The organism is Desulfopila inferna (genome assembly GCF_016919005.1).
Lineage (GTDB): Bacteria > Desulfobacterota > Desulfobulbia > Desulfobulbales > Desulfocapsaceae > Desulfopila_A > Desulfopila_A inferna.
On the sequence record NZ_JAFFQE010000012.1, the window covers coordinates 1 to 57,671 of the forward strand.

Annotated in this window: 54 protein-coding genes (1 of these 54 running past the window's edge); 29 read left to right on the forward strand and 25 right to left on the reverse strand. The window is 48.9% G+C overall.

Annotation, left to right across the window (positions count from 1 at the left end; all coding sequences use genetic code 11):
- The 3 genes from JWG88_RS20545 to JWG88_RS20555 form a co-directional block, all read left to right on the forward strand.
- A partial coding sequence (locus JWG88_RS20545) for an RHS repeat-associated core domain-containing protein (protein ID WP_205235684.1) occupies nt 1–544 on the forward strand: 544 nt, incomplete at its 5' end.
- Between the two features lie 459 nt (nt 545–1,003).
- On the forward strand, nt 1,004–1,492 hold the full coding sequence (locus tag JWG88_RS20550; protein ID WP_205235685.1) for an RHS repeat domain-containing protein: 489 nt from the start codon (nt 1,004–1,006) through the stop codon (nt 1,490–1,492).
- 168 nt (nt 1,493–1,660) lie between these two features.
- Nucleotides 1,661–1,846: an ankyrin gene (locus tag JWG88_RS20555; RefSeq protein WP_205235686.1), complete on the forward strand. Its 186-nt coding sequence runs from the start codon at nt 1,661–1,663 to the stop codon at nt 1,844–1,846.
- Between the two features lie 58 nt (nt 1,847–1,904).
- Here the strand turns inward: JWG88_RS20555 and JWG88_RS20560 are convergent, their stop codons facing one another.
- The 3 genes from JWG88_RS20560 to nifE form a co-directional block, all read right to left on the reverse strand.
- The gene (locus JWG88_RS20560; RefSeq protein ID WP_205235687.1) at nt 1,905–3,179 is read right to left on the reverse strand and encodes a radical SAM protein; all 1,275 of its coding nucleotides are present in this window, start codon (nt 3,177–3,179) and stop codon (nt 1,905–1,907) included.
- A 65-nt stretch (nt 3,180–3,244) separates the two neighbouring features.
- A complete protein-coding gene (locus JWG88_RS20565; protein ID WP_205235688.1) occupies nt 3,245–4,588 on the reverse strand; it encodes a nitrogenase component 1 in 1,344 nt (447 codons plus the stop codon).
- A complete protein-coding gene (gene nifE, locus JWG88_RS20570; protein ID WP_205235689.1) occupies nt 4,588–5,943 on the reverse strand; it encodes a nitrogenase iron-molybdenum cofactor biosynthesis protein NifE in 1,356 nt (451 codons plus the stop codon). Before nifE ends, JWG88_RS20565 begins: the two co-directional genes overlap by 1 nt.
- Nucleotides 5,944–6,383: 440 nt before the next feature.
- On the opposite strand from nifE, the gene JWG88_RS20575 reads away from it, so the two are divergent.
- The gene (locus JWG88_RS20575; protein WP_205235690.1) at nt 6,384–6,611 is read left to right on the forward strand and encodes a hypothetical protein; all 228 of its coding nucleotides are present in this window, start codon (nt 6,384–6,386) and stop codon (nt 6,609–6,611) included.
- Nucleotides 6,612–6,981: 370 nt separating this feature from the next.
- Here JWG88_RS20575 and JWG88_RS20580 read toward each other — a convergent pair whose 3' ends face one another.
- Complete coding sequence (locus JWG88_RS20580) at nt 6,982–7,179, reverse strand: CsbD family protein (RefSeq protein ID WP_205235691.1); 198 nt, start codon at nt 7,177–7,179, stop codon at nt 6,982–6,984.
- 1,044 nt (nt 7,180–8,223) lie between these two features.
- On the opposite strand from JWG88_RS20580, the gene JWG88_RS20585 reads away from it, so the two are divergent.
- Nucleotides 8,224–9,540 carry a DUF2254 domain-containing protein gene (locus tag JWG88_RS20585; protein WP_205235692.1) on the forward strand — a complete coding sequence of 439 codons (1,317 nt, stop codon included), beginning with the start codon at nt 8,224–8,226 and terminating at the stop codon, nt 9,538–9,540.
- 329 nt (nt 9,541–9,869) lie between these two features.
- The gene (locus tag JWG88_RS20590) at nt 9,870–10,376 is read left to right on the forward strand and encodes a hypothetical protein (protein WP_205235693.1); all 507 of its coding nucleotides are present in this window, start codon (nt 9,870–9,872) and stop codon (nt 10,374–10,376) included.
- Between the two features lie 215 nt (nt 10,377–10,591).
- On the opposite strand, the gene JWG88_RS20595 is transcribed toward JWG88_RS20590, so the two are convergent.
- From JWG88_RS20595 to nifH, 9 genes are all read right to left on the reverse strand, one after another.
- A complete protein-coding gene (locus JWG88_RS20595) occupies nt 10,592–12,865 on the reverse strand; it encodes a GspE/PulE family protein (protein ID WP_205235694.1) in 2,274 nt (757 codons plus the stop codon).
- A gap of 320 nt (nt 12,866–13,185) precedes the next feature.
- Nucleotides 13,186–13,644: a GNAT family N-acetyltransferase gene (locus tag JWG88_RS20600; RefSeq protein ID WP_205235695.1), complete on the reverse strand. Its 459-nt coding sequence runs from the start codon at nt 13,642–13,644 to the stop codon at nt 13,186–13,188.
- Nucleotides 13,645–13,648: 4 nt separating this feature from the next.
- Nucleotides 13,649–13,951 carry a (2Fe-2S) ferredoxin domain-containing protein gene (locus JWG88_RS20605; RefSeq protein ID WP_205235696.1) on the reverse strand — a complete coding sequence of 101 codons (303 nt, stop codon included), beginning with the start codon at nt 13,949–13,951 and terminating at the stop codon, nt 13,649–13,651.
- A 99-nt stretch (nt 13,952–14,050) separates the two neighbouring features.
- On the reverse strand, nt 14,051–15,208 hold the full coding sequence (locus tag JWG88_RS20610) for a NifB/NifX family molybdenum-iron cluster-binding protein (RefSeq protein WP_205235697.1): 1,158 nt from the start codon (nt 15,206–15,208) through the stop codon (nt 14,051–14,053).
- Nucleotides 15,209–15,263: 55 nt separating this feature from the next.
- Nucleotides 15,264–16,637, reverse strand: a complete 1,374-nt coding sequence (gene nifK / locus JWG88_RS20615; protein ID WP_205235698.1) for a nitrogenase molybdenum-iron protein subunit beta — start codon at nt 16,635–16,637, stop codon at nt 15,264–15,266.
- A gap of 53 nt (nt 16,638–16,690) precedes the next feature.
- Nucleotides 16,691–18,328, reverse strand: a complete 1,638-nt coding sequence (gene nifD / locus JWG88_RS20620; protein WP_205235699.1) for a nitrogenase molybdenum-iron protein alpha chain — start codon at nt 18,326–18,328, stop codon at nt 16,691–16,693.
- An 18-nt stretch (nt 18,329–18,346) separates the two neighbouring features.
- Nucleotides 18,347–18,721, reverse strand: coding sequence for a P-II family nitrogen regulator (locus JWG88_RS20625; RefSeq protein WP_205235700.1), 375 nt, complete (start codon nt 18,719–18,721; stop codon nt 18,347–18,349).
- Nucleotides 18,718–19,071 carry a P-II family nitrogen regulator gene (locus JWG88_RS20630; RefSeq protein ID WP_205235701.1) on the reverse strand — a complete coding sequence of 118 codons (354 nt, stop codon included), beginning with the start codon at nt 19,069–19,071 and terminating at the stop codon, nt 18,718–18,720. Before JWG88_RS20630 ends, JWG88_RS20625 begins: the two co-directional genes overlap by 4 nt.
- Nucleotides 19,072–19,102: 31 nt before the next feature.
- A complete protein-coding gene (gene nifH / locus JWG88_RS20635; protein WP_205235702.1) occupies nt 19,103–19,930 on the reverse strand; it encodes a nitrogenase iron protein in 828 nt (275 codons plus the stop codon).
- Between the two features lie 281 nt (nt 19,931–20,211).
- Here nifH and JWG88_RS20640 point away from each other — a divergent pair, with 281 nt between their 5' ends.
- The 4 genes from JWG88_RS20640 (at nt 20,212) to JWG88_RS20655 (ending at nt 24,257) form a co-directional block, all read left to right on the forward strand.
- Nucleotides 20,212–20,379: a hypothetical protein gene (locus JWG88_RS20640; RefSeq protein WP_205235703.1), complete on the forward strand. Its 168-nt coding sequence runs from the start codon at nt 20,212–20,214 to the stop codon at nt 20,377–20,379.
- Nucleotides 20,376–21,977 (forward strand): nif-specific transcriptional activator NifA, encoded by a 1,602-nt coding sequence (gene nifA, locus JWG88_RS20645; RefSeq protein WP_205235704.1) that lies wholly within the window; start codon nt 20,376–20,378, stop codon nt 21,975–21,977. Before JWG88_RS20640 ends, nifA begins: the two co-directional genes overlap by 4 nt.
- Nucleotides 21,978–22,385: 408 nt before the next feature.
- Nucleotides 22,386–23,726: an ammonium transporter AmtB gene (gene amtB / locus JWG88_RS20650; protein ID WP_337833150.1), complete on the forward strand. Its 1,341-nt coding sequence runs from the start codon at nt 22,386–22,388 to the stop codon at nt 23,724–23,726.
- A gap of 192 nt (nt 23,727–23,918) precedes the next feature.
- Complete coding sequence (locus JWG88_RS20655; RefSeq protein ID WP_205235705.1) at nt 23,919–24,257, forward strand: P-II family nitrogen regulator; 339 nt, start codon at nt 23,919–23,921, stop codon at nt 24,255–24,257.
- Nucleotides 24,258–24,410: 153 nt separating this feature from the next.
- On the opposite strand, the gene JWG88_RS20660 is transcribed toward JWG88_RS20655, so the two are convergent.
- From JWG88_RS20660 to JWG88_RS22040, 3 genes are all read right to left on the reverse strand, one after another.
- On the reverse strand, nt 24,411–25,487 hold the full coding sequence (locus tag JWG88_RS20660; protein ID WP_205235706.1) for a LeuA family protein: 1,077 nt from the start codon (nt 25,485–25,487) through the stop codon (nt 24,411–24,413).
- A 313-nt stretch (nt 25,488–25,800) separates the two neighbouring features.
- A complete protein-coding gene (locus tag JWG88_RS20665; protein ID WP_205235707.1) occupies nt 25,801–26,916 on the reverse strand; it encodes an NAD(P)/FAD-dependent oxidoreductase in 1,116 nt (371 codons plus the stop codon).
- Nucleotides 26,909–27,751, reverse strand: coding sequence for a rhodanese-like domain-containing protein (locus tag JWG88_RS22040; RefSeq protein WP_205235708.1), 843 nt, complete (start codon nt 27,749–27,751; stop codon nt 26,909–26,911). The genes JWG88_RS20665 and JWG88_RS22040 overlap by 8 nt, the downstream gene beginning before the upstream one ends.
- Before the next feature lie 531 nt (nt 27,752–28,282).
- On the opposite strand from JWG88_RS22040, the gene hisC reads away from it, so the two are divergent.
- Both hisC and JWG88_RS20680 read left to right on the forward strand, forming a co-directional pair.
- On the forward strand, nt 28,283–29,344 hold the full coding sequence (gene hisC / locus JWG88_RS20675) for a histidinol-phosphate transaminase (protein ID WP_205235709.1): 1,062 nt from the start codon (nt 28,283–28,285) through the stop codon (nt 29,342–29,344).
- Between the two features lie 176 nt (nt 29,345–29,520).
- Nucleotides 29,521–30,519, forward strand: a complete 999-nt coding sequence (locus JWG88_RS20680; RefSeq protein WP_205235742.1) for a YhdH/YhfP family quinone oxidoreductase — start codon at nt 29,521–29,523, stop codon at nt 30,517–30,519.
- Nucleotides 30,520–30,607: 88 nt separating this feature from the next.
- Here the strand turns inward: JWG88_RS20680 and JWG88_RS20685 are convergent, their stop codons facing one another.
- The 4 genes from JWG88_RS20685 to JWG88_RS20700 form a co-directional block, all read right to left on the reverse strand.
- Nucleotides 30,608–31,159, reverse strand: coding sequence for a hypothetical protein (locus JWG88_RS20685; RefSeq protein ID WP_205235710.1), 552 nt, complete (start codon nt 31,157–31,159; stop codon nt 30,608–30,610).
- A gap of 207 nt (nt 31,160–31,366) precedes the next feature.
- Entirely contained in the window at nt 31,367–32,323 is a 957-nt protein-coding gene (gene cmoB, locus JWG88_RS20690; protein WP_205235711.1) for a tRNA 5-methoxyuridine(34)/uridine 5-oxyacetic acid(34) synthase CmoB, read from the reverse strand.
- Nucleotides 32,323–33,174, reverse strand: coding sequence for a carboxy-S-adenosyl-L-methionine synthase CmoA (gene cmoA, locus JWG88_RS20695; protein ID WP_240194654.1), 852 nt, complete (start codon nt 33,172–33,174; stop codon nt 32,323–32,325). Before cmoA ends, cmoB begins: the two co-directional genes overlap by 1 nt.
- A gap of 191 nt (nt 33,175–33,365) precedes the next feature.
- Nucleotides 33,366–34,274 (reverse strand): radical SAM protein, encoded by a 909-nt coding sequence (locus JWG88_RS20700; RefSeq protein WP_205235712.1) that lies wholly within the window; start codon nt 34,272–34,274, stop codon nt 33,366–33,368.
- A gap of 373 nt (nt 34,275–34,647) precedes the next feature.
- Here JWG88_RS20700 and JWG88_RS20705 point away from each other — a divergent pair, with 373 nt between their 5' ends.
- On the forward strand, nt 34,648–35,304 hold the full coding sequence (locus tag JWG88_RS20705; protein WP_205235713.1) for a biotin/lipoyl attachment domain-containing protein: 657 nt from the start codon (nt 34,648–34,650) through the stop codon (nt 35,302–35,304).
- 41 nt (nt 35,305–35,345) lie between these two features.
- Nucleotides 35,346–36,314, forward strand: coding sequence for a biotin--[acetyl-CoA-carboxylase] ligase (locus JWG88_RS20710; protein ID WP_205235714.1), 969 nt, complete (start codon nt 35,346–35,348; stop codon nt 36,312–36,314).
- 21 nt (nt 36,315–36,335) lie between these two features.
- On the opposite strand, the gene recO is transcribed toward JWG88_RS20710, so the two are convergent.
- The 3 genes from recO to JWG88_RS20725 form a co-directional block, all read right to left on the reverse strand.
- Nucleotides 36,336–37,100 (reverse strand): DNA repair protein RecO, encoded by a 765-nt coding sequence (gene recO / locus JWG88_RS20715; RefSeq protein ID WP_205235715.1) that lies wholly within the window; start codon nt 37,098–37,100, stop codon nt 36,336–36,338.
- 36 nt (nt 37,101–37,136) lie between these two features.
- Nucleotides 37,137–37,910 carry a helix-turn-helix domain-containing protein gene (locus JWG88_RS20720; RefSeq protein WP_205235716.1) on the reverse strand — a complete coding sequence of 258 codons (774 nt, stop codon included), beginning with the start codon at nt 37,908–37,910 and terminating at the stop codon, nt 37,137–37,139.
- Nucleotides 37,911–37,973: 63 nt separating this feature from the next.
- Complete coding sequence (locus JWG88_RS20725; protein WP_205235717.1) at nt 37,974–38,999, reverse strand: peptidylprolyl isomerase; 1,026 nt, start codon at nt 38,997–38,999, stop codon at nt 37,974–37,976.
- 278 nt (nt 39,000–39,277) lie between these two features.
- Here JWG88_RS20725 and JWG88_RS20730 point away from each other — a divergent pair, with 278 nt between their 5' ends.
- From JWG88_RS20730 to hemA, 5 genes are all read left to right on the forward strand, one after another.
- On the forward strand, nt 39,278–39,811 hold the full coding sequence (locus JWG88_RS20730) for a TlpA disulfide reductase family protein (RefSeq protein WP_205235718.1): 534 nt from the start codon (nt 39,278–39,280) through the stop codon (nt 39,809–39,811).
- Nucleotides 39,812–40,098: 287 nt separating this feature from the next.
- Complete coding sequence (locus tag JWG88_RS20735; RefSeq protein WP_205235719.1) at nt 40,099–40,905, forward strand: undecaprenyl-diphosphate phosphatase; 807 nt, start codon at nt 40,099–40,101, stop codon at nt 40,903–40,905.
- An 84-nt stretch (nt 40,906–40,989) separates the two neighbouring features.
- Nucleotides 40,990–41,727, forward strand: a complete 738-nt coding sequence (locus JWG88_RS20740) for a precorrin-2 dehydrogenase/sirohydrochlorin ferrochelatase family protein (protein ID WP_205235720.1) — start codon at nt 40,990–40,992, stop codon at nt 41,725–41,727.
- Nucleotides 41,724–42,554, forward strand: a complete 831-nt coding sequence (gene ccsB, locus JWG88_RS20745) for a c-type cytochrome biogenesis protein CcsB (RefSeq protein WP_205235721.1) — start codon at nt 41,724–41,726, stop codon at nt 42,552–42,554. The genes JWG88_RS20740 and ccsB overlap by 4 nt, the downstream gene beginning before the upstream one ends.
- A complete protein-coding gene (gene hemA / locus JWG88_RS20750; protein WP_205235722.1) occupies nt 42,544–43,830 on the forward strand; it encodes a glutamyl-tRNA reductase in 1,287 nt (428 codons plus the stop codon). Before ccsB ends, hemA begins: the two co-directional genes overlap by 11 nt.
- A 74-nt stretch (nt 43,831–43,904) precedes the next feature.
- Here hemA and JWG88_RS20755 read toward each other — a convergent pair whose 3' ends face one another.
- A complete protein-coding gene (locus JWG88_RS20755; protein WP_205235723.1) occupies nt 43,905–44,693 on the reverse strand; it encodes a HesA/MoeB/ThiF family protein in 789 nt (262 codons plus the stop codon).
- A gap of 273 nt (nt 44,694–44,966) precedes the next feature.
- Between JWG88_RS20755 and JWG88_RS20760 the strand changes: the two genes are divergently transcribed.
- The 9 genes from JWG88_RS20760 to JWG88_RS20800 all read left to right on the forward strand — a co-directional run bounded on the left by JWG88_RS20760 (nt 44,967) and on the right by JWG88_RS20800 (nt 55,560).
- Nucleotides 44,967–46,040 (forward strand): TRAP transporter substrate-binding protein, encoded by a 1,074-nt coding sequence (locus tag JWG88_RS20760; protein ID WP_205235724.1) that lies wholly within the window; start codon nt 44,967–44,969, stop codon nt 46,038–46,040.
- Nucleotides 46,041–46,472: 432 nt separating this feature from the next.
- Entirely contained in the window at nt 46,473–48,680 is a 2,208-nt protein-coding gene (locus JWG88_RS20765; protein WP_240194655.1) for a carboxy terminal-processing peptidase, read from the forward strand.
- A gap of 176 nt (nt 48,681–48,856) precedes the next feature.
- Nucleotides 48,857–49,378, forward strand: coding sequence for an RsbRD N-terminal domain-containing protein (locus tag JWG88_RS20770; RefSeq protein ID WP_205235725.1), 522 nt, complete (start codon nt 48,857–48,859; stop codon nt 49,376–49,378).
- A gap of 202 nt (nt 49,379–49,580) precedes the next feature.
- Nucleotides 49,581–50,615: a sulfate reduction electron transfer complex DsrMKJOP subunit DsrM gene (gene dsrM / locus JWG88_RS20775; protein WP_205235726.1), complete on the forward strand. Its 1,035-nt coding sequence runs from the start codon at nt 49,581–49,583 to the stop codon at nt 50,613–50,615.
- A 29-nt stretch (nt 50,616–50,644) separates the two neighbouring features.
- Entirely contained in the window at nt 50,645–52,276 is a 1,632-nt protein-coding gene (gene dsrK, locus JWG88_RS20780) for a sulfate reduction electron transfer complex DsrMKJOP subunit DsrK (protein ID WP_240194656.1), read from the forward strand.
- A gap of 24 nt (nt 52,277–52,300) precedes the next feature.
- A complete protein-coding gene (gene dsrJ, locus JWG88_RS20785; protein WP_205235727.1) occupies nt 52,301–52,696 on the forward strand; it encodes a sulfate reduction electron transfer complex DsrMKJOP subunit DsrJ in 396 nt (131 codons plus the stop codon).
- Complete coding sequence (gene dsrO / locus JWG88_RS20790) at nt 52,696–53,514, forward strand: sulfate reduction electron transfer complex DsrMKJOP subunit DsrO (RefSeq protein WP_205235728.1); 819 nt, start codon at nt 52,696–52,698, stop codon at nt 53,512–53,514. The genes dsrJ and dsrO overlap by 1 nt, the downstream gene beginning before the upstream one ends.
- A gap of 7 nt (nt 53,515–53,521) precedes the next feature.
- Nucleotides 53,522–54,697 carry a sulfate reduction electron transfer complex DsrMKJOP subunit DsrP gene (gene dsrP, locus JWG88_RS20795; RefSeq protein ID WP_205235729.1) on the forward strand — a complete coding sequence of 392 codons (1,176 nt, stop codon included), beginning with the start codon at nt 53,522–53,524 and terminating at the stop codon, nt 54,695–54,697.
- 173 nt (nt 54,698–54,870) lie between these two features.
- Nucleotides 54,871–55,560, forward strand: coding sequence for an NAD(P)H-dependent oxidoreductase (locus tag JWG88_RS20800; RefSeq protein ID WP_205235730.1), 690 nt, complete (start codon nt 54,871–54,873; stop codon nt 55,558–55,560).
- A gap of 951 nt (nt 55,561–56,511) precedes the next feature.
- Here the strand turns inward: JWG88_RS20800 and JWG88_RS20805 are convergent.
- Nucleotides 56,512–57,306 (reverse strand): prepilin peptidase, encoded by a 795-nt coding sequence (locus tag JWG88_RS20805; RefSeq protein ID WP_205235746.1) that lies wholly within the window; start codon nt 57,304–57,306, stop codon nt 56,512–56,514.
- A 196-nt stretch (nt 57,307–57,502) separates the two neighbouring features.
- On the opposite strand from JWG88_RS20805, the gene JWG88_RS20810 reads away from it, so the two are divergent.
- On the forward strand, nt 57,503–57,671 hold the start of the coding sequence (locus JWG88_RS20810) for a dihydroorotate dehydrogenase electron transfer subunit (protein WP_205235731.1). Its footprint extends 617 nt past the window's final position; only the first 169 of its 786 coding nucleotides appear in the window; its start codon is at nt 57,503–57,505; the stop codon falls past the right edge of the window.

A 57,671-nucleotide genomic window follows, 5' to 3' on the forward strand; every position in this document is an offset into this window, starting at 1 on the left:
TGATGTCTTCGGCGAGGTGCTGGCGGGAGATTTGGATAAAAACCCCTATACCTTCACCGGCAAGCGCTTTGACAGCGAAAGCGAGCTCTATCACTTTCATTTCCGGCAATATGACGCTATGGTGGGGGTGTGGACTACTCCTGATCCGATTGGTATTTTTGGTGGAGTAAATTTATACTCGTATGTCCAAAATAATCCGGTTAACTTCGTGGATGTCTTTGGGTTGCATACAGGAGGGGATAATGGACCTGGGGGAGATCCTGAAGGAAATGAAATGCCAGATGGTTCGACTGTTGGTGATATAGGCCAGTCTGATAGCGATACCAACTGGGGACGGGTAGGGTTGGCTGTTATTAGCGTTCTTGAAGGTCTCCAAACATTTGGCATAGCAGTGGCTGGAACAATAGCTGGTTTTTTTGCTGGCGGTCCAAGTGTCGGAGTAGGCGTAGGGATTGCCATGACACCAGTTGCTGCGGTTGGTTATTTTAAAATCTCACATGGTATTCATGACTTAAAAGATGAGCTACAAAAGAGTTGTGAATAAAATATCTCATTTGTTTCTTAGGTGAAAATGAACCATCCATTCTTAAAAAGACTGTTTGCTCACTGCCTTTCTTTTATTGCAGCCTGCATTGGAGCTCAAATTAGTTTTCTTCCTTTTATTTTTTTTGCTGGAAGCTCTATTGCCAATAATTTGACAAAATCATTTATGCTTATCATTCTAATTCTATTCGTTTGTTTTTCCCTTACAATAGCAATTATGATCTACGCAAAGATTTTGAAATCACTAGGTGATAAGTAGCTGCATTTTAAGATGCGCTTAGCTTTTGCCCAAATTCCTTCTTCTAACCAGACGTTGACACACGACAACCTCTCTTCTTCTAGCCGTTTTGTCGACTCATGCAACTCACGCAAACGAGCCGAAGAATTGGAGGTCAGGCTAGGAGTCTGTCTGAGAAACTGGAAATAGGCATTAATCACGGGACAGGGGTCGAGTCTTTGCTTGACTCTTATTTTCTTGCGTGCATTGGGCAACACAACCACCTTCATCTACAGCCCTACGGGCAAGCTGCTGGAGAAACACCAGCCCAACGGCACCGCCATCGCCTATACATACGACAGGCGCGACCGCGTGGTCAAGGAAGCCGCCGGCGACACCACTTTCAAATCCTATGCCTATGACAATGTCGGCAGAAAGACCCTGATCACCAATGAATTGACCAGGGAGCAGCGCTATTATGATGCCCGCGGTATGCTGATAACCACCATTGATAAATTCATGGGACGGGTGGATTATCAATACGATCTGATTGGCAACCGCACCCAGATGATCGATCCTGAAAACGGAGTATTCTCCTACAGTTATGACAAAGCTAACCGACTGATCACCTTCACCGACCCGGAAGGCGAAAAAACCAGTTATGAATATGATTCCATGGGCCGGGCCGTGTGGGGAACAAGCTGTCCATGGCCGATGAAGACGGTAAGCTAAAAAACTCAATTATGAAATCTGGAAAAATTTTGATGTAAATGATAATCATTATTGACATCGCTATACAGCTGCTTATTTTGCTATGTAAGAGGAAGTATGCGGAGATAAAAAAAGCAGCCGATCTCCAGGGTACAGTAATGTAAGAAAATTTCGTAAGGAGTCCTTCTCATGAGCGAAAAGAAAAAAACACACCCATGTCCGACATGCCAGGGAAAAAAGGTTATTGATGGTATTTGTGAGTCAAGTCCGGAATGGCCGGGGACCGAAAATGAAGATGGTGTAGTCTGTACGCCCGAAACGGAGTGTCCTACCTGCAAGGGAACGGGTGTTGAGGTTGTCGACGAGGAGAAATGACCGCAGTTCCGAGGCCTCCGTTTGTCTAAATGGAGGCCTTGGAATCACCCTTACCTGTTTATAGACACCCACCTCCCGATCCGCTGCAGATGCTTTTGGTGAACGAGTGTTTCCTGCCTCTGAGTTGCTTAGTTTCATAATCGCCGTATACTGCCGGCAATCCTTCTTCGATTAAACCCGCAGCCGTGATAGTTCTAATCCCGGATTTAGTGAGGACATCGCAGGGCGTCTGCCCCGCGCCGCTGGAGAGAACAGCTCTGCAGTCTCCAAGAATTACCGCAAGCCGATGCCAGCGTTGCAGTCCGTCTCCCGGTTGTGGTGCTTTTCGCTTCTCTACCTGTCTGAAGCCTGTCGATGTCTTTTCCCATATATAAAAGTGCCTTGCCTCTCCCAAATGAAGGTTGACGAGTACGCCCTCTCTGCTTGCCACCGCAACATGCAGACGCTGTTTCGAGGGCATGCCCGGCAGAGTTGAGCAGGTGTTCAGGCAGCTTCTGAATTCCTCGGTCCTGTCAGCATCCAGCAGGCCGACGGCATCGGCTCTGCAGCGGGTGCAGTGGCGCATCTGTGGAAGATATTTCTCACAGGCTGTGCGCAACTCTTCCATCATTTTGCTGCCAGGCTGTATGATTCCGGCAAAGGGGGTGTTGACATTGGGAAACATGGCCATGCAGTTAAACAGATCAACCCCTATTGCCTGCATTTTTTTAGCGACATCTTCAGCGTGATGATCATTTATACCCGGTATGATGATACAGTTAACTTTTACCGTAATATTGTGCTGTTTCAGTTTCCCTATAGCACTCAGTTGTCTGCTGAGAAGTATCTCGGCAGCCTTTCTTCCCCGGTAGATAATTTTACCCACCCGTATCCATGAATAGATATTCTTGCCGATTTCAGGGTCGAGTGCACACACGGTAATTGTGACGTGTGAGACCTTGAGTTCGGCCAGTTCGGCAATGTATGGTTCGATGGCCAGGCCGTTGGAAGATAGGCAAAGGATGATCTCCGGATGTTGGCGCTTGATCTGTCTGAGGGTTGCCATGGTCTCGGTGCCGTTGGCGAAGGGATCGCCTGGCCCGGCGATGCCCGCAACAGTGATTCGCGGCTCAATTTCCAAAACTTTGTCGATGTAAATGCCGGCTTGTGCAGGATTAAGGACGGTACTGGTCACTCCCGGCCGCGATTCATTGACGCAGTCATATTTTCGGTCGCAGAAATTACATTTGATATTGCACTGCGGGGCAACGGGTAGATGAACTCGGCCATATTTCCCCTTGGCTTCTGGATTGAAGCAGGGATGCTTGTGGAAATCATTTTCAGGGAATCTCATAATTTCAAATCCTGTCGTAAAGAGTCATTGAAGTCGCCGGAACGGACCATGGAATCGCGAGTCCATCACATATAGCTATATCCTACGGATGAAGAATCCTGTTTATGGGCTATGACGGTATTGGTTATGGTATCGAAAAGCTGCTGAGCCCCGTGATAGCCGAGGTGGAGCAGGCGTTGACCGCCGACCCTGTCATGGATTGGAAATCCCACCCTGATCAAGGGGATATTTTCTTTCCGGGAAAAGGTATATCCTTTTGAATGTCCGATAAGAAGGTCTATATTAAGTGATTCCGACATTTCCTCAATATCCTGAAAATCGACATCCTCCATCACCAGGGGCATCTTTCCGCCGATATTCCCGACAGCGGCAACAGCCTTCCTGAACCGGCCGCTTTTGCCGCCGCTGGCGCAGAGCACCGGCTCAATGCCGATCTCTGTAAGAAATGAGGTCAGCCCGACCACCAGATCTTCCTCTCCGTAAATGACGGCACGTTTGCCGAAAATATATTTGTGACCGTCTACCATGGAATCGATCAGGCGGCCGCGGCATGATCGGTATTTTTGCGGAACATCCTTGCCGCTAATCTTTTTAAGCAGGTCGAGAAAGATGTCTGTCTGGCGGATGCCGATGGGTAGTCCGCTGCGCAGGAGCGGCGTGTGGCGGCGTTCCTGTAGGAATTTTCCGGCAGTATGGTCGGGAAGGGTGGCGCCCAGTTCGATTGTTGCTCTGGCGCCACCCATATTCCTGATCCTCTCAAGGGATGTACCGCCTTTGGGAATCAGGGGATAGTCATCGAGTGCCGGCCCATCCAGGGTATCAGAATAGTCTGGGAGCAGGGTGCAGTCGATTTGGTAATCGATAAAGATTTCTTTAAGATAGCGAATATCCGCCGGAGAGATGAAGCCCGAGAGTAGATTGACCGTATCGTTGCCGGGTGCGACCGGGCAGAGCTGTTCAATCACCGAACTGACGGCCCCATGAAAACCTTCCATATGCGTTCCCGAATAGCTGGGGGTGGAGACATGGGCTAACTCGGGTGAGTTTTCACCGCCGAATTCCTGAGAATATTCCTTGAGAATGTGAGCGACATCATCGCCGATGGTCTCCGTAAGGCAGGTCGTGGCGACACCTATCAGGGCCGGGTGGTATTTTTCGGTGACATTCCTCAGGCCCAGCTTGAGGTTTGCTGCGCCACCGAAAACCGCATGTTTTTCTGCCAATGCGGAGGAGGCGATGTCGATGGGTTCATTGAAGTGACTGATGATGTAACGGCGCATATAGGTGGCACAGCCCTGAGAGCCGTGAAGGAACGGTACGCATCCTTCTATGCCTCGAAAGGCCACCGCTGCACCCAGCGGCCGGCAGAGTTTGCAACCATTGGTGGTTGCCGTATAGTTCGCTGACATTATTTTTCCTCCCGTGAGCGTCTGGGGACAAAGTTCCAGACCGGACTCATCACCGATGAATAGACCTCGTAGGCAAAGTTGAGCATGCCCTGAAAGCCGGCAAGCATCTCCTTGCGTTCATGATTGTGGTCGCAGAAAGCGACCCCGAGTTTATAGGCAATAGGACGTTCCTTGACGCCGCCGACAAATAGATCTACCTCTTTTTCCTTGAGGAAATGAGAGAGTTCCAGTGGATTGGCGTCGTCGACGATGATGGTTCCGGCATCGGTGATCTGTTCGAGCTCGATATAATCCTCGGCGGTGCCTGTCTGCGAACCGACGAGGACGACATCCATGCCGATGAGCCTGAATGCCTTGACAAGGGAGAATGCTTTGAAGGCGCCGCCTACATAGATGGCGGCTTTTTTCCCTTGGAGAGCTGCCTTGTAGCGTCCCAGCTCCGGGGTGAGCTTAGCTATCTCTGATTTTATGAGCTTTGAGGCGTTTTCCAGAAGAGTCGGGTTGTTGAAATGCTCGGCCACGCCATAGAGAGCTTCCGCCATGTCCTCCACTCCGAAATAAGAGACCCTGATGGAGGGAATGCCGTACTTATCCTGCATCCAAGTGGCGAGATCCATGGTGGCTCCCGAGCACTGCACCACGTTCAGGGCGGCCCCGTGGCATCTTTGTATATCGGCGATGCGCCCGTCTCCGGTGATGTTGGCGACAACCTCTATGCCGATTTTTTCAAAATAGTCACGGATCAGCCATATTTCTCCGGCGAGGTTGAAATCTCCCAGAATATTGATGGAATATTTTGAGATATTGGCGGTATCGCCGGTGCCGACCAACTGGGCCATTGCCGTGCATGCGGCTTCATAGCCTGCTCGTTTGCTGCCTTTAAAGCCTTCGGATTGCACCGGCAGCACCGGAATGCCCTTTTTTATGGTTGACCTTTTACAGACAGCGTCGATGTCGTCTCCTATCAGGCCGACGATGCAGGTTGAGTAGACGAAGACGCCTTTGGGCCGGTGCTTCTCGATAAGCTCGTCAAGAGCTCTTGCAAGTTTCTTCTCTCCGCCGAAAATGACATCGAGCTCCTGCAGATCAGTGGAGAAGGACATCCTGTACAGCTCGGGGCCCGATGAGAGGGCTCCGCGAATATCCCAGGTATAGACTGCGCAGCCGATGGGACCATGGACCAGATGCAGAGCATCGGCAATGGGATAGAGGACAACACGGGAGCCGCAAAAAACGCAGGCTCTCTGGCTCACGGCGCCGGCAAGGCTGTCCTTGTTGCAGTCCATGCCGAAGGCATCCTCGCCCTTGCGGAGGATCTGGTGACGACGTTCTTCAAAAATTGCTGCTGCTTTCATGGCTTATCCTTGTCTGAATGCTTGATGGTCTGCAGATATTCAGCAAGCACTGTGCCAGAAAAGTAATGCGCAATAAAACTTGTGAACATAAATATTTACGTCCGAGGCGGGCTGCTGTGCTGAAGGCTGTTGAGGGAAACTGGTCGGAAAAGCTACGAAAATGAAGAACAGGAACCAATTTGTAGATTGGAGGTCGATCCTGTCAGGTATTTAATATTTTTATGGTAAAGATGAACGATGGAAAATGATCGTTGATTTACTATAACTTGAGAATAATAATCTCTGGCAATTTTTTGATTAAGAGTGAAGATCTGAAAGAAAAGTCAATGGATGCCGAAAAAAACAAAGGTTCTCTTCTGATAACGTTTCAGATAAGGTCGGAACTCCCATGAATGGTGCATTGAATCTCCATATTAATCAAGACCCAGGAGGTGCCGGCCGTGGGCGCGCTGATTCGGGATACTATCGCCGCATCCTATGTGGTCGTTTATCCTCCGCGAGCTATCGAATTTTTCCTGAATTATCATACTGACGATTCAATTTCCCGTCGAAATGAGTCGGGAGTAGTTATAGTGGCGGAATGGGGTAGTGAAATCGTTGCTACAGGATCGGAAAGGAGATTACCGCCGGTTCGTCAGGGCGAATCTTCAGGTAAAGAATATCGGTAATCTTGTGATGAACTGGCTGGATGCATACGCTGCCGAGTATGGGCATGACTGCTCGAATTAAGCGTCTCTCTGCCGTCGCGGGGTTTCTATGAAAAAAAAGGATACACAATCACAAGGTCGTCCCGGATTGATGTAGGGATGGAACAAGCCCTCAAGTATTGGGAGGGCTTTAAACTGCTCGGAAAAAGCAGAACATGAGTTTGAAGACCTTGAAAATCCTCACGAAGAATTCGGGATTGAGTGCGTTCAAATGCACTTTAAACCGCGCAGGGACCCAATAGCTCTTCGATGCAGCCACTGAGCAGTTGGGCGGCAAAAACCCCGATTTTCATCAGGGCTCATTCACCTGCTGAGCAGCTTATCCAGCCAGTTAATGGCTCTCTAGAAATCGATCGGCCTCCTGCTGGGCTTTCTGCTTCTCGTATCCATATTTCTCCTGCAGTTTCCCGACCATTTTATCGTAATTGCCGTCAATCTGATCGAGTTCATCGTCGGTGAGCTTACCCCACTGGATTTTTGCCTCACCTTTCAGCTGGTTCCATTTGCCTTTCATAGTGTCTTTATTCATGGTTTCACTCCGTTTGTTCATTGTTGATGGTTATGAGTCTTGGTGCCGGTGAGCACCGAAAACTCTGACAATGGATATTTTGCAGATATTTTTGTATTCGGCTCGTTAATTGAAAGCTGGGGTCGCCGTTCACTCTGTTTGTGTGGCAGAGGCACCGATCAACTGCTGTACTGGTATTAATGCAAAATGCGTTCCTGCTGTCTGAGATGCAGTTGTGTGGCAAACGGCGACCTTCTGCTGTCAATGAGCCTGACGATACATTGATTCGTTTCTGTGGGATAGTGATAGCGCAGAGAAGAATGAGAACAGAGTGTTAACGATGCTGGATATGAATTCAGCTCAAAATACAGTACCGGAATGGGAGAAGGGAAGAATAGGCAAGACGTAACGCTGCCGGCATACCATTAGATATGTTGAAAGAGCGGCGGCATCGGATACTCGTCCGGGTACACCGGACACAGCTGCATGGGATCGAACTCCTGATGATTGGTTTCCCCCAGGATCTCCAGGATATTCTTTATATATCATTAATGTGGAGCGGGATTTCAATACTGCAGGTGAGGACTAACCCGTCCTCCCGCATGTCATTCCCGAGAAGAAACCGGCAGCAAAAAGGTTCGAGCGTCGTCGTTCTGCCACCGTCATTCCTGTCGCCTGCCGATAGCAGAAGCATCATAGAGATTGCCAGTGGGATCAGTTCCGCAGTCGATGCGGCAGGGCAGCCACGCAGACATCCATGCTAAGTTGCAAAGGGAATTTCCCGTTAACCCACGAGTGTACTTCCAATCACCTCACTTTTGGGTGTATAATAATTTCAGATAACATCTCTTAATTGATAGACTCGTAAAAATCCCTTACCCTTGGAGTCTGTTTTTTAGACAAGAAATTGGAAAGTATCTTAAAAGTAACAAGAGCCGAGTAAAGATTTGAGTGCTCCGCTGGCAACCCCGATCTTCAAGAGCTGAACTTTTGTGTTTCACGAATCTGGATTTTCGAAGAGCTGAAGCATAATCCGAACCCAAGGCTTACACAAAAAAAGCAGATATGAGAACAAGATTATTCAATTTATGGCAGGCTCTGCGGGCAAGTTTATGGTTTTTGCCGGGGCTTATGGTTTTGTCTGCAATCATTCTCGCCTTTCTGCTTCTTTATATTGATGGAAACTACTCCCTGTCGGCCAATTTTGCAGGAAGTTTACTCTACAATGCCGGCCCCGAAGGCGCAAGGTCTCTGCTTTCAACTATTGCCGGTTCGGTAATAACGGTAACCGGTGTAACCTTTTCCATTACCATTGTCGCTCTTACCCTGGCATCTTCTCAATTCGGCCCGCGCCTATTGAGAAATTTCATGCGAGACACGTCAAACCAGTTTGTTCTGGGCACCTTCATCTCCACGTTTATTTATTGTCTTCTTGTGCTGAGATCGGTTGAGGCCGTGGATGGCAATCCCTTTGTCCCGAGCCTTTCGGTGTCGATGGCAGTTGTCCTGATGCTCGCGAATGCGGGTGTACTGGTTTTTTTCATTCATCACATTTCCATTTCCATTCAGGCGGATTATGTGATAACGGGCGTTTCCAGTGAACTTACAGAGCATATCAATAGAATATTTGAGGATGACAACGACCAGCAGGACGCTGGGGGCTTCGACAGCTCTAGACTCGATGGATATGGACATGAGTTTTACATATCAAGCTCTAAAGACGGCTATCTTCAGGCTATCGACCATAGTGGGCTGGTGAAGATTGCTCAGGCCGATGATTATCTGTTTTTTCTTCATTCACGGGCAGGGAAATATGTAGTGAAGGGGGATGTACTTGTTACCGTGAAAAGCCGGGAAAAATCTGAAGAAAAACATGGTCCAATAGTAAGGTCTTTTATTATCGGTACTGTGAGGACTCCGGAGCAGGACCCGGAATATGCCATTCATCAGCTTGTTGAGGTGGCGATACGCGCGCTCTCTCCGGGAATAAACGATCCTTTTACGGCGATTTCATGCATCGACAGAATAGGGTCGGCTATTTGCTTTGTTTCCACCAAGAAATTTCCATCTTCATTGATAACCGACAATGAAGACAAACTTCGACTCGTCACCATGCCTGTTGATTTCACCGGCATGGTTAACGCAGCTTTTGACCAGATCCGCCAGAACGGACAAAAAAATGTTGCCGTGACCATCCGTTTGCTTGAAGTACTGGGAAACATTGGCAGGCATCTAGAGCAGCAGGAGTATAAGGATGCCATACTTCGTCAGGCTGTGATGATTCAGCGGGTAGGCCGGGAAAGTTTTCCCGAAGAAAATGACAGGGCCGATGTGCAGCAGAAATACGGGGAGGTTCTGAAATCTCTGAACGGTTGCTCCTGATACTGAACAAGCTCCGCCGCAATCACGGGATGGTTGGGGGCGGATGAGTATTGGTTGAATGCATATCAAAGGCCCTCTGATTATTTCTTTCCGATGCAGGTCCCGCGGAACACTTTTCTCTGATCGAAAAGGCAGCTTTTGAATTGAAAGTTGTGAGATTGCATGTTGATAGGCAAAAAAAACTTGAGCGAACGGTTGAAAAAGGATAGATTGCGGTGAGTTTGGTTGGTGCTGGAGAAACGGGAAAAGAATATAGATCAATCTGCGAATCGGCCTCTATAGCCACAATACTAATACCTCCTTGTGGGTGTTGGAAAAAGGAACTGATAATGAAACAATTATTGTTTGTAGCGGCAATCCTTTTGTTCGTCGCGGGGGTAACTGATTTTGCCCTGGCCGAACCGTTTGCCCCGCGGGTGGGAATTCCCGGCGAAATGTTGCAGGAAGGGCATGATCAATACCTGAATGCCGTAACGGCCCAAAAGAGTCAAATTCCTGATCAGGAGGATGTAGGATTTCCGGCTTATCCAGGAGCAAAAATACTTTTCACCCAAATGAACAACCGGTCCTATGAAGACGGAAAAGAGATCAATCTGCCCAAACGGATTTTCTTGGGAACTCCTGATTCGGTGGAACAGGTGGTGGCATTTTACCGGGAAAACCTGGAGGAGTATCGCTACGGGGAATTTTTTGGTACTCCCACTTTTTATAAAAAAGAAGGCGAGTTCAAACCAATGGAGGACATGATCACCCCGCGGGTAGTCATCGCACCGGAATTCAGAACACGCGATCTCATGCCCGAGTCCAAGACAACTATCGATATTTACTACGACTGAAATCAGTAGCCGGTACTTCCAGACCATTCCTGTCAGCTACAGTCTCTGGCGGGAAATGGTCTGTTGTCTTCCATGCCGCTGGCCGGCAGACACAGGGCGCTGCGGCTGGTTCAGCATTCTTCCCGAAATCCCCTTTCACCGGGAAGGTATGTCCTTGGTCCAATTATGATTCGCTGGCCAGCGCAGGATTTAGCATATTGACAATATCATTACAGTTAAGCAATGCAGGTTGCCATGACCTGCTTGATATCTGTTTTTCCAGAAAAAACAAGATGTAGTCCCTCCTGAAGAAGAACCGTCATTCCGCCATTGATAGCCTCCTGCTTGATCTTTTCGGCGGAAGCCTTCTCAATGATCTGCTGCTTGATGGTCTTGTTGGCCAGAAGCAGTTCAAACAAGCCGGCTCTGCCTTTATAACCTAGATTGTTGCAAGCCTCGCAGCCCTTGGCCCGGTAGAGCGTCAGGGAAGGGGAATAGTGCTGCTGGATATGATCATAGAAAAGAACTCCGTAATGGTCGACGAGATAGTCATACTCCTGTCTGGTTGGATTGTAAGCCTCTTTGCATTCATCGCAGAGCGTTCGAATCAGCCGCTGGGCTAAAATGCCCAGGAGAGAATCGGCAAAGTTGAAGGGGTCGAGGCCCATGTCGATAAGTCTGACCACGGTTTCTGCCGCCGAATTGGTGTGCAGCGTACTGAAAACCAGATGGCCGGTAAGTGAGGCTTCGATACCCATTTTTGCTGTTTCAAAATCACGCATCTCACCGATCATGATGACATCGGGGTCGGCCCGAAGAAAAGCACGCATCGCCGCGGCAAAAGTATAACCGATGTTAGGCCTGACCTGAACCTGCCTGAGGCGGTGCTGTGTGATTTCAACAGGATCTTCGGCCGTCCAGATCTTCTTTTCCGTGGTATTGATATAACTGAGAGCGGAGTGCAGAGTTGTCGTTTTGCCCGAACCCGTCGGACCGACAACCAGAAACAGACCGTGTGGTTTGGTTATGGTGGCAGTAAGTCTTTTCAGGGCCCTGGGAGGCATGATGTCTTCAAGCGGCAGCGGTTTGCTGTCTGCCAGGATCCGCAGCACGACATCTTCGTTGTTGCCGGATGTAGGGACGGTTGCCACCCTGAGTTCGATATTTTCCGCCTGCGTGGTGGTGAATTTTATCTTGCCGTCCTGCGGTTTCCTCCGCTCCGAAATATTAAGATCCGCCATGACCTTGATTCGCGCTATAATCGATTTCGCGTTGGATTTCGGGATGCGCAGGGTGTCTATACAGTTGCCGTCAACCCTGAAACGTACTTCCGCATCCTGAATGTTGCCGTAGGGTTCGATATGAATATCAGAGGCACCAAGGTTGTAGGCCTCTTCTATGATCTTGTTGACGAGTTCGATCGCCGGCCGGCTGTCTACCTCGATAACTATTTCTTCCTCAGCCTCCGTTGTGTCCGTCTGTCCGTCCCTGTCATTATCTGAATGGCGGGCGTCGTCTTCCGGAGCAAAAGCTGACAAGCATTCACGGATATCATCGCCAAAGGAAAGCACGAAATTAATCTTTTCAACCTCGAAAATATCTTTCAGGAGAGGGATTTCGCTCTGATTTGCCGGATCTTTGGCGGCAAGAAACAGCGTGTCATCTTTTTTCTGCAGCGGAACAAGAAGATTTCTGCGGAAAATGTCGATGTCTTTACCCTTGAGGAGACTTCCGGCCGAATGGATGGTCTGGGAGAGATCGACGAATTTCGTTTTATAGACAAAGGCGAGTGTTTCGCCTAGTTCGGTCTTGGCAACCATAAAATTTTCCATCAAGACGGTCTCGACATCCAGTTCCTGTTGGGTGGCGATAACCAGTGCCCTTTCCATTTCCTGGGCGGAGATGATGTCCCGGCGGATAAGTTCTTCGTACCGCATCGGCACTTTTTTGCCGGATTTGTAATGGTTGTATAAAGCGATACCCAGTGTTTCGGACAATTCCGTGATACGTTTTTCATCCCCGGTGTCAAATTCAGCGCCGTTGCGTTTGTTGATGAGCTGGATGACCCCAAGGACATTGTTCTTGAAAACAATGGGGGCGAGCAGGACCTGTCTGGTTCGGCAGCCGCTCTTTTTGTCCCATGAAGTATCGAAGGTCAGGGTCGGATGAATCCTGGTGAGTTCGTCTTTGTCATAGACGTTGGATATATTGAGTTTTTGTTTGGTTTCGGCAACGAATCCGGCAATGCTGGAGCGGTTAATATTTATTCTGAACTTGGTCAGGGAACTCCCAGTAAGCAGTACCCAGGAAACCAGCTGGTGTTTTTTGGCGTCCGCCAGAAAAATGGTGGCCATCTCCACATCGTAAATTTTGAGAATTTTGTTGCGCAATCCCACCATGATGGCATTCGGAGTGGATGCGGAATGTATCTGGTTGACCAGTTTCTTGAAATGATCGTCAAATGTCGTCGAGGTGCGCTCGTTTCGGGGAAGGGGGGTGATTTGTGCCATTGCGGGTATCCATGACTGCGGGGGTTGTTGAAAGATCCAGTTGGTAGAGATTGAAGGAGCCGATCTCATGCATCAAAGTATCAGCGGCTACTATACCAGATGGTACCGTCGGCGGGAAGGTGTTTTACGAAGCGGAGGAGTCGGGTAAATGTCTTAAATGGCTGAATAAAAAGTTCGACATACAATGCGCAGTGTTTTTGGCAGGCTTTCGACTATACAGATAGTATATCGATGATTTGTCAAAAAAACCTGTAACGTTGGGAGATCGGGCTTTCTCGAAGTCGAAATTTATGCCCGTACGGGTGCTTGTCGCGATGGCATCAGGTAAGGCTAGAGTGATATTTCCGTAAACAGATAAGCCTGGTCTGTTGCCATCCGCCGCTGCCGTAAAAAACAAGCCCCCGGCGATTGTCGCGATCAGCGAGGAGCTGCAGGCGAGAGGCGCCATAGCCGGCGGCCCAACCACCTATTTCTTTAAGCAGTTGTCCGCCGATACCGCAGCCTCTGTTTTCCGTGGTAACGATGAGATCCTCGATGAGAGCGCTCGGGTTTCCTTCTGCGGTAGAAATAACCAGCTGGCCGGTGACCATGCCCACAATACAGTCGTTTATGCAGGCCACCATGATAACGGCTGAATCTGTGCTGAGCAAAAGGTCCAGGCCGCGCTGCTGGCGCTCCGCAGAAAACTGAAAATCCGTTTCTATGGCACAAAGCTGTTGCAGCAGCGCGACCAGTTGAGGAATGTCTTTCTGATCAGCGGGTCGAAAAGAAAGAACCATGGTATCAGCCGATGAGGTAATCTTTCGGCGGATTGCCGTCTTCGAGGCCGTTCAGGACGATATCGACAGCCTCTTCGCTGTCAATGTTCTTAAACCACCAGTTGTCCGGCTGAATGACCATAATCGGACCTGATTCGCATTGTTTGAGACAGCTGGTGGCAATCACTTGCATATCAAGACCTCGATCAAGGATTTCTTCTTCGATGTACTGCAGAAAACCTTCCGTTTGCTTGTGGCAGATGCCCCTTGGATCACCCTTGGCTCTAAAGCTCTGACAGAGAAGCAGCAGTCTTTCCGGTATTGCCATTTTTATTCTCCTTACCTGAATTTTGATTACTTGTGAAATCGTTTACCGAATCTTTCCGGGATGGAATTCTCTCGATGACGTCGGGACAAATACGGGCTGTCATTTCTCCTTGTTCTTCTTGCCGCTGCCGTAGATGGCATCCACCATGTCTTCAATATTCTCATCGGTTACAATTACCTTCAGGCCCTTTTCGGTCAGGATCCTGCGTGGGTTTTCGCCGATGCCGGCTGTTAAAAGGATACGGCAGTCCTTGAGGATTTCGGCTGCCTGCCGCCAGCGACCGGAACCGGAGCCGGGTTCGGAAGCATTGCGTGTTTCCAGAAGACAGGCGAGTCCGTCGCCGCGGCGTCCATAGATTAAAAATTGCTTGGCATGCCCCAGGTGAAGATCTATCTCAATACCGTTGGAGCTGGCTACTGCGACATTCGGCTGTTCGCCAGTCGGAAACTGTACAGTTTGGTAACTTTGCCATTCGAAAGTTGCCGATTCTTGTGGTTTTCGATAAAGAAGCGAAGGGACAACCGGGAGGCAAGCTCCTGCCCGAAGAACTGCCCCGGCAATCTCCTCTGCAGAGGGGTCTTCAAGATCCACTTCTGTTTGCGGCTCTGAGGAATAGGGAACCAGGGATATGGCATCAGCTCCCAGCTCCATCATTTCGGCACTGACCAGGGAGACATGGTCAATGTTGCAGCCCGGATAGAGCGTAGTCAGAATCGTCACTGAGATGCCGTGGAATTTTAGAGCGGAAACACCATGACGCTGCTCCTTGAGCAACATATCAGCGGCATCTGCAAGTTTGAGGGTTTTTGAGCCGGGTCGAATCCAGGCAAAAAGTTTCTCAATGACAGAACAGCGCACGCCCTCAACTTTAATTTCAACATATTCCACTCCGGAATGTGCAAGATCGCCTGCCAGTCTGCTGCTGCCCATTCCCAGAGTGAGCAGTCCGACCGGTAGTCGAGGGTATCGGCCTTTGATCCGCCGTATTATTTCCAGTGTGTTGGCGGGTGTCGCCAGAGGATCGCCGGGACCGGTAATGGCCGCCATTGCCACCTGACCGTTTTCCTCATCCATCCGCTTCTCCAGCAGTGTAAGCGCCTCTCCCGCGGTAAGACAGCTGCACTTCGCCGGTGGAGGGGCGGAAAACCTGGTGCGGAATACGAGCTGCGGCGCGGCAGGAAGGTGGACGATAGTGCCTGTCGCCGGTGCTTCCCGGAAGCAGGGACGATAGTGCTTTGAAAAAACAGTGTTGGTCATTTTGTCACCATTGCCCTTAAGCTGCAGGCGGTCGGTTGTTCCGCCGCCTCATGAATTATAAAACCAGTTCAAAACTTTCTTCTGGATCGTCACGATCCCTGCGGTCGAGCAGGGCGCCCAGAATTTGTTCCAGCAGGCGCAACCCTCCTTTGTAGCCAACCGTGGGAAAATGCTGATGACCTTGTCTGTCAAGTATGGGAAAACCCCATCGCACCAAGGGAAGATCCTCGTCTCTGGCGATATATTTGCAATAACTGTTGCCTATGATGAGGTCTACTCCTTCGTTTTTGATCCACTGATGAAACAAAAACAAATCTCCGCCTGCCTTGACGTTAACCTCGCATTCCATTTCCGCGGTGATCTCTTTAATCCGTTTTTCGAATTTCTTTCCCGAGGTTCCACTGACGATATGGACCGGGTGCATGTCGATGGAAACCAGAAATTCCGTCATCGAAATCAGCTGATCAGGATCTCCGGCCAGTGCCACCTTCTTGCCGTAGAAATACTGGTGCATATCGGAGATCATATCGACCAGTTTGCCACGTTCCACAGCGATCTCGTCAGGTACCGAGGTGCCGGCAACTGTTCTAAGGATGTCGATAAATCGATCGGTTGCCTTGAGACCGAAGGGCATGTCGAGTACCGAGCATGGCACTTTGCATTTGCTGTCGAGAAGCCTTGCCGCGTCCGCGGAGCACCATTCTCCCAGGGCCAAAGTGCCGATACCGCTGCCGCTGTCCCTGATGTCTGCAATAGATGCACCTCCCTTTGGAAACATGGAGTACTTGCCGGTGAGAGGAGTATCGAGAACTCCTGAAGTATCTGGAAACATATTGATTCTGGTGCCGACAAGTGTGCAGAGCCGTTTGATTTCTTCCATGTCGGAAGGTTCCACCCATCCGGGAATGATGTTGATTTTCCCGTTTTTACGAGCCGAGGGTTCTGCCAACACGGCCATGGCTTTTACCATATTGGAGAAGCCTGTGACATGGGAACCTACATAACTCGGTGTCGGCGCACCCAGGACCGTCTTGCCTTTGGGAATCTTGTTCTCCTTTTCAGCCTTGTTGAAAATCTGGGGCAGATCGTCTCCGATAGTCTCGGAAAGACAGGTGGTGTGAACAGCGATTACCTCAGGCTCGTAGACCGTGAATATATTTTCGATGGCCTGTAAGAGATTGGCCTGACCTCCGAAAACAGAGGCGCCTTCGGTGAAGGAACTGGTTGCGGCCGATATCGGTTCTTTGTAGTGGCGGGTTAATGTGCTGCGATGATAGGCGCAACATCCCTGTGAGCCGTGGCTGTGAGGCAGGCAGCCTTTGATTCCGAGAGCTGCGTACATGGCCCCGATGGGTTGGCATGTCTTTGCCGGGTTTATCATCAGCGCTTTACGCTCTTTGATTTCTGTTGGTGTATGTCGTAGTAACATATTCTTTCCTTTCTGATGGAGTGGATGGTTTCCATCATGATAAATTACTGGAATTATTCCCAGACATAGGTGGCTGAGAGCTCCGGCTTTTCCTGCCAGGGTGCTTTCAGATAATTCCAGACCTTGCTGTTGACCAGCCTGTCGATTTCCCTGTAGAAATTGGTTGCCCCCGCAAAACCGGCATAGGGGCCGCCCGAGTCGTAGCTGTGCAGCTGCTTCATTGGCACGCCGAGTTTCTGGATGGAGAATTTCTCCTTGATGCCGGCGCAGAAGAGATCAGGCTTCATGAGCTGTACCAGTTTCTCGGCCTCGTACTGGTTAAGGTCGTCGACTACGATGGTGCCGTTATCCATCACCGGATTGAGACCGTCGTAGGATTTAAATTCGACACCGGCCTTTTTCAGGGCCGCCAGCTCTTCTGCGGTCTTTCGCGGCTGAAAAAGCTCCGGATCCGGCTCGACGTGTATTTCCTCGATATTGCGGCTGTCGGCGTCGGTTTTCAGGAAAGGGATGACATCACGTCCCTCGTAATCGTCGCGGTGACCGAACTCATATCCGGCCGAAATGGTTTTCATTCCCAGTTCCTTGAAGAGCTCCTGGTAATGATGGGCGCGGGAGCCGCCCACAAAGAGCATGGCTGTTTTATCGACGGTTCTCGGATAAACCTCCTTTTGAACTTCGCTAACCGCGACCATTTCCTCTGCGATAACGGCTTCGACTCTATCGATAAGTTCCTGGTCATTGAAATAGGTGGCGATTTTGCGAAGTGATTTGGCCGTAGCTTCAGCACCTACAAAATTAATTTTGATCCAGGGAATGCCGTATTTCGTCTCCAGCATGTCAGCGACATAATTGATGGAGCGATGGCACATGACACAGCTGAGATCGGCCTGATTGGCCGAGGCAAATTTGTCATAGGTGGCGTTTCCGGAAAATGTCGAAATGTTGGTAATGCCGCATTTTTCAAGAATACGGTCGATCTCGAAGCCATCGCCGCCGATATTGTATTCGCCGAGCAGGTTTATTTTGAATTTTTGGTTTTTCTCTGTGGTGCTGCTGCCAACTACATGCGTAAATACTTGATTGTTGGCAATATGGTGGCCAGCCGACTGTGACACGCCCTTGTAGCCTTCGCAGCTGAAAGCAAAAACATTGCAGTCGCCGAATTTCTCCTTCATGTTCCTGGCAACGGCATGAATGTCGTCGCCGATAAGACCCACAGGGCAGGTTGCAAAAACTGCAATAGCTTTAGGATGAAAAATGTCATAGGCCTCCTGGATAGCCGCTGCCAGTTTTTTCTCTCCTCCGAAAATAATATCTGAGTCATGCATGTCGGTGGACATGCAGTATGTGATGTAGTTGGAATTGGTGTCGTTTTTGGCATCGGTCTGATTCCTTCTGGTCAGCCAGGCATAGAAACCGCAGCCGATCGGGCCGTGGGCCAGATTGACGATATCACTAGTCGGTCCCATAATAACACCTTTGCAGCCGGCGTAAGTGCAGCCGCGCATGGTGATTATGCCGGGGATAGTGCGGACATTGGCAACAATCTCCGGAGTGGTGTTTTCCAGTGCCTCGTTGATCATTATCTGTTTGGCGCGTTTGCGGGCAACTTTAGGAGGATATTTCTCCAGTAGTTTTTCCTTGACGTTGTGCGGATCCCACTGCACCAGTTTGTGTGCTTTTCCCATAATATACAACCCCTTCTGTTAACCTATGGATGCTGATCCCGTTTCGCCGGTCCTTACGCGAACAGCGTTGCCAACCGGAAGAACGAAAATTTTGCCGTCGCCTGGCTTGCCGGTGCGGTTAGAGCCGATTATGGCTTCTATCACTTCTTTTACCTCGGCGTCATCGACGACCACCGTCAACATGCGCTTTGGGTACAGTTTGCCTTTTTCACCAAGGAGAGCCGCAGCTTCTTCAAAGCCTTCTTCGGCCCCCTTGACCAGCTTGCGGTTGACAAAGCCAAGCCCTCGACTCTGGGCTTCGTGGGCGAAAAATGCATCTATGCCGGCTTCGGTCAGGGCCGCTTTGGTTTCGTTCATCTTGTTCATGCGGACGATCGCGATGACTTCTTTCATGCCGTTTCCTCCGCTGTTGCCTTATCTTCCTTGATTCCGGAGCTGATCGTGTAGACATCCTCCACATCGGTGACAAATATTTTGCCGTCACCGAAAGCTCCCTTCTTTCCGGAACGGGCCGCATCCATGATAGTGTCGATGGCAAAATCCCTGTCGCTTTTTTTGATGACGCTCATCAGCATGGTTTTGGGTATTTCGTCATAGGTGACTTCTCCGATTTTAATACCGCGCTGTTTGCCGCGGCCGGTGACAGAATATTTGGTTACGGCCGGGAAACCGGCATCCATGAGAGCGGCCAGGACGTTGTCGGCTTTTTCCGGTCGTACAATGGCTCTGATCATGATCATCATTGGGCTTATCTCCTAATAGGGTAAGTGGTAATTATGCGGCCAGAAGTCCAAAATCGAGAAGAAGCTGCTCAAGCTCCTCGATCTCCAGGGGCTTAGGTATGACGAATGTGGTGTTTCCGTCAATGGCTTTGGCCAGTCCGCGGTACTCTTCGGCCTGAGCGGCGTCGGGCTTCCACTCGATCACGGTCTTCCGGTTGATTTCAGCACGCTGGACATCATTGTCACGGGGAACAAAATAGATCATCTGAGTGCCGATTTTTTTAGCCAGCTCTTCGATCATTTCCTTTTCGTTATCTACATTCCTTGAGTTGCAGATAAGTCCGCCGAGCCGTACTCCGCCGGATTGGGCATATTTCATAATACCTTTGCAGATATTGTTGGCTGCATACATCGCCATCATTTCACCCGAACAGACTATGTAGATCTCCTCGGCCTTGCCGTCCCTGATCGGCATGGCGAATCCACCGCAGACCACATCGCCTAAAACATCGTAGAAGGCATAATCGAGCCCTTCGCTTTCATCATAGGCGCCCAAAGATTCAAGCATGTTGATTGAGGTTATGATGCCGCGGCCGGCGCAGCCGACTCCCGGCTCCGGTCCCCCGGACTCGACAGCCCACGAACCGCCGAAGCCGGCTTTTCTGATATTGTCGAGTTCGACATCTTCACCTTCTTCCCGCAAGGTGTCGAGAACGGATTTTTGTGCCAGACCTCCGAGAAGCAGGCGGGTTGAGTCCGCTTTCGGATCACAGCCCACCACCATTACCTTTCTGCCCATTTCCGCAAGACCAGCCACAGTATTCTGTGTGGTTGTGGATTTTCCGATACCGCCTTTGCCGTAGATAGCGACCTTTCTCATGGTTTTCTCCTTGTAGTGATTCCTTGCCAAGGCAGGATGACAAATACCTCTGTTGTTGAAGTACGACAGAGGAAGGCTTGGCAGGTGTCGTTTGAGGTGTGTTGAGCAAGGGATGTGCCAGTTATGTGCTGTTTGCAATAATCACGAAAACACAAAGATATGGCCGTCGTCATAGAGCCGGAGATGGTTGCAGGACGAAGCGACAGTGGAATCCATTTTGTAAAAATCATACAAAAACGTACCCATTGAACATTTTATTATTTAGGTAATAGAGTGATTGTATGATGACACAAAAATGTAAAATAAATGCGAAAATATCAGTGTCTATGCCGGGGTGTATGGGAATAAAATCATATAAAACAGCTATATATACTGGTGGTACAGGGATTGCTAATGTGTTGTCACGATACATATTAAAAAGTGCTGATGCGCTTGAGGAGGAAAGATGAATTCTGTCGACTTCAGGGGGGTACGGGCCGGAACGGAAACGCAGGGATTGGAGTTGCTGGCCCTTCATAGAATAACGGAACTTATCGGCAATGCGGCTGATCTGGAGATGACTCTGGAAAGTATTCTTGAGGTTGTCAACGAAACGCTGAAAATGCAGAGAGCCACGTTGTTGCTCTACGACACGGTTAGAGGAAGCCTTGTCATTACTGCATCGTGCGGCCTTTCGGAGGCTGAAGAGGTACGGGGAGTCTATAAGCCTGATGAAGGTGTGATCGGGCAGATTTTCAGGACCCGTTCGCCTTTTGTGGTGCCGGATATTAAGAGCGAGCCGCTTTTTCTCAACAGAACCGGGGCGAGAAACGCGGTATCGCGCGACAAGGTTTCTTTCCTTGGGGTCCCGGTAATGGTGAGCGGCGGTCCTGCCGGTGTTCTGACGGTCGATCGTCTGTTTGGAGATGATGTGTCTTTTGAAGAAGATATTCGTTTTCTAACGGTTCTTGCTACTTTGATGGCTCAATTTATTACCCTGCACAGGGAGATTGGAAAAAAAGAGGCAAGGCTTGTGGAGGAGAACAGGTCGCTCAAGGCGAAAATACACCGTATTCATGACGGACATTTTATCATCGGCCACTCAAAGCCCATGCAGGAGGTTTTCGGTATTATCGATAAGATATCGAAAAGCGACGCCACCGCCCTGCTGCTCGGAGAGTCAGGAACGGGTAAGGAGCTTGTAGCCCGGGCGATCCATGAGAGCAGTGAGAGGAAAAGCCGGGCTTTTATTAAAATTAACTGTGCCGCATTGCCGGAGACGCTGCTTGAGAGCGAGCTTTTCGGTCATGAGAAGGGTGCCTTTACCGGAGCTCATGCCACCAGGCCGGGAAGGTTTGAGCTGGCGGACAGCGGCTCGATTTTCCTTGATGAAATAGGAGAGATGCCGCTCTCTCTGCAGGCTAAGATTTTGCGCGTCCTTCAGGAGAGGCAGTTTGAGCGCTTAGGGGGGACCAGGACTTTCAAGGTTGACGTGCGTGTGGTTGCCGCCACAAATGTCAGTCTTGAGGATGCCGTTGCTCGTGGGAAGTTTCGGGCGGATTTGTATTACCGTCTCAATGTTGTGCCAATCCTGTTGCCGCCGCTGCGACAGCGAAAGGATGACATTCCCCTGTTGTTCAATCACTTCCTGCTGAAGAGCAATCAGAGAAACGGCAAGGATGTGAAGATGACATCTGAACTCCTTGATTTTCTGATGAGCTACAGTTGGCCCGGCAATGTGCGCGAGATGCAGAATCTGGTCGAACGTATGGTGATCCTGGCTGAGGGGGAGCGCGTTACCCTTAAGGATCTGCCCCCTAATATCCGGCACGGCGGGAGGCGCAAGGTCGCTGTCGAGGGAAATGTGCCTTTCTTGGGAAATGTTGAGCGGGTGGAGTCGTCCTCGGGCAGATCCCTTTCGCAGATTGAGCGCGAGGAGATTGAATCTGCTTTGATGCGCAACGGCTGGGTCCAGGCCAGGGCCGCCCGGGAACTCGGGCTGACTCAGCGGCAGATGGGCTATCGTATCAAAAAATACGGCCTGAGTCGATATGGCTCCTTTCGTTAAGATTTATGCCGGGGCGGTGGTGCCCTTGTGGCAGCGTGTCGGTGATCTCTCTTTGTCTTGCCTGGCTGTTGGGGGCGTCAGCTTGTTTTGGTTATAATTCCTCGTACAATCAATTATATATCTGAGTAAAAAGATTGCGGTTTCGGGAGTGGGTAGAGGGGGCGTTGTGTAAAATATTTCAAAAATGTCATATATCGAAAAAACAAACTACAAATATGTATCGAAATACCTTTTGGGTAAAATGAGCACAACGCCAGTGAGATATTCAAGTGTTTGAAAAATAGAGTTAAATCAGAAATCGCCTCATCTGGCATGCCACTTGTAAACAGGGAACTCAGAAAATTTGCCGTGCAAAATTATCTGCTTTATGCAGGCAGGTAAAAATTAATTCTTCAGGAGGAACATGTTGTGAAAGTACGAATACGAATGAAACCTAAAACCTATTGGGGCGGGGCCGCTTTTTTCGCAGTTCTGGCTGCCGGATTTCCGGCTTTGGCGGAGGATGGAAGTCTTGGCGATACCGTGATACATCTCGCCTATTCGATTGATACCTTCTACTTTCTCATGTCCGGTGCGCTGGTCATGTGGATGGCGGCAGGTTTTGCCATGCTGGAGGCTGGTCTTGTGCGTGGCAAGAACACCGTCGAGATACTAACCAAAAACGTGGCGCTCTATTCCATCGCCTGCATCATGTATATGGTTGTCGGCTACAACATCATGTATGGTGACGGCAATGGCGTCATTCCGGGTCTCAGCTTCTTCCTCGGTCCCGACAATGGTGTCGATGATGTCCTGGCCAGCGGCGGAGCGACCTACTATTCCAAGATGTCTGATTTCTTCTTTCAGGTTGTCTTTGTGGCCACGGCAATGTCGATTGTCTCCGGTGCCGTTGCCGAACGCATGAAGCTTTGGGCTTTTCTGATCTTTGCCGTGGTGATGACCGGCTTTATCTACCCAGTCCAGGGATACTGGAAGTGGGGCGGCGGTTTTCTCGACGGTCTGGGGTTTCTCGATTTTGCCGGATCCGGCGTCGTACATCTCTGCGGAGCCTCGGCCGCTATTGCCGGAGTACTGCTGCTTGGTCCCCGAGCAGGAAAATATGTTAAGGAAAGAATAAATGCCATCCCCGGCGCCAACCTGCCGCTGGCGACTCTGGGAACCTTTATCCTCTGGTTAGGCTGGTTCGGATTCAACGGCGGATCCGAATTGAAGATCAGCAACATAGAGGAGGCCAATGCGGTAGCCATGGTTTTTGTCAATACCAATACCGCCGCTGCAGGTGGTCTTGTCGCCGCACTGCTTTTCTCCCGTGCCTGGTTCGGTAAAGCGGATCTCACCATGGCGCTCAACGGGGCTCTTGCCGGGTTGGTGGCTATTACCGCTGAACCGCTTACTCCCAGTCCTCTGCTTGCCACTATAGTCGGTGCTATTGGTGGTCTGATTGTCGTTGCCGCCATCGTCTTCATCGACAAGGCAAAAATCGATGATCCGGTAGGTGCGATTTCCGTGCACGGAGTCGTGGGAATATGGGGGCTTCTCGCCGTTTCCTTTACCAATCCTGAAGGTTCAATCGTTGCCCAGCTCATCGGAATAGTCGTCATCTTCACTTGGGTTTTTGGTACGAGTTTTATCACCTGGCTGATAATCAAGGCCGTTATGGGGATTCGTGTGAGTGAAGAGGAAGAGCTTGAAGGTTGCGATATTTCCGAATGCGGCCTCGATGCCTACCCGGAATTCACCAAAGACTGAAAGGAGATAACTATTCAGCAGTACACCATCCGGAGTCTACGCTTACCTGTCCATGATCAGGCGTCCAGCATACCCAATGTATAGCTAACCGCCCTGCTTATGGGCAAATGGTGCCCTGCTAAACAGTTACGAAGGGGTTGGCCAAATAATACAATGCGGAACAGCCTGAATAGTTACGAAAGGAGATGTATCATGAAAAAAATAGAGGCGATTATAAAACCCTTCAAGCTCGAAGGCGTAAAGGAGGCACTGAACGATCTCGGTATTACGGGAATGACGGTCTCCGAAGTAAAAGGATATGGGAGACAGAAGGGCCATAAGGAAATCTACCGGGGAGCGGAGTATCAGGTAGAATTTAATCCTAAGACGAAAATTGAACTGGTTGTCACGGAAGACATTGCCGACAAGGTGGTGATGACTATCCGTGATGCTGCCAATTCCAATAAAATTGGAGACGGTAAAATATTTGTCCTGCCCGTTGAAAATGTTGTGAGAATTCGGACCGGTGAAAGCGGCGAGGATGCCGTGTAATTTCAGGTGAAGGGAAAAGCCTTGACTCAGTTTTCGGTTTTTTGGAAGCTGACTTCAACCATGGCTGAGAATTCTCAGCCGTATTTATGAAAAAGCCCCTGCTTCCCCAGAAGCCAGGGGTTTTTTTCGTATAAGCTTGTGTTAAAAGAGTTGTCATGCGGGGTCATTCAAGCTGTTGCTGGCCAGAAAGCTCCTGATTGATTTCAGCTTCCTCTCGTCAATGACTCCTGCGACCCGATGTCCCTGTGCTTCCAGATGTGCCTTGATTGCTCTTCTGCCGGCTTTTGGGCCGAGAACAAGCTTGCGAGTAGCGCCGATAGTCTCGGGAGGATATGGCTCGTATGTCGCCGGATTCTTGTAGAGCCCATGGAGATGAAGTCCTGTTTCGCAGGTGAAGATATCCTCTCCGGTAAGGGGACGATTGGGTGGTATTATTCTTCCTGCTATCTTCGCGGTATATCGGGAAAGGGGACGTATGGCTTTTAGATTGAATGGGATATTCTTTTTCAGTTTCAAAATGCCGGCAAGTTCCTCAAGGCTCGTGCACCCGCATCTTTCTCCCAGGCCAAGTATTGTGGCATCGGCGCTGGTTGCACCGTTTTCCAGGGCGGAAAGGGCATTGGCGGTAGCCATGCCCAGATCGTTGTGGCAATGTATCGCTATTTCACACCGTTTGAGAATCACTGAAACGGCGCTGACGCATTCGATGATTTCCTGCGGTGTGGATGTTCCTATGGTATCGGCCAGACGGATACGTAATGCTCCGTGACACTCGGCCAGTGCCGCCATGCGCAGGAGAAAGCTTTTCTCCGCTCTGGTAGCGTCCTCGAAACCGACGGCAACTGGCATCCCCATTCTTTTTGCCTGGTCAATGCTTGTAGTCAGCCGGTTGGCGATCCATTCCCTGTCCTTTCCCATTTTATCCCGAATAAGAATATCCGACACCGGAATAGACAGAGAAAGAATATCGGGCCTGATAGTGGCTGCAAAGCGGATATCGTCTTTATTGCAGCGGCACCAGAGGGAGCAGATAAGCTTGGGGTGGACTCTTTGGCAATAATCGATCAGGTTGGGAGGACAGCTGATCAGCGAAGAGGAGATGCCGATTTCGATTTCACCGATCCCCACTGCCACCAGGCCGTCGATAATCTGCTTTTTTTCTACGAGAGAAAACCGGACACCGGGTGTCTGTTCCCCTTCCCGAAGTGTAGTGTCAATAATTGCGTTCATCGGACCTCCTTCAGGGAATAGTGGCGTTTACCGGGAGATGTTGCAATACCGGTGCCACGGCTAAAAACTGTAGGAATATCCTAACCCAGCTGAGCTGGACTCTTCACAGTACTCCCTTGAGAGGTTTAAGAACCTTTAGACAGATAATTTTCTTGCAAAAAATAACAAGAAAAAAATCCGTAAGGTTCTAATTATCGTTATAACCGGGAGGTAGCGAAGCTGTCCTGTTTAGAAAGGACAGGCTAACCGGAGAAAAGGTTTCAGGTGCTAATTGTTCATTATTGAAGAAACACTACAAAAAAGAAGGGGAATGTCATTTTTCCAGTGCCTGAAATCGATGCATAAATTTTTTGTCTATGTAGTCCTTGATAAAAAAAGCACTCTTGCCTCCCCAGGTTATGGGGCCTTTCTGTAACGCGCCTATTTTTTCACCCAGGTTAAAGATCAACAGGTACTTTCCTCCAGTCTGAAATTTTTTCAAAGGAACATTGTTCAGAACAGCCTGTATGTTGTGGAGCAAAACAGGATTTTGCCGTACCGCATAGACACCCACCTTATCCAGAGGTTCTGGCGAAAAGCTAATGCAGTCTCCACCTCCTAATATACTCTTGTTTTCAGTAGCTTGCAGGAATTCGTTGACCAGCAGACCTCCATCGGGACCTGTTGCCAGTCCGGAGTCGGCAAAAAGGGGCGACGGCTTGGTCCCGATGGCCAGAAAAATAATGTCCGAGGAAAATCGCTGACCATTTTCAAGAATGATGGTGCCATCATTAATCGCTGCGGCGTAGCCCGATTCGTCGATAATGATATCCCGGTGCTGAAAGGTTTTACGGATAATTTTCTGAATTGATCGGCTGTAACCCTCCATCAGTTTCTTTCCGGCAAAAAGTCTGATGGTGATATTTTTGCACCCTGTAGTACGCACCAGGTGATAGGCATTGCCTGCTATTTCTACAGCGGCAGGACCGCCGCCTATCACACCAATGGCGATGGAGTTGCTGTTGCATTTGGCGATAATCTTCTGCTGTGCTTCCAAAAGCCTCTCGATCGGTTTTGCTGAAAAAATATTTTTGCTGGAGCCTTCAATCGGCAATGACGGCACATAGCTGCCGACATTGCAGGACAGAACGTCATAGGGAATCGTTTCTCCGGTATCAGTGAGTACTGTCTTCTGGTCTGCATTGATGCCGGTGACCTTGGCCTTGAAGAAACGACATCCCTGGCGCTCTACGACAAAGCGGGTTTTGAAACGTATTTGATCCGGGCTGTAGTGAGTGCTTAGCATTCCCGGACCCATTCCCGAATAGTAGTGATAGGCAGAGGGCTGGATCACGGTCACCAGGTAGCCGGCATCCTTGAGATTCCTCAGGTTGGCAAGAATTTTCATATGGGCATGCCCGCCGCCGGCCAACACAAGCTTTTTACTCATCGGCCTTCTCCAGGACCGTATCCATGAGTGATCCCAGCTGTTCAAGGTGAGATCTCTCCTCGCCGGCAATGCGTTCCAGCATTTTTCTGCTCTGGCTGTCGCTGGTATTTTGCAAAGCGCGCATATACAGATCAAGGGCTTGTGCTTCAATCGACATAGCCAAACCGATCACTTCATCAATTTTTTCAAAGTCCGGGTTGACACGCTGCAGGTATTCATCTGTTGTCATTCCCCCCTCAAGAGCATCCTGTTCCAGATTTTCTTCGAATACGCTCAGGTCATCGGCACCTGTAAGTCTGATGTATTCATCGAAAAGAATTTCCTTATGGATCTCCTCGATACCGGCAAGTTTTTTAAAAAGTCCGATTACCTCAGGGGATGAAACCTTCTCCATCATGCGGAGGTAAAAATCCTCGAGACCCTGTTCCAGCGAATACGCTGTCCTCAGAACCTGCTCGGCGGATCCCAGGTCGTGAAAAAGCTCAAGCCCCTGGTCTTCTGCACCGACAGCCTCATGTCCATCCCAGGCCTTCATACCGCCTTTGAGATTTATGACTTCCTTAAATCCCTTGCCTGCCAACTGTTGAGCCGCCACGCGGCTTCTCCCGCCGATGGCTCAGTAGACCACCACGGGTTTCTGCCGATCAAGCTGATCGAGCGAGCCCGCCAGTTGCGGTAGCGGAATAAGTTTGGCTCCCGGAATATGGGAAATTCGATATTCCGAAGGTTGGCGGACGTCAAGAAACTGAATTTCTTCAGTTGAGTTTTTTTGCAGTTCCCGCACTTCTTCACTATCAAGTGATTGAGCGGGAGTTAGAAATTGTTTCCAGTGCATTTTCGGGGCCCCTGTTTCGTCTGTAATCTATCTGTCTTAAGGATAATATGGGTCCAACAGAAAATTTTGCTGCTGAGCCTTTTTATCCAGGCTTTGTCTGTCAGGTTGGTCGCCAAAAACATACAGAAAGTCTAATTTAATGTTGACTGGCTATCGTTATGGGACCATGCTGAAGAACAACTGCTTGTTCTTTTCTGAGTCGGTACGGACGAGGAAAATACTTCAAGTACCTTGTTAGATTGTAGCGAATGGCCGAAAAAGATCAAGGTGGATTCATCCGAAGGTCGAAAATGATGGCAAAAATTAATATCCTGGTTACTTTCAATGGCAGTTTAGTCGGCTACTGCGATTGTGATTGATAAATTCCAGCTACTTAGTACCTTACTCCTTAACTTCTGTCATAAGAACAAGAAAAGGAGGAACGCATTTGAAATTGTCGAGCTGGATATGCATCCAAGGTACTTACTTGCCTTTACCGGCGTTAGTGAGAAGCAGAGCTTTGAAAAGAGCAAACGAAAAAGGAACAGGCAGATGAGCAAGTATTGGAGTTCAAAGGTAAAAAAGTTGGAGCCCTATGTGCCGGGTGAACAGCCGAAAATTGAGAACCTTGTCAAGTTGAACACCAACGAAAACCCCTATGGTCCATCACCCCTTGCCCTGCGGGAAATGGAAAGACAGGCAGGTGATGCTCTGCGTCTCTATCCCGATCCGGAATCGGAGCATCTGCGAAATGCCGTAGCCGAATTTTATCACATTGACAGGAGCAGTGTCTTTGTCGGCAATGGATCCGATGAGGTGCTTGCCCATACCTTCCAGGCTCTGCTGAAACAGAAAAAGCCTCTTCTCTGCCCCGATATTTCTTACAGTTTCTATCCTGTCTACAGCGGTCTTTATGATGTCGAATGTTGTGAGATTCCACTGGCAGAGGACTTTACGATCAGGATTGAAGACTATATGCGCGACAATGGCGGCATCCTCTTTGCCAACCCCAACGCCCCAACCGGATGCTTTCTCGAGTTGCAGCAGATTGAATCACTGCTGCAGGCGAACCGGGAATCAGTAGTGGTTATCGACGAGGCCTATATTGATTTTGGCGGGCAATCCGCTGTTGAGCTGATTGACAAATACGACAACCTCCTTGTTATCCAGACCTTGTCGAAATCCCGCTCTCTTGCCGGACTTCGCGTTGGTTTTGCCATTGGACAAAAGAACCTGATCGAGGCTCTGGAGAGGGTGAAGAACAGTTTTAACTCCTATCCTCTCGATAGATTTGCCATCTATGGAGGTGCGGCGGCAATGTCTGATCGACAGCATTTTGAAACTACCCGGAAGAAGATCATTACTACCAGGGAATGGCTGACCAGTGAACTGACGAAACGGGGATTCGAGGTCCTGCCATCGCGGGCTAACTTTGTATTTGCACGAAATGAACGTTGCGATGCGCTGGAGTTAAGCAGCGCATTACGTCGTAAAAATATTCTCGTAAGGCATTTTAAGCAGCCTAGAATTGATCAATTTCTCAGGATTACAGTAGGTAGCGACATTGAGTGTGGTCAGCTAATCACGACGCTGGATGAAATAGCAGATCTCTGAAAGATCGACAATGACCAATGTTTTGAACTTATGCTGGAAAAGTGGATCGAATTATACTAGAATAGATAAATACATTTTTTTAGAGAGCTTTACCGGCTCCCGATTACTGTAAATTCCAAAATGGTAGATTTTTTTTGAGGATAACTATAGATAGTGGAGAATAGAAAAGAGTGAAAATCAATGACAAAATATTTAAGGCACTGGTCGTTGAGGAAATCACCCCCGGAAAATTCGAACTGAATATTAAGAAGAAGGCGGTGAAGGATCTTCCGCCAGGCGAAGTTCTGATACGGGTAAAATATTCATCTCTGAATTATAAGGATGCTCTTTCGGCCAGCGGCAACCGAGGTGTTACCCGAAAATATCCACATACCCCGGGTATTGATGCCTCTGGAGTCGTGGTGGAGAGTGAGAATAGCGAGTTCAGGAAAGGGGACGAAGTGCTGGTCACCGGTTATGATCTCGGTATGAATACCTGCGGGGGATTTGAGCAGTACATCCGGGTTCCGGCTGAATGGGTCGTGAGAAAGCCGAAAGGCCTCAGTCTGGGCGAAGCCATGATTTTTGGAACCGCGGGATTTACGGCGGCACTGTCAGTTCATGCCCTGGTGCAGGATGTATCCCCTGAAGACGGTGAAATCCTCGTTACCGGAGCTTCCGGCGGGGTGGGTTCTCTGGCAGTTTCCCTGCTGGCAAAACTGGGCTACAGGGTAGTTGGCGTAACCGGCAAACCTCAAGGCAAGAGATTCCTGAAGAAGCTCGGAGCACACCGGGTCATCGGCAGGGATGAGGCTCGGGACGACAGCGGTAAACCCATGCTCAAGACAACCTGGGCCGGAGTCATCGATACTGTAGGCGGAGACATACTGGTCACGGCGATCAAGTCGACAAAGCCCCTGGGGACTGTTACCTGCTGCGGCAATGTCGCCTCCCCCGATCTGCCCCTTACCGTGTATCCTTTTATTCTGCGCGGTGTCAGGCTGATAGGAATAGATTCGCAGAATTGCCCCATGCCCCTTCGTCGGGAAATTTGGGATCTTTTAGGAGATAAATGGAAAACGGAAGCATTGAAGGACATCTGTGAAGAGATTGGCATGGAGGGGCTTGAGCACCATATTGGTCTGATCCTTCAGGGACAACAGAAGGGACGGATAGTAGTCAATCTGGATGCCTGATCTTTCCGCACCGGCTTGATGCAGAAAAAGCCCGTCTCGGAATGAGCCGGGCTTGTGTATTTCCAACCTCTGTGAGCTGCCGGCAAAATCACTCCTCGCCAAAAGAGTCCGCATAGAGCTTTTGTATGGCTTCTCTGCCCGCATCGCTGAGATACCTCGTTCCTGAACCGACAAAGGTATCGTATTCGATCTTCGGGCTATTTTCCTGCCAGCCGCCATCCTTCCAGGTAAACCACTTTTTGGAAGGCTGGTCGAAAACGTGCAGCGGACGGTTGAACATCTTGGCAAGTTCAACGGCCCAACCGGTTCCGCCTTTCACGGACCCGCCTTCCTGTATTGTTCCTATGACAAATATCTGATGACCGCTGTTCACCATATGGAAAATGGTCTGCAGGACTTTTCTGATTTTATCTGTTTCGTAATAGGTTCGATTGAGCATGCGGGAAGCCAGTTCCATGCTGATGTCGCCGCGCTCGAGCTCGTCCTGGCTGAGAACCACACTGTTTTTGTCCCTGTTGAGTTTATGTCCCTCAAAAGTATAGATAACCTCCTTCATGCCATATTTTTCGGCCATTTCACCAAAGGTGGCTTCGGCGCCTTTGAGGCCGCCGTGATAGAGGGTGCAGTTTGATTTGTCCATATATCGACTCCTGTTACAATTAAGATTAAAAAAAACGTATAGTTCACATGATTAAAAATTCCAAGGCGTTCAGCTGAGAATAAATGTTGTGGAATTGTATATCCTGTTTCCTCGAAAGGCAATGGAGTTCTTTACTTTTGTCCCTTGATTGGTGCCTGCATTTTCCCGAGATTGCGAAAATACCCAGGATGCGTAATAACCCGATCATTATTTGGTTCCGCAGAGAAAGACCCGAAAAGGTGCCGGATAACCTTCTATGGTGAGTGATGAATCCTGGGGATTGAGAAAATCGCTGTAAGACTCGAAAGTCATCCATTTGGTTCTGCGCTGCTCTTTTTCCGACATGGGATGGGAGCAAAAGAGCTGGGCATCCTCAAATCCAGCACGTTGCATCCAGTGTTGAAGGCACTTTCCGGTAGGGACAAAATAGGTGCCCGGCACTTTGGCGTACGTCTTTTCCGGAAAGAGGGCATAAGGCTCCTCGCCGGGGATGGCTTGTGATTCGAGGAGTAGGGTACCGCCGGGCTTGAGGGCTTTGAATATCTCTTTGAGGACATCGACCGGAGATGAGCGGTGGTAAATAACTCCCATAAGAAAAATCACATCGAAGATTTCCGGGAAAAGTCCGATATGTTCCACACCGAGCAGGTCGATATGCAGGTTCCTCAGCCCTGCCATGTTTCTCAGGGCCTGGAAGCAGTAGTAATGCTGCACCGAGGGTTCAAACCCCACGATAATGGCGGGATTGTAGGGCGCCATGCGAAACATGTAGTAGCCATTGCTGCAGCCGATGTCGGCGATCACCTTTCCCTGAAGATCAGGCAGCCGCGGCACCAGGCGTTGCCATTTTCTCTCACTGCGCCATTCCGCATCTATATCGGTTCCGAAGATCGAAAAAGGACCCTTCCTCCAGGGCATGAACGCCTCCAGGTTTTCCCTGATCCACTGCTGCTCCTGTTTCTCTACCTCTTCTTTGTCACCGATGATAACTGTCTCTCCGCTGCAGTCCACATGTCGTGCCCGAAAGCGGGAAAGCGCCTCGCAGGGTTCACGGTAGCGCAGAAAGCCTTTCTTTTTCTGGTTCACCCACTTCTGCTTTGCCTTGTGTTCCGCAACGATAGTATCATGGAATGGTGAAACGGGAAGCTTGGCGAGATAATCCATCAGGAAATGGCTCCCGTTGGTTTTATGGCGACAAAGGAAACGAAGTTGAACCACTGAAAGTAGCTTTCGATGGATTGGAAACCCACCTTTTTCAGAATAGTTTTATTTTCCTCGATGGAAAAAGGGATCAATACATTTTCAAGCGCTTCACGTTTTTTGGCTATCTCCAACTCGGAATATCCTTTTTGCCGCTTGTATTGATGGTAGAGATCAATGAAAATCCTGTTGAGGAGAGGATCGTGGCGTATGGTTTTTTCTCCAAGGATGAGCACGCCGCCGGGCCGCAGGTTATCGAAAACTCTTTGTAGAAACTCCTGCCGCAGAACCGGTCGGATAAACTGGAGTGTATAGTTGAGGATGAAGACGCCGGTGTCCGGAAGCGAAATGTTCATGATATCCTGGTCGAGAAACTCGATTTTTTTCTTTTTGCTGTACAACTCCGCCTTGAGCCGGCCCTTGTCCAGCATGGCGGGGGAGTTGTCCACGCCAAGATAGCGGATCGAATCATTGGCAATCAGCCTGCAGAATTCCAGCAATGTCGTGCCGGTGGCACAGCCAAGATCCACTATCCGGTCATCATCTCTGAGAAGCCTCTGCAGCAGATTAGCCGTGGCCTGGATGACTTCATGGTAAAAGGGGATGGAACGATCGAGCATGTCGTCGAAAACTTCGACCACCCGTTCGGAAAAGATAAAATCTTCCTGCACTGAATCCACCTGAAAAAGGGTATCTTTAGGCTTATCTGTCATGAGCTTGTTATTTATGATGGTGTCGCGAAAAGCACCCCGTACGGGTATAAACTCCGACTTCAAGATAGCCCGATCCACAGCGTTGCTGGTTTTTGGAGCCATCTGGCATCGTGGTAATTTTTTAAGAGATTATCTTTTATGAGATCATCGTATTCCAGTAAATCTCTTTAAATACTGGTAAGACGGAGCGGAAAAATATGCAATATTCTATGCCGGCGGCAGAATGTCAATAGATGAACGCGCTCAGGACACGGTTTGGATAGAAGGGGAAGGCTTACGTGTCCGCCACTCTATTATCGACTCCAGCCCTGCAGCTCACCAGCGCCGGCCCGGACAAGCATCTTCAGCATCTCCGGAGAATCAAACATTTTCCGACAAAGCTCGCATTTACGATAGGTGACAATCTCCCGCGCCTTAAATCCGGCAAAACCGGCTATTGTGGTAATTCCCTGATTTCGGATGCAGGTATACAGCGCATTGCTTTCCAGTTTTTTAAAAAGCTCGTCTGCACTATGTTCTTTGAGGCTGCCGAGGAGAAAAAAATTGGTTGTGTTGAAATGGCTGCCGGCATCGCAGCAGGCATACATGTTGAAATCGGGCGCAAGATAAGGGTTCATGGCGCAGCGATTAGCCTGATAATCGGTGAAGATCGCCGGCCTGCCGAAGCTGTTTGCCCGTCCTGCATAGATAACCGGTTCGGGAAAAAATTTCAGTTGATTGTACCGCAGAAAATCTTCATATGCATCATCTTCTTCTGAGAAATCGGTTACGAAAGAGACGAAATAATCGATTCCGGATGCCTTGCACCCATTGGCGGCGTGGATAATATTCCGACGAGGGACATGCTGCTGATGCCACCTGCTGTAGCTCATGCGCAGTTGCGAGAGCCCGCAGAGTTTGAGGGAATCCAGTTTGTGTTGCGCGACTTCTGCACTGGTGGCCCAGGAGCAGTTGGTAACGATCCTGCTGTATATCCTGAGTTCGCGACATAGTGCCACCAGCTCAAGTAGATCGTCGAAATAGATAAAAGGTTCACCGGCGGTGAAACTGATCCCGGTTACACCTGCCTCCGCCAGATCACGGATAGCTCTTTGTGCAGCGGCCGGTTCCATTTTGGTGGTTTCCGGTGCCTCGCCTGCGGCTACACAGTGACTGCATTTGATATTGCAGCGGGTTGAATATCCAAAAGCTATTTTTCTCATAATGTTTATGTGGAGTATTTTTTCTTAACGGTTATCATGATAGCATGCATCGTTAAGTCAGACACGGCAATAGTAAGCGGCCATCCCACATGCAATTTACTGTATGATTGCAACAAATCAATAGAGATAATCTGGTCTCCATGATGTCAGATGGCTGGGTGAAAACCTGCAACGCGGGAGATCGAGCTTTCCCGAAGTCGGAGCTTATGCCCTTACGGGTGCTTATCGCGACGCCGTCAATGAAAGATTTAAACTTGCCATGGCTATATTCTATAGGTATATAAATCTACCGTGTTGAAAAATGTTATAAATAAACTTGCATACCCAAGCTCCAGCAAAAAGGTCATCAAGTGAAATACCACAAGGGTTGGCTATGTCGAAAGAAATAAATTTTGATGAACTGATAGGGAAATACCGCTCTGATCCCTATGATTACATTGATGTTAATGCAATACATACCGGAGTGGTCACCTTTAAGGTGGCCGAAGGCGACGGGGTGGACTCGCCGGGCGGCGAATGGAACCATATACCCGGTACGGCTGTCTATGAGATTAACAGGGAACGAAATCCCAAGCTGGTTCACTCTCAGATAAACGGCACCATCTCATATTTGAACGCCGATCTGGAGGGTCAGTTTGTCGAAGCCGGGGAAAAATTGATGACCATCCGTCATCCCCTGAAGAAAAAGGAGATTATCGAAAACATCCTCCAGGAAGTCCTTTATCTTTTCACTGCACCGGAAAGGGCCAAGTATTTCTTTGCCCTGGATGTCCAGGCAAGAATTGAGAAAAAGGGCGCCCGCTCCGTCTCCATTGCTCCGGGCGATGAAATTCTTACCATGTCGCTGATGAAGCGGGACACTCCGATCTATTATGAAGGGGAGCCGGGAGTTATCCATTCGGTGTATTTCAAACCCGGAATATCCGTCGACCAGGGCACTCCCCTTATTGGAGTATGTGCAAATGATAAGGTTCCTTTGATACAGAAGATAATCAACCGGGTTAAGGCAGATTGGGATAAGAACAATTAACCCAGCTGAGCTGGATAAGAACCTTAAGGCAGATTATTTTCTTGCAAGAAAACAAGAAGACAATCTGTAAGGTACTAATTCCCATGATAAATCTCGAGTTGACGGCTGAGGAAATTCTTCGCTACTTGCAGGAGGTCGAATTGCCGGAACGCCGCAGTGGCGCACTGGGCGATGTTGCCGATGAGATCATGCGCTACGGCGCCTTTGTCGGCTCCTCCGTGGAGTGTCATCCATATCTACAGCGGGCTATGGATCATGGCCGGCGCTATATTGATTCTTTGGAGAAAAGCGGTAAGGCGGTGCCGAACGGCAGAATAATTGTAGCGGAGACCCTTACCGGTCCCAAGGGCAGGTTCACCAGAAACTGGCATGCACCGAGAGGGGGCCTGTGGGGCTGTCTTCTTCATGCCAATACTCTGACGCCGCGATCCACCATGCTCCTCTCCCTCGCTGTAGGCATTGCCGCCTGTGAAGCCGTACGTCTGGAGATTGGCGGCAATAAGACCTTTCTGCGCTGGGTAAACGATGTACTGATAGAGGGTGTCAAGGTCGCCGGTTTTCTCATTGAAAGCTACACCGGACCGCGCTGGGGCGAGCAGTTCCACCTTGTCGGCTTTGGCATTAACGTCAATAACCGTGACTTTCCAGGAGAATTGCGTGATATTGCCACCTCGCTGCGCAACAGAGTGGCAAAGGAGATAGATCTCAAGGGCTTTAGTCTCAACTTTATTGCCAAGCTCGCCTGGAATATCGGCCTTCTCTACTTTGTGGAGGCACGGCAGACTGAGTGGTTGCAGGAGGACAGCTCATTTTCTCATCCGATTATCGAGAGATGGAAAGAACTCTCCGACATAGTGGGGCAAAAGGTTGTTTTCGGCCATGATGTTATCAATTCCCCGCAATATTCCGCCGTAATAACAGGCATTTCCCCCGATGGCGGTCTGCAGATGACACTGGATGATGGTTCGGTGGTCACGGAGCACAGCGGTGAGATCAGATTTTGCGTCTGAGTATACCTGCGCTGGATATTTTCACTGCATTAAGCCGCGCATTGCCTTCCAGGAGTGGATTTCCCGCTGAAAAATATTTCTGCCATAGCGGTGCAGCATTGTGAGTGCCTGGTTTTGCGCCTGTCTGGAGAAGTGCAGTCTATGAAGGCGCTCAACCGGTTCGCTCATGGCAGACTGCAGAATGCGTATTGTTCCCGTCGATAGATCTGCGGCGCCTCCTGCCGCATCGCGGGCACAGTTATCACAGATAAGTCCTCCGGCCATATGGTGAAAACGGTAGCTTCTTTTGGAGGTGAATGGGGCGGCGCAACTGCGGCAGTCCAGCAGAGCGGGCTGATATCCCAGGCGTTGAAAAAGTCTCAGTAGAAGGATAATAGTGGTGCCGAGAGGATCCCTGCCTTCGTCTATGGCCTGCAGCGACCAGAGCAGCAGGCTGTAAATTTCCCTGTCTTCCTCTCTTTCGGTGGTGGCGATGAGAAGGATTTCGCGAATAAAGGTTGCTGCAATATACCGCTCATAATTCCTGCGCAGCTGAATATGGCTGCTGTGCAGTTCCGCCTCGGCAATGAAGACCAGTGAAGATCGCTGCTTTTCACTGTAGCGTAAGGTAATATGAGAGAAAAGCTCAAGCTTGTTGAGGAACCTTTTTTTACTGCGGTTGGCGCCTTTGGCGATTCCCGTTATCCGGCCATGGTTTTCCGAGAAAAAGGTGACAATTTTGTCAGACTCGCCATGATCAAAACATTCAAGAACAATGGCATCTGTTTCCTTGCTGACGGTGGACATTTTAAAAGGTAACTCTTTAAGTGGATGCGCTGGTATTCAGGGGAGATCCAGTGTGATAAATCCGTTTTCGGGCTCCGGCAGTCCAAGTTGAGTCCCATTGAAAAAGAGCACAACCTCTGCCGATTCCGGCAGGATCAGGGAAATGGATTCATCTGCATACCAGCTTCTGGTGGAGCCTTCGGTATATGCTTCCTTTTCCGGAAGACTGCCGTCAACGGCGATGGTAATGGCGGTATCCTCAAGAAAATCTATGGTGAGAAAATAGTTGGTTTCGGCGAGGTTCTCAGTGGACTGTTCTCTGGTAACCCCTCTTTCGGAAACTCCTTCTTTACCCTGGGGTTCGGTGCTGGCTTCCTGAAGGTTCTGCAGTTTCGAGCTGATGAATGTTGCAGGATTCCAGGAAAAATACCAGCTGAACAACGCTATTGCCGCAACAATGACCACCAGGCTGAAAGCCAGCGTTGCGCCAGTGGTCATGGAGGGCCTGGCGGCCATGGTGTTGACTGCTTTTTCCTGTTTCGAGGGAGAGGCAAATTTCCTATTATCCGGATTCGCCAGACGTTCCTGGTCAAACCTCCTCAGGACGTCCTGGGCGTCGAGTTTGAGGTTTTTGGCATAGAGTACGTAAAATCCCCGAGCAAAAGCATCGGCCGGAAGCATGGCGTAGTCATCGGCTTCCATGGCCTGCAGGGTTTTTCCGGGTATTCTGGATTCCTGCTTGACGTCTTCGACGGAAAGATTTTTCTCTCTACGGCAGCGACGCAGATATTCGCCTAAGGATTCCGTTTTATCTTGTGTATCCTCTGTCATTATGATTCTCGTGTCCTTGAACATCAGATGAAAATGAAAGGGATGAAACCTCCTGTCTTTTCTTTATAACATCTTTTTTACATATGCGGCCTTTTTCATTTCTTCAATCCATTTCCTGTATTCCTTATTGAACTCGCTTTCAAAAAGCTTTTTGCGAATTTCTTCTTTCACAGTCTCAAAAGGAACCTGTTGCACTACCTCTCCCTGGCGTCGGGAAAGCAGCTTGAAGATCTGGAAGGTATTTTGCGTTTCCAGCACAGGAGTGATTTCTCCCGCCTTCAGTTTGACCACTGCCTCGCGCATTGTTAAGGCCATCTCGTCTTCCTGAAAGATTCCTATGTCGCCGCCATCGACAGCGGATGGCAGATCAGACTTCTGTCTGGCAAGTTCGGCAAAATCGGCTCCGTCCAAAAGCTGCTGCCGAGTTTCTACAGCCTCCCTGCGTGCACGTGCCTTATCTGCCATCAACAAGCCTGGTGATTGCCGCATCTCCTCGGAATCTCCCCAGGTAAAACCCATCTGCAGAAGATAGTAGCCACCGTCCTGAAGTTCCTCTGCGTATTCGGCGGCGTAATATTCCCTGATCATTTCATCGGTGATAATGATTTTGGAGCGAACCTCGTAGAGGATGAGTTTATCACGGAGGAGTTGATTGCGCTGATCTTCCATGTATTTTTCTTCTGAAAGACCGGAGGCTTTCAGCTTGGCGAGAAGTTCCTGACGCGTCACTCCCATTTTTTCCAGGTTTCTGGCAAAACTCTGTTCGAATTCAGCATCGGATAAATCTATATTGACCTTTGCCGCCTCCTGGGAAATCAGGTGCTGGTCGATCAGTTTGGCCAGAATTCTTTCCTGTGCTTCTCGCAGTGCTTGTCGGCGCTGATCCTCTGGGACCGACTCTTGTATCTTCTCTAGAAATTCTCTACCGTTTTCCTGTAACTCCGTAAGAGTGATGATATCGTCATTTACTACGGCGACAACGCGATCAACCAGTTGCGCTTTGGCAATTCCATGAGGGAAGAGCATCAGGATTGTGAAGAGGAGTGCCGGTATTGCGGTCATGGGGCTGTGAAACATTTTAAAGGTCATATAAGTACCTGAGGTTGCAGAATTATCTGTGGTCTTTGTGTGGAAGTTCCAATCAGTGTATCAAGTATTTACCATTTGTTCACCAAATCTGAAAACATTTTCTTGCTTCTCATCACTGAATATGACTGGCTGAGCTGATCCCGGCATGGTAATAAAAAAGAAGAAGAGTACTCAAAAGAGCCGGCAAGGGCTATAAATGATTGACTCCCTGAAAAAGCGGCACTACGATATGAGGACGTGGTCTGCATTATTGATATAATATATTTAGCGAGGAAAAGATGTTGAATTCCCCAAAACATAGTTTTTGTTTATCCAGCAGCGGTAGGATCAGGAAAAGTGCATTTCTGCAGGTGGTCTTCATTGGGTTGGCATTACTCTATTCAACCACCGCATCGGGTGCTACCAAAATGCCCGATTTTGCCCTGCCCAATATACTTAATGAAAATACTATCAGCAGCAGCTCCTTTGAAGGCAAGGCGCTTCTCCTCACCTTTTTTGCGACATGGTGTCCGCCATGTATGGAAGAGGTACCAACCCTTATCAAGCTTCAGGAAAAATACGGCAGGGCAGATTTTTCCGTTATAGGATTCTCGGTTGATCAGGGTGGTGCCGCAGTTGTCAGAAAATTTGTAGACAAGAAATCCATCAATTATCCGGTAGCTCTGGCGGATGCCCGGACTATGCAGGATTTCGGCGGAGTATATGGGATTCCCGTTTCCTTTCTGGTTAACAAAGAAGGCAATGTCGTTAAGAAGTACACCGGATATATTCCTCAATCTGTTCTTGAAAAAGACCTGAAAAAAATACTATAGAGATGCGTCGATAGGGTCAACACGAATCACTTTTTTCTGTTGATGGTTAATATGACAAGAGCGCGGGGTGTTTTTTCCCCGATTCAGCCTTGAACCGTCCACTAGTGCCTCTCCTGAAACTATGTCGTAAAATCGAGAAGACGGATAAAAGAGAACTTAAAAAGCAAAGAGTTTACATATGCCCACAAGGCGCTTCCGGCTCAGCCGGGTTGGTGCCTCGAACCTTTTTTCCTTTATGCAGGAAAACGATTCACTCAGCAGAGACAACAAAAGAGAGTTTGAGATAAATGGAGTTACTCAAAGCGGTGGTGCTTGGCATAGTCCAGGGTCTTACGGAATTTTTGCCGATTTCCAGTTCGGGGCATCTTGTCATCGGCTCGGAGCTCCTTGCTTTTCAGGGAAAAGGTGTTGCTTTCGATGTCTTTCTTCACCTGGGGTCTCTTCTTGCAGTGCTACTGGTCTTTCGCAGCGAAATTATGGAGATGATTGCGGCGCCCTTTCAGTATATGGCGGGAGAGCGCAGCGAAAGAGTCCAGTTGGGCCTCAGGTGGAATGTCTTTGTCGTCATATCGCTTATTCCTGCGATAATTGTAGGCTTATTTCTCAAAGACTCTATAGAGAGTATCTTTTCTAACCTGCTGCTGGTTTTTGTGATGCTCGGTATCACCGGAATATTGATGATTGCCAGTAAATATCTGCGGCTTAGGAATATACCTCTGCAGGGCAGACACGCCTTTTTGATTGGTTGCGCCCAGGCCCTGGCTATTCTGCCCGGTATGTCACGCTCCGGTTCGACAATCTTTGCCGGCATGGCGTTGGGGATAGACAGACAGGTTGTGGCCCGGTTCTCCTTTATCATGTCCATTCCGGCGATTCTGGGCGCCATGGTGCTGCATCTCGAGGATCTTGTCGGCAGTCCACCACCTTTGGAATCAATGGCCGGCATCGCTGCCGGAACAGTGGCTGCTGCCGTTTCCGGATATTATGCAATTGTTTTGCTGCTTGATATTGTTCGGAAAAATAGATTACAATGGTTTGGGTATTATTGTCTGGCTCTCAGCCTGGCTGGAATGCTGTACCTTTACATTACATAGTCCAGGCAGGTGAATACGCCGGAAGTCCTCAGCTAAAGTCAGGTAGTGTCTGTCCAGGGACACTAGATAAGAGACTATTCAGATATGAACCTTTATCCCGTTAACCTCGATTTACAGAACAGAATCTGTCTGATTTTCGGCGGCGGTGAAGTTGCAGCCAGGAAGATTGATGCTCTTGTCTCCTGCGGCGCCGCTGTTTCCGTTATCAGCCCTGAAGTTCTTCCGGTTATAGAAGAAAGGGCCGAGGCGGGGAAAATTACCTGGTTGCGGAGATCGTATCAGAGGGGCGATATGGACGGAGCTTTCCTGGTTTTTGCGGCGACAGGCAGCAGGGCTGTTCAGCAGGCTATTGTGGACGAGGCGCGGGAGAAATCCATCCTGGTCAACAGCGCTAGCCAGCCCGAAGCCTGCACTTTCCAGGTTCCGGCCAAAGTGCGTCGCGGAAAATTTTTACTTACAGTGTCCACCGGAGGCGGCAGTCCCGCTCTTGCCTCAAAACTGCGTAAAAAGCTTGAGAAGGAATACGGGCCGGAATACCAGCAATTTATCGAATTGATGTCGTATGTCAGGGGAAAAATTATTAGCGACGGCAACACCCAGGAATCTCATAAGGCAGTGTTCGAAAAACTTCTCCAGCTAGATATTGCAGCGCAGATACGTCAACAGGACTGGTTCGCTCTGCAAAAAGAACTGAGGACGATTTTGCCTGAGAACATGGATGTTGATGACGTGATGGCCGCCATACAAGCCCCCTCGGCAACATCTTCTTCGGGGCAGGATATGCCTTGTCCTTGCAAACAACAACCAGATAGCGAACAATGATTTCTGAAATTAATTATCTGCTGTTCCAGGCTATTATTGTGGTCACCGTCAGTTCTACCGCCCTCTATCTGGTCTTTTTTGTCAACCAGAAGGAAAAAATCCGTACAATCGCCAGAAATGTCCTTGTTCTCTCGGGAATTCTGCAGACACTGTATATAATCACCCGCTATATCCTTACCGGACACACTCCGATAACCAGCGAGCATGAATCCGTTTTCTTCTTTGTCTGGGCTCTAACGTGGGCATACCTGTCTTTTCGCTGGCGTTACACCGTCAAGAATTTCGGTACCTTTACCTCGATGCTCATTACTGTCCTGGTTCTCATTTCCGCGATGGTATCAAAGGACATCAATCCGCTGCTGCCGGTGCTCAAAAGCTGGTGGCTGCCTGTCCATGCAGGGATTACCATTTTTGCCTATGCCTTTCTTGGCCTCGCCTTTATCGGCGCGCTTATGTACCTTGTGCAGGAATGGGAGTTGAAGAGCAAGAGGTTCGGCTACTTCTATTCACGGCTGCCCTCACTGGACGCACTGGATCAGCTTAATACCCATTGTCTCACTACAGGATTCATTTTCCTGACCCTCGGTATAGTCACTGGTACCATCTGGGCCAGGCAGGTTCTGGGAAGCTACTGGCGCTGGGATCCCAAGGAAGTCTGGACGATCATCACTTGGTTTATCTACCTGATCCAGTTTCATCAGCGTCTTACTGTCGGCTGGCGCGGCAAAAAAGCCGCCATAATGGCGATAATAGGATTCTGCTCAGTAATTTTCACCCTCTGGGGTGTCACATATCTCCTGGGAGGGGATCATTTCAATGCCCGGTGAGAAAATACTCCTTCTGGGAGTTAACCATAAAACCACTCCAGTGCACATACGGGAAAAAATGGCGCTCACGGGTGGTTACGAACAACCGCTTCTGCAGTTAAAATCGATTAAGGGATGCAAGGAATGCTATCTGCTCTCAACCTGCAACAGGGTAGAGTTGCTGCTGGTGACCGATTCAGTGGCAGAACTTGAAAATAAGATAATCGATTATCTTTTCGAGGAAAAGGTCTCCCGGGAAAAAAGCCGGGAATACCTCTATGTCTATCACGACGACGAGGCCGTTCACCATTTCTTTATGGTTGCCGCCAGTCTTGATTCAATGATAGTAGGTGAAGCGCAGATTCTCGGGCAACTCAAGGAAGCCTATCGTCATGCCGCCGGCCTCAACTGTACCGGTGCTCTGCTCAATAAGCTTCTGCATAAGTCGTTTTCCGTAGCCAAACGGGTGCGCAGCGAGACCGGCATCGGCGCATCGGCTGTTTCCATCAGTTATGCCGCAGTGCAACTGGCGAAAAAGATCTTCGGCGGTCTCAAGGGGAAAAAGGTGCTTCTTATAGGTGCAGGCGAGATGGCGGAGCTTGCTGCGGAACATCTTGTGGGGCAGGGTGTCGGCGGAGTGGTGGTTGCCAACCGCACATTTTCCCGGGCGCTCGATCTGGCGAAACGATTCAACGGCAAAGCCGTCTCACTGGAAGAGCTCAGGAATCAGCTGGAATATGTCGATATCATCATCAGTTCAACAGGAGCGACGGAAATTATCATTAGCAAGGATGATGTCAAGGGGGTTATGCGCTCCAGAAGAAACCGTCCCCTCTTTTTTATAGACATTGCCGTCCCCCGTGATCTGGATCCCAAACTGATAGATCTTGATAACGTTTTTCTCTATGACATCGATGACTTGGTAAGTGTTGTGGAGATGAACAAGTCGGAGCGTGATAAGGAAGCCGTCAAGGCCCGCCGTATCGTCGATGAAGAATCTCTGAAATTCCAGCGATGGCGGGAGGGCATGACGATTGCTCCAACCATACGGGCGATGCACCACAAGATTGAGAAAATCTGCAGGGAGGAGTTGGAACGGACCTATGGCAAAATGCCGGATCTGAGTGCCGGGGAACGCAGAAACCTGGAAAAAATGACCCGGGCAATTGCTGCCAAAATGCTCCACGATCCGCTGCAGTATCTGAAGAACAATGACTGCGAACGAAGTAATGAAAAAAAGGTCTACAATTTGCGCAATATTTTCAAGCTGGAGGATGGAAAAAGTAATAAACCGTGATATGCTGAGATGAGATTGAAAAGGAGAAATCCAGCGCGGGGAAGTTTTCTTGAAGTCAGAGTTTATATGGGTGCTTATGGCAACGCCATCTTATCCCGGAGGCCCTTCATCTCTTCTGTTCCGCAAACGGGGCAATTGGCATTTTTCCTGAGTGTAACTTCCCGGAATTTCGTATTGAGGGCATTGAAGGTGAGGAGCCTGTTGGTGAGCAGTTCTCCTTTGCCAAGCACGAATTTGATCGCTTCATTGGCCTGCAGTGTCCCTATGATTCCGGCTGCCACGCCGATAACCCCTGTCTGGCTTGAGGCCGGCACGGCACCGGTTGGCGGTGGTTTCTTGAAAATGCAGCGGTAACAGGCCGATTGCTTCGGTTGGATGGTGAAGGTCTGTCCGTCAAAACGCAATATGCCTCCATGTGAATAAGGCACTCCGGAGAGGACGCAGGCGTCGTTCACCAGGAATTTTGCCGGAAAATTATCGGTGCCGTCAATGACAAAATCATAGTCCCTGACGATATCCATGATATTGTCGGCATCCAGCATTTCACGGTGGACGGAGACGTCGACGTCCGGATTGAGCCGGTGTATCTTTTCTTTTGCCGAATCAACCTTGGGCCTGCCGATATCTTCGCTGGCATGAATGATCTGCCTCTGCAGATTGCTCAGATCAACCGAATCACCGTCGGCGATACCGATTGTGCCGACACCGGCTGCCGCCAGATATAAGAGTGCCGGAGATCCCAGCCCGCCCGCGCCGATAACCAGGATTTTTGCTTCGGCAATTTTCCGCTGTCCTTCTATACCGATGTCTTTAAGTATTAAATGGCGTGAATAGCGCTCCAGCTGTGCATCATTAAAATCCATGGGTCTATCCTTATCTGCATTCAGGTTCCTTTTTAATCGCTAGTAGTGCTAGCGGAAATGTAGACTACCACCGCGCCGGGATCAATAAAAATAAGAATGGAACAGTTTTCAAGTCCAGTTTCTATAGCATTATTGGAAGCTTCTTGCTTTAATGTTTTCAAGGTATTACTTAAATGCAGACTGCTCATCTTCGGGTTTGTGCCGGCAAGCCTGGTTCCCCCGAGACCGGAACAAATCTTCAATAAGCAAACTTATTATCTGGAGGAATACTACATGAAAAATTTTGTCCGTACTGCTCTATGCGTCGCAATTCTGCTGGTGATTGCCACGCCTGTTCTTGCCGCGGAGAAAGTCCGCTGGAAATTTGCCATGACCTGGTCAAGCACCTTAACCCCGCTTTCAAATTCAGGTCCCTGGCTGGCGAAGATGGTCAGCGATATGACCGGTGGAAACTTTGAGATACGTATCGAGGGAGCCGAAAAACATAAGGCACCGCTCGGCATCCTGGATATGGTCAAGGGCGGCCAGTATCAGATGGGACATAGCGCCTCCTACTATTGGAAGGGCAAGGATGTCACCACCACCTTTTTTACCACAGCGCCCTTCAGTATGACAGCTTCAGAGCAATATGCCTGGTTTTACTATGGCGGCGGCCTCGATCTGATGCAGAAAGTCTATAGCAAGTTCGATGTCTATTCGTTCCCGGGAGGAAATACCGGTGTCCAGATGGGCGGCTGGTTCGCCAAAGAGATCAAATCTCTTCAGGATCTGCAGGGGCTGAAAATGCGAATTCCCGGTCTTGCCGGAGAGGTCTTTGCCAAACTTGGTGTCAATGTGACCAATATAGCGCCAGGCGAGCTGTATACCGCACTCGAGCTGGGAACTATCGATGCCCTCGAGTGGGTCGGCCCGGGAATGGATATCAAGATGGGTTTTCATAAAATAGCACCATACTATTATGCCGGCTGGCACGAGCCCGCTTCCGAGCTGCAGTTTCTGGTAAACAAGAAGGCTTATGAAGAACTGTCGCCAGAATATCAGGCTGTTCTGAAAACAGCCATGGAGGCAGTAGTCATCAGAATGACAGCTGCCAATTTTGAAGTCAATGCCAAAGCCTGGGACCAGATGAAAAGGGAATATCCTGACATCAAAATAATGACATTTCCCGATCCGGTCCTGAAAGCAATGAAACAGGCAACCGATGAGGTCCTGGCAGGATATGCTGCAGAAAATGAGGAATTCAAGGAAGTCTATGAATCCCGTAAGGCTTATCTGGATGTAGCGCGCAAGTGGACGAAAGTCTCGGAGCAGTACTATCTGGAGGCGTATGATGTCGTGGAAGAATAAAGATTAAAACTGATCAGGTAGTTGCAAAACCAATACTTCCTGCCTTAGACCTTGCAGATTGTTTTCTCGTCATTTTTTTGCGAGAAAATAATCTGCTTAAAGGTTCTTATCCAGCTCAGCCGGGTTCTCTTAATTAGTCGGAGCCGATCTTTTTGGATTTTAAATGATCCGGATACTTTTCCAACCTTTTTGTGGAGCACCGCAAGAAATAGCTCTGTCTATCCTGACTATCTGATAGTGTATCATCTGTGATTCCATAACCATCGATTTTCCTCGATGTTCCACGGACCTCTGACTGAAGGACACATCCCTCCCGGGAGGGGGTGCTCAAGGCTCGGATTTGCAGGTTCCGGCGACGGAACCCGCCGCGATTGTCTCTTCACAGTTCGATAATATATCGCTTGTTATTTTCACCAGGAGTGGTTAATTATCATGGTATTTGTACGGCTCTTCTGTTATGTCTTTCTGAAAAGCCGGACATTCTCCAGTCCAAATTATTACAGCGAAAGATGTTCTTTTTCCATTAAATATACCATGACTATTATAAAACAAATCAAAACAACTTCAGTGGCTTGCCTGGCGCTGTTTCTTGCCGCTACATTTTCCTTTGCTGAAAATGGAGTCGATCAGAAAAGAAACCAGCTTATCGGTTATATGCTCTATAAGCAGCTGCCTTCACTTCACTTCAGTGACAAAAAGGTGGATAACGAGCTTTCCCAGGCTGCATTTGATCTCTTTCTTAAACAACTCGATTACCAGAAACGTTTTCTTTTAAAAGAAGATATCGAGGAACTCGGGAAGTATGCTTTGCTGATTGACGATAATCTGAAAAGCGGCAACATTACCCTGCCCGATGTCGGTTATGATCTGCTGTCCAGACGCATAGAGCAGGTGAAAAAGATTGCAGCGGACATTATGACCGGAGATTTCGACACCGCGAAGGAGGAAGTCTATGAAACCGACCCTGAAAAACTTGACTATGCCGTTGACGAGAAAGAACTTCGTGAGCGCTGGCGTAAAATTCTCAAGGCTCAGGTAATTTCCCGATATCTGGTCCTGCTTGAAGAGCAGAAAGAGAAGGGCGAAAAGGTAAAGGACGCGGAACTGTGGAGGCAAGCCAAGGAAAAGGTCGACAGCCGCAACGGCCAGTTCTTTACCCGGCTCAATCAGGAGAATCTGCAGGATCATTATGACCGTTATTTTAATGCCATCACCAGAGCTTTTGATCCGCATACCAATTATATGCCGCCCTCGAAAAAGGAAGACTTCGATATCCATATGCGGGGCAGCCTTGAAGGAATAGGGGCGCTGCTGCGTGAGGAAGACGGCTTTATCAAGATTGTCCGCATTATACCCGGCAGTGCCTCCGCCAGGCAGGGCGGTCTGGCCGCCGAGGATATCGTGCTGGAGGTGGCCGAAGGAGATGATGAGCCTGTCGAGGTAACCGATATGCGTTTAAGGGATGCCGTTCGCCTCATCCGCGGACCGAAGGGCACCGAGGTTCGTTTGACGATTAAAAAACCGGATGGGGTGGTCGAGGTTGTCCCTATCATCCGTGACGTGGTTCAGATAGAGGAAACCTTTGTTAAGAGCCATGTTCTGGAGTCAAATGAAGGCGGCAAGATAGGTTATATCAAAATCCCAAGTTTTTATAGAGACTTTGAGATGTCCCGCAATGGGAAAGTTGCCAGGAATTCAACGGACGATACACGGGAAGCCCTGCGTGATATGACAAAAGAGAATGTCTCCGGACTTATTCTTGATCTCAGGGATAACGGTGGCGGATCTTTAGTAGATGCAGTTGATATTACTGGACTTTTCCTTAAGTCGGGGCCGGTAGTACAGGTAAAAAACAGTTTCGGGACCCGCAAAGTTCTCAATGATGAAGACGAAGAACTGGTCTATGACGGTCCGCTTGTGGTGCTTGTCAATCTCTTCTCTGCCTCCGCATCTGAAATTCTTGCCGCCGCCCTGCAGGATTATGGACGAGCGGTTATCGTCGGAGGAAAACACACTCATGGCAAGGGAACGGTACAGACCATTATCGATATGAACGAAAACATCCCGCTTTTGAATTTAAGAAGTTATGATGATCTTGGCGCGATGAAGGTTACCATCCAGAAATTTTATAGAATAAATGGAGGTTCGACCCAGTTTCGCGGAGTGGAGCCGGATGTGGTTCTGCCGAGTCTCTATGAGCACTTGAAGTCCGGCGAACAATATCTTGACTACTCATTGCCTTGGGATCATGTGTCCCCCGTCCCGTATTTCCCTTATGCCACCGGGGGAATCGATCTGAAAAAGATTCAGACAAAGAGCAGCGCCAGGATAGGACAGGAAGAAGGATTGAAAATCATCGCTGAAGAGGCTCTGAAAACGAAAGAACGTGTTGAAAATACACAGATATCTCTGAAAATGGAAGACATGAAGCGGGAGCGTGAGGAATCCATCAGAGCCAGAGAGACGGTTGGCGAACACTTTCAGAATTATCAGCAGGGACAGGATGAAGAGTTTGAGTCATTAGATCCCGATGAGGACCAGTCTGAAAAAGATGAAACCGAAATGCTGAATGAACTGAAAGAGGATGCGTATATAGGTGAGGCTATCAGGGTAATTGATGATATCCTCTCGAAAAATTGAATTCTACCGCAGCCGATTTATCTCCGCTAAGCACAATTCGCACATAACCGAGGGCGGAAGATAGTGCTTGAAAAACCCACTAAAAGATGCTAAAAATGCGCCTTTGTGAATGGTCATTCATTCTGGATGTGTCATCAATTGTGAATGATTCCATGATTTAAATAGGTTGTTGAACAATGGATCTAGCAGAAGCATTCAGGAATTACAGGGAAAAAATAGTTGGGCAGTGGGTAGACTACACCTTGTCAACCTACGAGTCTTCCAAGTTCTTCCGCAAGGAAGGTGATAAATTTGCCAATCCCATCGGCGGAGTTACAAAAGAAGCGCTTGATGCGCTTTTTCTGCTTTTAGCGAAAAATGCAGAGCCGGAAACGTTTATCGCTCCACTGGAAAAAATCATGCGCATCCGCGCGATTCAGGAATTTGCGCCTTCTCAGGCGGTTTCACCTTTTCATGCGGTCAAACATATTACACGAGATGTTTTGGCCGCGGACAAAGAGCGCTGCCATTTAGTGAAGGATTTGTATGATTTTGATTTCGCAGTGGATATGGCAGTACTTGCGGCATTCGACATCTATATGGAATGTCGTGAGAGACTGTATTCCGTCAGGATAGCGGAGATACAATCCGGCAGGAATATGTATACGGACGTCGGGTGCCCTTCAGCATTGCTGCGGGACAGGGAAAAAGAAAAATAGTCTATTATTCAGCGGAATCAAATCTCTGCTATGGTGCACCTCGAATATCATCGCCAACAGGGATCTGGCCTGAAGAATTGCAAGGATAGAAGTCAATAGAAATATCGAGAGTTATTAACCGGTTGCCGGGTGAGATGACAAGGTGCGGAGTTTTCCCTTCCGGTTTCCTAAAACTAGATTTTAATTTGAAGCGAGGTAAGAAATGAAGTACGCCTTCTCATTCCTGGCAGTCATAGGTTTGATAGTGATTGCAGGGCTAGGTTCCCAGATACCGGGGATGCCATACCTGTTTGGGGTTGCATTACCATATCTGGCATTGTTGATTTTCTTGGGTGGCTTTATCTACAGAGTCGTCGGATGGGGCAAGTCGCCGGTTCCTTTTTCCATTCAGACCACCTGTGGCCAGGCAAAATCATTGGATTTTATCAAGCGAAATAAGCTTGAAGCCCCTCACACCACAAGTGAAGTCATCGCACGAATGGCATTAGAAGTGCTGACCTTCAGATCTCTTTTTCGCAATACCAAATCCAAGATGTATGACGGTCCAAAAATTACCTATGAATCTTCGAAATGGTTGTGGCTCTTTGGTCTAATCTTTCACTATTCCTTTCTCGTGATAGTGCTGCGGCATATGCGCCTGTTTTTCAATCCTGTACCGGCATGGATCTCCTGGCTCGAGTTCGGGGACGGCATCTTTCAGGTGGGGGCACCAACGTGGTATATGACCGATGTGCTGTTGGTGATGGCGGTAGCCTATCTTTTTGGAAGGCGTATCTGGAACACCAATATCCGTTACATATCTCTGGTCAACGACTATTTTCCGTTGGTTCTTATCTTCGGCATTGCCGTAACCGGCATTTTGATGAGGTATTTTCTGCGTACCGATATTGATATTGTGACTATAAAACAGCTTGCAGTAGGACTGGTGACCTTTAGCCCGGTAATCGCAACTGAGATCGGAGCCATTTTCTACATTCATCTCTTTCTTGTCTGCGTTCTTCTTATCTACTTTCCTTATAGCAAACTCATGCACTTGGGCGGTGTTTTTCTCAGCCCGACCAGAAATATGAAGAATAACAGCCGTGAGGTTCGTCATATTAATCCCTGGAACGACCCCGAGATAAAACCGCACTCCTATGCGGCCTACGAGGATGAATTCAGGGAATATATGGTTGAAGCCGGCATTCCTGTAGAAAAAGAGTTGCCTCCGCAAAAGGATGAAGAAGTAATTAATTGATCCAACACTAGCTTATAAGGATAACAACGATGGCAGTTCCAAAATTAGAACAATTATCAAAAAGCGTAGTGCAGGGACCATCCTTGGTAACCGGAGCAGTACCGGCCAGAGGCTGGATGGATACCCCTGCCGTTTTCAAGCCGGGGAATTTTGCTTACCCTGCAAAGGCTGATAAGGTTGAATATCTTAACAGTCAGAAAGGCCTGAATTTTCCGAATGCAAGAGAATGGTCGCCGGAAGACGACGACTGGAAACTTCCTGAAAACTGGGAGGAGATTATCCTCAATGGTTTGAAGGAGAGGCTCGATAAATTCCGTTCTCTGAAAATATTCATGGATTGTTGCGTGCGCTGCGGAGCATGTGCCGACAAATGTCACTTCTTTCTGGGCACCGGCGATCCTAAAAATATGCCTGTTCTGCGTGCCGAGCTTCTGCGTTCCGTTTATCGCAATAACTTTACACTTGCCGGGAAGATCATGGGTAAGATGCTGGGGAATCGCGAGATGACCGCGGGCGTGCTCAAAGAATGGTTCATGTATTCCTACCAGTGCACGGAATGTCGAAGATGTTCGGTATTCTGCCCCTATGGAATCGATACCGCTGAAGTGACCATGATGCTGCGCGAACTGCTGCATCTGGTCGGCATCGGTATTAACTGGATCCTGGAGCCGGTTTCCAACTCCAACCGGACCGGTAACCATATGGGACTGCAACCTCATACTTTTAAGGATAACGCCGAATTTCTGGTGGACGATGTTGAGAATCTTACCGGCGTCAGACCTAATGTCACCTTCAACCGGAAGGGTGCAGAGATCCTTTTTATAACACCATCGGCAGATGTTTTCGCTGAACCGGGACTCTATACCGCCATGGGCTACATGATTCTCTTTGAAGCGATCGGTCTTGATTATACCTGGTCGACCTATGCTTCCGAGGGTGGCAATTTCGGGCTGTTCACCAGCAATGAAACCATGAAGAAACTCAACGCCAAGATGTACGCGGAAGCTGAGCGTCTCGGCGTAAAATACATTATCGGCGGTGAGTGCGGTCACATGTGGAGGGTGCTCCATCAGTATATGGATACCATGAACGGCCCTGCTGATTTTCTCGAAATGCCTGTTTCACCAATAACAGGAACGGTTTTCAATAATGCCGCTTCCACTAAGATGGTGCATATCAGCGAGTTTACCGCCGATCTCATCAAGCACAACAAACTTAAGCTCGATAAGAGCCGCAACAGTCATCTCAAGGCAACCTACCATGACTCATGCAACCCGGCACGGGCCATGGGATTGATGGACGAGCCCCGCTATATCCTTGATCATGTTGTCGATTGGGTTGAGATGCCCGAGAACACCATCCGCGAGCAGACTTTCTGCTGCGGTTCGGGAACAGGATTGAACACCGATGAAATCATGGAACTCAGGATGCGTGCAGGTCTGCCTCGAGCCAATGCTGTAAAATATGTTCAGGAAAAACATGCGGTCAATATGCTTTCCTGTGTCTGCGCAATTGACAGAGCGACGCTTACCTCACTCATGGACTATTGGAATCCGGGTGTTGGTGTATGCGGTATATCTGAGCTTGTCGGCAATGCAATTGTACAAGAAGGTGAAACACGAGGTGAGGAGTTGGATGAAGGCCTTCGGACCTTGGTCTAATCCTGCACTTAAAGGAGTATAGTAATGTATAACAAAGGAACTATCATTGCCGGACTGTTAATATTCGTCGCCCTTGTTACCTCACCCATCTGGTACAACGGTCTCGAAGCAGGTCCCCTGCCGAAACCTGAACTGCCTCCCGGCGGCGAAGAGAAATGCATTAGACCGGCTTCGGAGATGAGAGATATTCACATGAGTCTGCTCAATGAATGGCGCGACGAAGTACTACGGGATGGTGAACGAGTCAGCATCACCGTTGACGGCAAAGAGTATCGCAAAGGGTTGCAATTGGCATGCATGCAGTGCCATAGCAATAAAGAGAAGTTCTGCGACACCTGTCACGAATACACATCTGTACAGCCATACTGCTGGGATTGTCATCTGACCCCCACAGAGGCAGCATCGAAGGAGACGCTCTAATGGATAAGCAACGAAGAAAATTCCTGAAATTTGCCGGCGCTACAGCACTTGCCGGCGTCAGCGCCCCCGCGGTTGTCAAATTGACATCCACGCCTTCTTTTGCAGCAGACGGGCATGGTGCGGCAGCTGGTGCAAACACGGATACCCACGGCAGTGAGGTTCAGCCCACAGGTATCAGATACGGTATGGTTATAAATATGCGGAAGCTCTACGGTGATGCAGAACTGCTGGACAAGGCAATAGATGCCTGTCATAAGGTTCATAATGTACCGCATTTCGAAGATCCGAAGAATCAGATTAAATGGATCTGGAAGGCGCCCTTTGAAAATGCCTTCCCGGAGCATTCCAACTATCACATTTCAGAGACAACCGAAAAAAATGATTATCTCGTACTCTGCAATCACTGCGATAATCCTCCCTGTGTACGGGTATGCCCAACCAAGGCAACTTTCAAACTTGAAAACGGCGTCGTGGCCATGGACTATCACAGGTGTATCGGCTGTCGTTTTTGCATGATGGGCTGTCCTTACGGTGCACGAAGTTTCAACTGGTTTAATCCACGGGACCACATAAAGGCATATAATCCTGACTTCGCGAGCCGCACACGAGGTGTTGTCGAGAAGTGCAATTTTTGCTCGGAGAGGCTGGCACTTGGTCTTGAACCCGCTTGTGTCGAGGCGGTCAAAGAGACAGGAGCACTTGTCTTTGGCGATCTGAACGATCCTCATTCCGAGATTCGTCAGATCCTGGATAAGGAACATACGATCCAACGGAAGCCTTCCCTTGGAACTAAACCGTCGATCTTTTATATAGTGTGAGGATGTTATGATTGAAAAAGCGCTCAGAGGCAAACCGGCTTACTGGATGTGGCTCGCCGTACTAGGCGTGTTTATAGCCATCGGAGCAGTTTGCTATTTAAGACAGTTCATGCTGGGTCTCGGTCTTACAGGTATGGGGAGGGATCTTGCCTGGGGATTATATATTTCTCAGTTTACGTTCCTGGTAGGTGTTGCAGCGGGAGGATTAATGCTCGTCCTGCCGTATTATGTTCATAACTACAAAGCCTTCGGCCGTATCACCATCCTTGGTGAGTTTTTGGCTATATCCGCGCTGTTGATGTGCCTTATGTTCATCATGGCGGACATCGGCCAACCTCTCCGTGGTATGAATATGATGCTTCATCCCACACCGAATTCCATGCTTTTCTGGGATATGGTTGTGTTGCTGGGCTATCTTGGGCTGAATGTTATATGTGGCTGGGTAATTCTCACAGCAGAAAGAAAACAGGTCAAGCCCCCGAAATGGGTATATATTTTCGTATATGTGTCGATACCCTTCGCCGTTTCCATCCATACCGTTACCGCTATGTTGTACATGGGACTTCCCGGGCGTCACTTCTGGTTGACAGCGATTACCGCACCGCGCTTTCTCGCTTCGGCCTTCGCAGCAGGGCCTGCGCTTATTGTCCTGGCGTGTCTGATCATGAAGCGGGTTGCCAATTTCGACGCAGGCAAGGAAGCGATAAATAAGATCACCACGATCATTATGTATGCCGCCATCATTAATGCCTTCTTCGTTCTTCTTGAGTTCTTCGTCGGCTATTATTCACAGATACCCGGTCACATTCACTCGCTGCGGTATCTCTTTTTCGGACTGGAACATCACGGTGAGGTCTATAATAATCTGGTGCCGTTTATGTGGGCCGCGACTCTGTTCCTCTTCGGCGGGTTGGGAATTCTTGCCTATATGAAGATAAAGGATTTTGCCACAGATTCTTTGATAGCCATAGCCTGCGCCTTGATTTTTATCTCCTTATATCTCGATAAAGGCCTTGGATTTGTTCTGGGTGGACTGGTTGTCAGCCCGCTTCATGAAATTAACGAATATTATCCGACCCTCAACGAAATAGGGGTTACTCTCGGTATATGGGCCACCGGTTTCTTCATCCTGACCGTGCTCTACAAGATTGCCATTGGAGTAGAACACGAAGTGGAAGCGTAACTGGTACATAAATTATAATAGTAAAAAAAGCCCCGGCAGTTTCTGCCGGGGCTTTTTTTTGTTTAATGCACAGAAAATCGTATGGGAGCCCGTATGAATATTTCTGGATAATTGTGTATACTCTTATGCATACTTCACATGCAACACGGATAAATACATTATTTGGAAAATAAGTGACGACCAAACACCGAGCCCTCATTGTTTATTTCTCGCACAGCAGCCAAACCAGGAAACTGCTGCAGGCTTTTGCAGCAGGTCTTGCCGAAAGCGGAGTCGATGTAGGCTGGCAACAGCTGAAAACCACCAGAAAGCTGCCGTTCCCACTGGGATCGGTATGGTCGACCATCATTATGATGGTGGAAACGTTTTTTCATCGTCGCTATGAGATCGAACCCCTGGATCAGCAAGATTTTGATGGCTGGGACGTGGTTATTCTTGCAGGACCAACATGGTCCTATAGCCCCTGCGGACCGGTTTTTTCTTTTTTTGATAGATACGGCATGCTCCTTTCGGGAAAGACGGTCATTCCTTTTATATCCTGCCGGGGGTATTGGCGGATGCATTACTTCCAGTTACGGTTGATGCTTGCCAGGAGAAAAGCCGTGACGCTGCAACCTATAATATTTTTACATACAGGAGCCGAGCCCTGGCGCACCATAGGCGTGTTTCTCAAGTTGGCTGGCAAGGCGCCAGATCTAGGACGGTCGTGGATAGGCAGGTATTATACGAGATTCGGTCATACCAGGGAGCAGGTTGATCTGGCACAGAGATTGGGGGCTGAATATGGTGTTGCTTTAAAGCGGCAGGAACTGGAGCAGATGAAGACTGTTGTGATAAAGGATGTAGAACCGGGCAGGGATTAGGAGGTTATCCGGGAACAGGCTTTTTCCTCAGATCTGGTAAGCGCAGACTCCGGAGCATTTTCAGGAAATCAAGGACACCATATGATTGTTTTTACCAGCATTAATTTCTGGAAATAACGATTATACGGGAGAAAGGTCATTCTCGGACAGCCTCCTAGTATCTTACAAATTATTGTTCTTTTGAATTAAGCAGACGTGCCGTGAAAATACGGAACAAAAAGAAACCAGTATTGACTTGGAATTCCTTTAGGGGAATTTTTTTTTAGGGGCACTGGCCCAAATGAGTTGCATGGCAATCTATCCCTGACTGCGCCGCAACCCAGAAATACTGAAACAATAAGAGTTGATGGACTCGTAAAGCTCGATCTAGGTCTTTGTAGATCTAGATCTGAAATAGTGATTCGCCGTACTGCTGTAATGCCAAATCACCGTTTAAGATAGTACGCCTAGTATAACGAGCTTTCTCGAAATCGAGATTTATGCCCGTACGGGTGCTTATCGCGGATCATCTCAGCAACTCCGATGTACTTTTTACGAGGTCAGCAGAGTTGAAATACAACGGGCTGCAACGCATCTCATAGGAGATTCCCATGCGGCGCCTGCGATCCAGAAAAAAATTATTGTAACAGGAATCCCGAAGGGGATTGGGGCATATAGCCGATGGTTTTAACCACCGGAGACATTACGCACACACGATGAGTCCTGAAAGGACGATGTTAATACTTTTCACCCAGAGGAGTTCGTTCTAATCCTGCTGAGCTGGGCTCTTTAGATACTTCCTTGATGGGAAATGTGGTTTGGTGATATAAATTATTTGTTTCAAACTACGCAGGAGTAGGGGGCGACAATCCAGCTGAGCTGGATAAGTGGTTTGGCTGTAGAGGCAGATTCACGATTTATAATGTATTTTTCCTTTTTCTTGAATTTTTGGAGTTTTTCAGGAGTAAACCACTAAAAATGGAGATTTCCCTCCAGGTAGAGTTGAAAATAGTAGTGGATCCACTTGTTGAAAAAGAGATAGATCAAAGCGGCGATGGAGAGAAAAGGTCCGAAGGGAATGCGGCTGGTGCCGCCTCTTCCTTGCTTTATCATGGCCGCTATACCGATAATGGAGCCGGTAAGTGAGCTGAAAAAAATCACAAAGAGCAGAGACTGCCAGCCCAGAAATGCTCCTATCATTGCCAGAAGCTTTATATCTCCTCCTCCCATTCCCTCCTGTTTTCGTACAAGATAATAAAGGACGGCAATGGCGTAGAGAGCACCGCCGCCTGCCAGAATGCCGATGACGGAACTTTGCCAGGTCAGGTTTGGATTGAAAAAGGAGAAGAAAAGTCCTAATACTATAGCAGGCAGGCTGATCCGATCAGGAATGATCTGGTGATGTATGTCTATCCAGATAATGGCAAGCAGGGCAGCACAGAAGATGAAATAACCTGCAGCGGTGATACTGAGGCCGAATGAGGCAAAAACGGCGGCACTGAGCAGGGCCATCAACAGTTCGACAATAGGGTATTGGGGTGAAATTTTTGTCTTGCAGTGGCTGCACTTTCCCCGTAGAAAGAGATAGCTCGCCAGGGGGATATTCTCATACCAGAGAAGCGGAGTGCTGCACGCCGGACAATGTGATGCCGGGAAGACTATCGACTTATCCTCCTGGGGAAGCCGGAGGATGACAACGTTGAGAAAACTGCCAACGATAGCCCCCAGAATCAAGGCGACGATGCTGATGATAAATTCAATGTCCATGGTGTCGAAGAATAGGGCTCTTGAGGATATTGCAAAAGCATTTTTAACCGTCATTCAGTCCGGATCTGTGCTTGGGAGCGGAAAGATGTGGTCAATGCAATTCATATATTGCCGAATACATACCTGATCATACAAACAGTCTTTGACTGAGTTTGATTGATAATCAATTATTTTAAAGAAAATTAACCAACCTACTATGGCTCAATATCAGGAAAATGCAACCATAATCCGTTTCGAGCAGTTTACCGAGGACAATATCCGGTTGACATTGCAGTCCGATAATATTGCCGCCGTGGCAAAGCCCGGCCAGTTTGTTATGATACGAACCGCCTTGGGCAAAGACCCTTTGCTGCGCCGCCCATTTT

Excerpts from the sequence above, each read along its gene's own strand:
- dsrO (WP_205235728.1), top strand. The coding sequence starts at position 52,696 with ATGGATAAGCAACGAAGAAAATTCCTGAAATTTGCCGGCGCTACAGCA.
- JWG88_RS20725 (WP_205235717.1), bottom strand. The coding sequence starts at position 38,999 with ATGACCTTTAAAATGTTTCACAGCCCCATGACCGCAATACCGGCACTC.
- nifD (WP_205235699.1), bottom strand. The coding sequence starts at position 18,328 with ATGGGAAAAGCACACAAACTGGTGCAGTGGGATCCGCACAACGTCAAG.
- JWG88_RS20605 (WP_205235696.1), bottom strand. The coding sequence starts at position 13,951 with ATGGCAATACCGGAAAGACTGCTGCTTCTCTGTCAGAGCTTTAGAGCC.
- JWG88_RS20685 (WP_205235710.1), bottom strand. The coding sequence starts at position 31,159 with ATGGACAAATCAAACTGCACCCTCTATCACGGCGGCCTCAAAGGCGCC.
- JWG88_RS20700 (WP_205235712.1), bottom strand. The coding sequence starts at position 34,274 with ATGAGAAAAATAGCTTTTGGATATTCAACCCGCTGCAATATCAAATGC.
- JWG88_RS20770 (WP_205235725.1), top strand. The coding sequence starts at position 48,857 with ATGGATCTAGCAGAAGCATTCAGGAATTACAGGGAAAAAATAGTTGGG.
- ccsB (WP_205235721.1), top strand. The coding sequence starts at position 41,724 with ATGATTTCTGAAATTAATTATCTGCTGTTCCAGGCTATTATTGTGGTC.
- JWG88_RS20625 (WP_205235700.1), bottom strand. The coding sequence starts at position 18,721 with ATGAAAGAAGTCATCGCGATCGTCCGCATGAACAAGATGAACGAAACC.
- JWG88_RS20730 (WP_205235718.1), top strand. The coding sequence starts at position 39,278 with ATGTTGAATTCCCCAAAACATAGTTTTTGTTTATCCAGCAGCGGTAGG.
- JWG88_RS20735 (WP_205235719.1), top strand. The coding sequence starts at position 40,099 with ATGGAGTTACTCAAAGCGGTGGTGCTTGGCATAGTCCAGGGTCTTACG.
- JWG88_RS20740 (WP_205235720.1), top strand. The coding sequence starts at position 40,990 with ATGAACCTTTATCCCGTTAACCTCGATTTACAGAACAGAATCTGTCTG.
- JWG88_RS20640 (WP_205235703.1), top strand. The coding sequence starts at position 20,212 with ATGATGACACAAAAATGTAAAATAAATGCGAAAATATCAGTGTCTATG.
- JWG88_RS20720 (WP_205235716.1), bottom strand. The coding sequence starts at position 37,910 with ATGACAGAGGATACACAAGATAAAACGGAATCCTTAGGCGAATATCTG.
- JWG88_RS20595 (WP_205235694.1), bottom strand. The coding sequence starts at position 12,865 with ATGGCACAAATCACCCCCCTTCCCCGAAACGAGCGCACCTCGACGACA.
- JWG88_RS20755 (WP_205235723.1), bottom strand. The coding sequence starts at position 44,693 with ATGGATTTTAATGATGCACAGCTGGAGCGCTATTCACGCCATTTAATA.
- JWG88_RS20565 (WP_205235688.1), bottom strand. The coding sequence starts at position 4,588 with ATGTCAGCGAACTATACGGCAACCACCAATGGTTGCAAACTCTGCCGG.
- nifK (WP_205235698.1), bottom strand. The coding sequence starts at position 16,637 with ATGTTACTACGACATACACCAACAGAAATCAAAGAGCGTAAAGCGCTG.
- JWG88_RS20630 (WP_205235701.1), bottom strand. The coding sequence starts at position 19,071 with ATGATGATCATGATCAGAGCCATTGTACGACCGGAAAAAGCCGACAAC.
- nifA (WP_205235704.1), top strand. The coding sequence starts at position 20,376 with ATGAATTCTGTCGACTTCAGGGGGGTACGGGCCGGAACGGAAACGCAG.
- JWG88_RS20660 (WP_205235706.1), bottom strand. The coding sequence starts at position 25,487 with ATGAACGCAATTATTGACACTACACTTCGGGAAGGGGAACAGACACCC.
- hisC (WP_205235709.1), top strand. The coding sequence starts at position 28,283 with ATGAGCAAGTATTGGAGTTCAAAGGTAAAAAAGTTGGAGCCCTATGTG.
- hemA (WP_205235722.1), top strand. The coding sequence starts at position 42,544 with ATGCCCGGTGAGAAAATACTCCTTCTGGGAGTTAACCATAAAACCACT.
- JWG88_RS20765 (WP_240194655.1), top strand. The coding sequence starts at position 46,473 with ATGGTATTTGTACGGCTCTTCTGTTATGTCTTTCTGAAAAGCCGGACA.
- JWG88_RS20665 (WP_205235707.1), bottom strand. The coding sequence starts at position 26,916 with ATGAGTAAAAAGCTTGTGTTGGCCGGCGGCGGGCATGCCCATATGAAA.
- JWG88_RS20555 (WP_205235686.1), top strand. The coding sequence starts at position 1,661 with ATGAGCGAAAAGAAAAAAACACACCCATGTCCGACATGCCAGGGAAAA.
- dsrM (WP_205235726.1), top strand. The coding sequence starts at position 49,581 with ATGAAGTACGCCTTCTCATTCCTGGCAGTCATAGGTTTGATAGTGATT.
- JWG88_RS20655 (WP_205235705.1), top strand. The coding sequence starts at position 23,919 with ATGAAAAAAATAGAGGCGATTATAAAACCCTTCAAGCTCGAAGGCGTA.
- nifE (WP_205235689.1), bottom strand. The coding sequence starts at position 5,943 with ATGAAAGCAGCAGCAATTTTTGAAGAACGTCGTCACCAGATCCTCCGC.
- JWG88_RS20590 (WP_205235693.1), top strand. The coding sequence starts at position 9,870 with ATGAAACAATTATTGTTTGTAGCGGCAATCCTTTTGTTCGTCGCGGGG.
- JWG88_RS20610 (WP_205235697.1), bottom strand. The coding sequence starts at position 15,208 with ATGACCAACACTGTTTTTTCAAAGCACTATCGTCCCTGCTTCCGGGAA.
- JWG88_RS20560 (WP_205235687.1), bottom strand. The coding sequence starts at position 3,179 with ATGAGATTCCCTGAAAATGATTTCCACAAGCATCCCTGCTTCAATCCA.
- cmoB (WP_205235711.1), bottom strand. The coding sequence starts at position 32,323 with ATGGATTATCTCGCCAAGCTTCCCGTTTCACCATTCCATGATACTATC.
- JWG88_RS20600 (WP_205235695.1), bottom strand. The coding sequence starts at position 13,644 with ATGGTTCTTTCTTTTCGACCCGCTGATCAGAAAGACATTCCTCAACTG.
- dsrJ (WP_205235727.1), top strand. The coding sequence starts at position 52,301 with ATGTATAACAAAGGAACTATCATTGCCGGACTGTTAATATTCGTCGCC.
- JWG88_RS20585 (WP_205235692.1), top strand. The coding sequence starts at position 8,224 with ATGAGAACAAGATTATTCAATTTATGGCAGGCTCTGCGGGCAAGTTTA.
- JWG88_RS20805 (WP_205235746.1), bottom strand. The coding sequence starts at position 57,306 with ATGGACATTGAATTTATCATCAGCATCGTCGCCTTGATTCTGGGGGCT.
- cmoA (WP_240194654.1), bottom strand. The coding sequence starts at position 33,174 with ATGGCTCCAAAAACCAGCAACGCTGTGGATCGGGCTATCTTGAAGTCG.
- JWG88_RS20705 (WP_205235713.1), top strand. The coding sequence starts at position 34,648 with ATGTCGAAAGAAATAAATTTTGATGAACTGATAGGGAAATACCGCTCT.
- recO (WP_205235715.1), bottom strand. The coding sequence starts at position 37,100 with ATGTCCACCGTCAGCAAGGAAACAGATGCCATTGTTCTTGAATGTTTT.
- nifH (WP_205235702.1), bottom strand. The coding sequence starts at position 19,930 with ATGAGAAAGGTCGCTATCTACGGCAAAGGCGGTATCGGAAAATCCACA.
- dsrP (WP_205235729.1), top strand. The coding sequence starts at position 53,522 with ATGATTGAAAAAGCGCTCAGAGGCAAACCGGCTTACTGGATGTGGCTC.
- JWG88_RS20580 (WP_205235691.1), bottom strand. The coding sequence starts at position 7,179 with ATGAATAAAGACACTATGAAAGGCAAATGGAACCAGCTGAAAGGTGAG.
- JWG88_RS20760 (WP_205235724.1), top strand. The coding sequence starts at position 44,967 with ATGAAAAATTTTGTCCGTACTGCTCTATGCGTCGCAATTCTGCTGGTG.
- dsrK (WP_240194656.1), top strand. The coding sequence starts at position 50,645 with ATGGCAGTTCCAAAATTAGAACAATTATCAAAAAGCGTAGTGCAGGGA.